Annotated in this window: 48 protein-coding genes and 4 pseudogenes; 8 read left to right on the plus strand and 44 right to left on the minus strand. The window is 66.1% G+C overall.

The features are described 5' to 3' along the window. The coding region (infC, locus tag D477_RS05510; protein WP_043845802.1) for a translation initiation factor IF-3 at positions 1-713 on the minus strand (713 nt) is incomplete at its 3' end. Between the two features lie 343 nt (positions 714-1,056). Here infC and D477_RS05515 point away from each other — a divergent pair. Next, positions 1,057-1,476, plus strand: coding sequence for a DUF1844 domain-containing protein (locus tag D477_RS05515; protein ID WP_005267917.1), 420 nt, complete (start codon positions 1,057-1,059; stop codon positions 1,474-1,476). A 76-nt stretch (positions 1,477-1,552) separates the two neighbouring features. Here the strand turns inward: D477_RS05515 and D477_RS05520 are convergent, their stop codons facing one another. The 7 genes from D477_RS05520 to D477_RS05545 form a co-directional block, all read right to left on the minus strand. Then, entirely contained in the window at positions 1,553-2,416 is an 864-nt protein-coding gene (locus tag D477_RS05520; protein ID WP_005267918.1) for an SseB family protein, read from the minus strand. 3 nt (positions 2,417-2,419) lie between these two features. Beyond that, positions 2,420-3,163, minus strand: coding sequence for a bifunctional 1-(5-phosphoribosyl)-5-((5-phosphoribosylamino)methylideneamino)imidazole-4-carboxamide isomerase/phosphoribosylanthranilate isomerase PriA (gene priA, locus D477_RS05525; protein WP_005267919.1), 744 nt, complete (start codon positions 3,161-3,163; stop codon positions 2,420-2,422). 36 nt (positions 3,164-3,199) lie between these two features. Continuing rightward, positions 3,200-3,361 carry a hypothetical protein gene (locus D477_RS22590; RefSeq protein WP_005267920.1) on the minus strand — a complete coding sequence of 54 codons (162 nt, stop codon included), beginning with the start codon at positions 3,359-3,361 and terminating at the stop codon, positions 3,200-3,202. A gap of 5 nt (positions 3,362-3,366) precedes the next feature. After that, a complete protein-coding gene (hisH, locus tag D477_RS05530) occupies positions 3,367-4,002 on the minus strand; it encodes an imidazole glycerol phosphate synthase subunit HisH (protein WP_005267921.1) in 636 nt (211 codons plus the stop codon). Positions 4,003-4,004: 2 nt separating this feature from the next. Beyond that, the gene (gene hisB / locus D477_RS05535; RefSeq protein ID WP_005267922.1) at positions 4,005-4,625 is read right to left on the minus strand and encodes an imidazoleglycerol-phosphate dehydratase HisB; all 621 of its coding nucleotides are present in this window, start codon (positions 4,623-4,625) and stop codon (positions 4,005-4,007) included. 75 nt (positions 4,626-4,700) lie between these two features. Beyond that, complete coding sequence (locus D477_RS05540; protein WP_005267923.1) at positions 4,701-5,795, minus strand: histidinol-phosphate transaminase; 1,095 nt, start codon at positions 5,793-5,795, stop codon at positions 4,701-4,703. Between the two features lie 71 nt (positions 5,796-5,866). Then, entirely contained in the window at positions 5,867-6,217 is a 351-nt protein-coding gene (locus D477_RS05545) for a LysM peptidoglycan-binding domain-containing protein (protein WP_005267924.1), read from the minus strand. A gap of 259 nt (positions 6,218-6,476) precedes the next feature. Between D477_RS05545 and lexA the strand changes: the two genes are divergently transcribed. Next, the gene (gene lexA / locus D477_RS05550; protein ID WP_005267925.1) at positions 6,477-7,238 is read left to right on the plus strand and encodes a transcriptional repressor LexA; all 762 of its coding nucleotides are present in this window, start codon (positions 6,477-6,479) and stop codon (positions 7,236-7,238) included. An 11-nt stretch (positions 7,239-7,249) separates the two neighbouring features. On the opposite strand, the pseudogene D477_RS05555 reads toward lexA, so the two are convergent. Together D477_RS05555 and hflX are read right to left on the minus strand one after the other, a co-directional pair. After that, a pseudogene (locus D477_RS05555) lies at positions 7,250-9,276 on the minus strand (ATP-dependent DNA helicase). Further along, positions 9,254-10,804 (minus strand): GTPase HflX, encoded by a 1,551-nt coding sequence (gene hflX, locus D477_RS05560; RefSeq protein WP_005267926.1) that lies wholly within the window; start codon positions 10,802-10,804, stop codon positions 9,254-9,256. Before hflX ends, D477_RS05555 begins: the two are co-directional and overlap by 23 nt. A gap of 412 nt (positions 10,805-11,216) precedes the next feature. Between hflX and D477_RS05565 the strand changes: the two are divergent. Next, positions 11,217-11,836, plus strand: a pseudogene (locus D477_RS05565) (class I SAM-dependent methyltransferase). On the opposite strand, the gene dapF reads toward D477_RS05565, so the two are convergent. The 6 genes from dapF to D477_RS05595 all read right to left on the minus strand — a co-directional run bounded on the left by dapF (position 11,826) and on the right by D477_RS05595 (position 17,356). Continuing rightward, positions 11,826-12,758 carry a diaminopimelate epimerase gene (dapF, locus tag D477_RS05570; protein ID WP_005267927.1) on the minus strand — a complete coding sequence of 311 codons (933 nt, stop codon included), beginning with the start codon at positions 12,756-12,758 and terminating at the stop codon, positions 11,826-11,828. The pseudogene D477_RS05565 and the gene dapF sit on opposite strands and share 11 nt — an antisense overlap. Beyond that, a complete protein-coding gene (gene miaA, locus D477_RS05575; protein WP_005267928.1) occupies positions 12,755-13,678 on the minus strand; it encodes a tRNA (adenosine(37)-N6)-dimethylallyltransferase MiaA in 924 nt (307 codons plus the stop codon). Before miaA ends, dapF begins: the two co-directional genes overlap by 4 nt. A gap of 10 nt (positions 13,679-13,688) precedes the next feature. Then, positions 13,689-15,212 (minus strand): tRNA (N6-isopentenyl adenosine(37)-C2)-methylthiotransferase MiaB, encoded by a 1,524-nt coding sequence (miaB, locus tag D477_RS05580; RefSeq protein WP_043845804.1) that lies wholly within the window; start codon positions 15,210-15,212, stop codon positions 13,689-13,691. A gap of 93 nt (positions 15,213-15,305) precedes the next feature. Next, positions 15,306-15,779, minus strand: coding sequence for a regulatory protein RecX (locus D477_RS05585; protein WP_043845816.1), 474 nt, complete (start codon positions 15,777-15,779; stop codon positions 15,306-15,308). Between the two features lie 101 nt (positions 15,780-15,880). Then, positions 15,881-16,930, minus strand: a complete 1,050-nt coding sequence (gene recA / locus D477_RS05590; RefSeq protein WP_005267931.1) for a recombinase RecA — start codon at positions 16,928-16,930, stop codon at positions 15,881-15,883. A 204-nt stretch (positions 16,931-17,134) separates the two neighbouring features. Further along, positions 17,135-17,356, minus strand: coding sequence for a DUF3046 domain-containing protein (locus tag D477_RS05595; RefSeq protein WP_043845807.1), 222 nt, complete (start codon positions 17,354-17,356; stop codon positions 17,135-17,137). Positions 17,357-17,416: 60 nt separating this feature from the next. Here D477_RS05595 and D477_RS05600 point away from each other — a divergent pair, with 60 nt between their 5' ends. After that, the gene (locus D477_RS05600; protein WP_005267933.1) at positions 17,417-17,911 is read left to right on the plus strand and encodes a MarR family winged helix-turn-helix transcriptional regulator; all 495 of its coding nucleotides are present in this window, start codon (positions 17,417-17,419) and stop codon (positions 17,909-17,911) included. 53 nt (positions 17,912-17,964) lie between these two features. Here the strand turns inward: D477_RS05600 and D477_RS05605 are convergent, their stop codons facing one another. The 6 genes from D477_RS05605 to dapA all read right to left on the minus strand — a co-directional run bounded on the left by D477_RS05605 (position 17,965) and on the right by dapA (position 25,214). Continuing rightward, a complete protein-coding gene (locus D477_RS05605; protein ID WP_005267934.1) occupies positions 17,965-18,405 on the minus strand; it encodes a helix-turn-helix domain-containing protein in 441 nt (146 codons plus the stop codon). Positions 18,406-18,556: 151 nt separating this feature from the next. Next, positions 18,557-19,051, minus strand: coding sequence for a CinA family protein (locus D477_RS05610; protein ID WP_005267935.1), 495 nt, complete (start codon positions 19,049-19,051; stop codon positions 18,557-18,559). Between the two features lie 2 nt (positions 19,052-19,053). Next, the gene (pgsA, locus tag D477_RS05615; protein ID WP_005267936.1) at positions 19,054-19,644 is read right to left on the minus strand and encodes a CDP-diacylglycerol--glycerol-3-phosphate 3-phosphatidyltransferase; all 591 of its coding nucleotides are present in this window, start codon (positions 19,642-19,644) and stop codon (positions 19,054-19,056) included. A 23-nt stretch (positions 19,645-19,667) separates the two neighbouring features. After that, positions 19,668-22,514 (minus strand): DNA translocase FtsK, encoded by a 2,847-nt coding sequence (locus D477_RS05620; RefSeq protein WP_005267937.1) that lies wholly within the window; start codon positions 22,512-22,514, stop codon positions 19,668-19,670. Positions 22,515-22,602: 88 nt separating this feature from the next. After that, positions 22,603-24,294, minus strand: coding sequence for a ribonuclease J (locus D477_RS05625; RefSeq protein ID WP_005267938.1), 1,692 nt, complete (start codon positions 24,292-24,294; stop codon positions 22,603-22,605). A gap of 8 nt (positions 24,295-24,302) precedes the next feature. Further along, entirely contained in the window at positions 24,303-25,214 is a 912-nt protein-coding gene (gene dapA / locus D477_RS05630; RefSeq protein WP_005267939.1) for a 4-hydroxy-tetrahydrodipicolinate synthase, read from the minus strand. 122 nt (positions 25,215-25,336) lie between these two features. Here dapA and D477_RS05635 point away from each other — a divergent pair, with 122 nt between their 5' ends. Further along, positions 25,337-26,527 (plus strand): heparan-alpha-glucosaminide N-acetyltransferase domain-containing protein, encoded by a 1,191-nt coding sequence (locus D477_RS05635; RefSeq protein WP_005267940.1) that lies wholly within the window; start codon positions 25,337-25,339, stop codon positions 26,525-26,527. A 33-nt stretch (positions 26,528-26,560) separates the two neighbouring features. On the opposite strand, the gene D477_RS05640 is transcribed toward D477_RS05635, so the two are convergent. The 11 genes from D477_RS05640 to D477_RS05685 all read right to left on the minus strand — a co-directional run bounded on the left by D477_RS05640 (position 26,561) and on the right by D477_RS05685 (position 33,711). Then, on the minus strand, positions 26,561-27,046 hold the full coding sequence (locus tag D477_RS05640; RefSeq protein WP_005267941.1) for a hypothetical protein: 486 nt from the start codon (positions 27,044-27,046) through the stop codon (positions 26,561-26,563). Beyond that, a complete protein-coding gene (gene dapB / locus D477_RS05645; RefSeq protein ID WP_005267942.1) occupies positions 27,039-27,797 on the minus strand; it encodes a 4-hydroxy-tetrahydrodipicolinate reductase in 759 nt (252 codons plus the stop codon). Before dapB ends, D477_RS05640 begins: the two co-directional genes overlap by 8 nt. A 16-nt stretch (positions 27,798-27,813) precedes the next feature. Next, the gene (locus D477_RS05650) at positions 27,814-28,245 is read right to left on the minus strand and encodes a molybdenum cofactor biosynthesis protein MoaE (protein WP_005267943.1); all 432 of its coding nucleotides are present in this window, start codon (positions 28,243-28,245) and stop codon (positions 27,814-27,816) included. Continuing rightward, complete coding sequence (locus D477_RS05655) at positions 28,235-28,807, minus strand: MogA/MoaB family molybdenum cofactor biosynthesis protein (protein ID WP_005267944.1); 573 nt, start codon at positions 28,805-28,807, stop codon at positions 28,235-28,237. The genes D477_RS05650 and D477_RS05655 overlap by 11 nt, the downstream gene beginning before the upstream one ends. Next, positions 28,804-29,298 (minus strand): cyclic pyranopterin monophosphate synthase MoaC, encoded by a 495-nt coding sequence (moaC, locus tag D477_RS05660; protein ID WP_043845810.1) that lies wholly within the window; start codon positions 29,296-29,298, stop codon positions 28,804-28,806. The genes D477_RS05655 and moaC overlap by 4 nt, the downstream gene beginning before the upstream one ends. After that, positions 29,286-29,969 carry a molybdopterin molybdotransferase MoeA gene (locus D477_RS23655; protein ID WP_337587547.1) on the minus strand — a complete coding sequence of 228 codons (684 nt, stop codon included), beginning with the start codon at positions 29,967-29,969 and terminating at the stop codon, positions 29,286-29,288. Before D477_RS23655 ends, moaC begins: the two co-directional genes overlap by 13 nt. Further along, positions 29,933-30,499, minus strand: a complete 567-nt coding sequence (locus D477_RS23660; protein WP_337587548.1) for a hypothetical protein — start codon at positions 30,497-30,499, stop codon at positions 29,933-29,935. The genes D477_RS23655 and D477_RS23660 overlap by 37 nt, the downstream gene beginning before the upstream one ends. A gap of 59 nt (positions 30,500-30,558) precedes the next feature. Continuing rightward, positions 30,559-31,626 carry a sulfate/molybdate ABC transporter ATP-binding protein gene (locus D477_RS05670; protein WP_005267946.1) on the minus strand — a complete coding sequence of 356 codons (1,068 nt, stop codon included), beginning with the start codon at positions 31,624-31,626 and terminating at the stop codon, positions 30,559-30,561. Next, the gene (locus D477_RS05675; RefSeq protein WP_005267947.1) at positions 31,623-32,411 is read right to left on the minus strand and encodes an ABC transporter permease; all 789 of its coding nucleotides are present in this window, start codon (positions 32,409-32,411) and stop codon (positions 31,623-31,625) included. Before D477_RS05675 ends, D477_RS05670 begins: the two co-directional genes overlap by 4 nt. 74 nt (positions 32,412-32,485) lie before the next feature. Further along, positions 32,486-33,295 carry a molybdate ABC transporter substrate-binding protein gene (gene modA, locus D477_RS05680; protein WP_005267948.1) on the minus strand — a complete coding sequence of 270 codons (810 nt, stop codon included), beginning with the start codon at positions 33,293-33,295 and terminating at the stop codon, positions 32,486-32,488. Continuing rightward, on the minus strand, positions 33,292-33,711 hold the full coding sequence (locus D477_RS05685; RefSeq protein ID WP_005267949.1) for a TOBE domain-containing protein: 420 nt from the start codon (positions 33,709-33,711) through the stop codon (positions 33,292-33,294). Before D477_RS05685 ends, modA begins: the two co-directional genes overlap by 4 nt. Before the next feature lie 115 nt (positions 33,712-33,826). Here D477_RS05685 and moaA point away from each other — a divergent pair, with 115 nt between their 5' ends. Both moaA and D477_RS05695 read left to right on the plus strand, forming a co-directional pair. Further along, positions 33,827-34,921 (plus strand): GTP 3',8-cyclase MoaA, encoded by a 1,095-nt coding sequence (gene moaA, locus D477_RS05690; RefSeq protein ID WP_043845812.1) that lies wholly within the window; start codon positions 33,827-33,829, stop codon positions 34,919-34,921. Further along, a complete protein-coding gene (locus tag D477_RS05695; protein WP_005267951.1) occupies positions 34,922-35,188 on the plus strand; it encodes a MoaD/ThiS family protein in 267 nt (88 codons plus the stop codon). 68 nt (positions 35,189-35,256) lie between these two features. Here the strand turns inward: D477_RS05695 and D477_RS05700 are convergent, their stop codons facing one another. From D477_RS05700 to D477_RS05740, 9 genes and pseudogenes are all read right to left on the minus strand, one after another. Continuing rightward, positions 35,257-36,744 carry an alanine/glycine:cation symporter family protein gene (locus D477_RS05700; RefSeq protein ID WP_005267952.1) on the minus strand — a complete coding sequence of 496 codons (1,488 nt, stop codon included), beginning with the start codon at positions 36,742-36,744 and terminating at the stop codon, positions 35,257-35,259. Positions 36,745-36,895: 151 nt separating this feature from the next. Next, positions 36,896-38,203: a M16 family metallopeptidase gene (locus D477_RS05705; protein WP_005267953.1), complete on the minus strand. Its 1,308-nt coding sequence runs from the start codon at positions 38,201-38,203 to the stop codon at positions 36,896-36,898. A 66-nt stretch (positions 38,204-38,269) separates the two neighbouring features. Next, entirely contained in the window at positions 38,270-40,543 is a 2,274-nt protein-coding gene (locus D477_RS05710; protein ID WP_005267954.1) for a polyribonucleotide nucleotidyltransferase, read from the minus strand. Positions 40,544-40,836: 293 nt separating this feature from the next. After that, positions 40,837-41,106: a 30S ribosomal protein S15 gene (gene rpsO / locus D477_RS05715; protein WP_005267955.1), complete on the minus strand. Its 270-nt coding sequence runs from the start codon at positions 41,104-41,106 to the stop codon at positions 40,837-40,839. Positions 41,107-41,255: 149 nt separating this feature from the next. Further along, positions 41,256-42,239, minus strand: a complete 984-nt coding sequence (locus tag D477_RS05720; protein ID WP_043845820.1) for a bifunctional riboflavin kinase/FAD synthetase — start codon at positions 42,237-42,239, stop codon at positions 41,256-41,258. Between the two features lie 88 nt (positions 42,240-42,327). After that, on the minus strand, positions 42,328-42,801 hold the full coding sequence (locus D477_RS05725) for a hypothetical protein (protein ID WP_005267957.1): 474 nt from the start codon (positions 42,799-42,801) through the stop codon (positions 42,328-42,330). Positions 42,802-42,818: 17 nt separating this feature from the next. Further along, positions 42,819-43,193 (minus strand): hypothetical protein, encoded by a 375-nt coding sequence (locus tag D477_RS05730; RefSeq protein WP_005267958.1) that lies wholly within the window; start codon positions 43,191-43,193, stop codon positions 42,819-42,821. Then, positions 43,193-44,019 (minus strand): annotated as a pseudogene (gene truB, locus D477_RS05735) (tRNA pseudouridine(55) synthase TruB). The gene D477_RS05730 and the pseudogene truB overlap by 1 nt, the downstream one beginning before the upstream one ends. Positions 44,020-44,148: 129 nt before the next feature. Then, positions 44,149-44,622 (minus strand): nucleoside deaminase, encoded by a 474-nt coding sequence (locus tag D477_RS05740; protein ID WP_005267959.1) that lies wholly within the window; start codon positions 44,620-44,622, stop codon positions 44,149-44,151. A gap of 340 nt (positions 44,623-44,962) precedes the next feature. Here D477_RS05740 and D477_RS05745 point away from each other — a divergent pair, with 340 nt between their 5' ends. After that, positions 44,963-45,958 carry a ScyD/ScyE family protein gene (locus tag D477_RS05745; RefSeq protein WP_005267960.1) on the plus strand — a complete coding sequence of 332 codons (996 nt, stop codon included), beginning with the start codon at positions 44,963-44,965 and terminating at the stop codon, positions 45,956-45,958. A 17-nt stretch (positions 45,959-45,975) separates the two neighbouring features. Here D477_RS05745 and rbfA read toward each other — a convergent pair whose 3' ends face one another. Beyond that, positions 45,976-46,452: a 30S ribosome-binding factor RbfA gene (gene rbfA / locus D477_RS05750; protein ID WP_005267961.1), complete on the minus strand. Its 477-nt coding sequence runs from the start codon at positions 46,450-46,452 to the stop codon at positions 45,976-45,978. Positions 46,453-46,530: 78 nt separating this feature from the next. After that, positions 46,531-48,499 (minus strand): annotated as a pseudogene (gene infB, locus D477_RS05755) (translation initiation factor IF-2); the annotation flags it as partial.

The following is a 48,499-nucleotide window of genomic DNA, read 5'->3' on the forward strand; positions in this document are numbered from 1 at the left end:
GCCGGCGCTGCGGCTGTCGGCGCTTCRGCTGCCGGCGCTTCAGCTGCCGGCGCTGCGGCTGCCGGCGCTTCAGCTGCCGGCGCTTCGGAAGCGCCCTTCGTCAGTCCCTCAGGCAGCAGGTCTCCGAGGCTCTGCGTCATCGGGGCCTGGTTCGAAGAAACGTCCACACGCTCCTTCTTAGCCTCATTCGCGGCCTTGGCATCGGCCTTCTGCGCCGCCCTGCGGGCTTCGGCCTTCGCCTCGGCCTTGTTCTTCAACGGCCCGATCACCATGACCATGTTGCGTCCATCGATGCGGGGGCTGGACTCAACGGCGCCCACCTCCGCAACGTCATCGGCAAACTTCTGGAGCAGCCGAATACCCATTTCAGGACGCTGCTGTTCGCGTCCACGGAACTGGATCATCGCCTTGACCTTATCGCCGGCCCCGAGGAAACGAAGGGCATGCCCCCGCTTGGTCTCGTAGTCGTGCTTGTCGATCTTCAGCCGGAACCGGATTTCCTTCAGAACCGTGTTGGTCTGGTTCTTGCGGGCTTCACGGGCCTTGACGGCGGCTTCGTACTTGTACTTGCCAAAATCCATGAGCTTGCAAACCGGAGGCTTGGCCTGCGGTGCTACCTCAACGAGATCCAGATCCGACTCGGCGGCCAAGCGCAGGGCGTCCTCGATTCGGACAATCCCGACCTGCTCGCCGGCAGGACCAACCAACCGCACCTCGGGGACGCGGATCCGATCATTGATTCGTGGCTCGCTAATGTGTGGCTCCTGTTTGTTGTGGTCACGGTAACCGCCCCGCAACAGAAGAAGGCCCCCTATTGCGTGCGCAATCGGAGGCCTCGGACGCCGGCATTCAGCCCAGCCACTCATGGCTGTGCAACAGAAAATCACCTCAAGGGCGAATTCGCGCCGACCGGAACCCGGCAGCTGTGGACATTCCACGCCGACAGGTGGGAGAGGACTCCGCTTGCAGATTGACCCGTCATTCCCTCCGGCAAGCCGGTGTGCGTTCAGGCACGAAAATAACAGGATTCAATTGGTCTGTGACAAGCTTACCAGTATGAGCACCTCAGATAACAATCCTGCCCCCGAAGCCGGCCATCGCCACTCCTTTACGGCGGCGCCGGACGCCGCAATCCAGGAGCAGGAAGCGCTTGCGCAGATGCGCGATATCGCAGAAGTTCCAGCAGTGGAAGTCATCACCACAGCAGCCGTCCACTTGATGAGCGCGGCGGCGGTCAAGTGTGGACTGGCTGCCGGCGAGGATGCCGAAGAACTCAAAGACCTCGACGAAGCTCGCAAGTTGATCACCGCCCTGGCTGGATTCGTCACCGCCGCCGCGCCGGAGATCGGCAGCCAGCATGCAGGGCCGCTACGCGACGGCCTCCGCTCACTGCAGCTCGCCTTCCGGGAGGCATCCTCCATCCCCGACGCCCCAGGCAAGGGGCCCGGTGAGAAGTTCACCGGGCCCGTCAACTGACGGACCGCCCCAGTACACAGAATCCGCCGGAGCAACGCCCCGGCGGATTCTTTTGTCTGGCCCTTGTGTCGCAGGCCTATTCGGCAGCACTCCGGGTAAATCGGATCTCCAGCGAATCCACCCGTTCAGCGAAGTCCTTGGAGACAGCCAGCCGTGACTGCAAGCGCTTCGCCAGCTCCTGCAGCTGTGCTTGATCCAGACCATCCCGCACGGCGAGCATCAGGCATAGCTCGGGTCCGGCTCCGCCGCCCGCAATAACCTGGCCGGCAGCCGTTCGGGCTGCGATTCCACTGCCAGGGGCTAGGGCAATCCGGACGATATCCGTTTCGCCGTCCGCTGCCTCGGCGACGAAGTCGGCCAATGAAGCATCCTCGTATGACGGCGTCCATTCGCGCTGTTGCGCAAGCGCCCATACCCCCGGCCGCCGGACTACGAAAGTTATCTCGGCGCCCGGGTCCACGACCAGCAGATCTGCCTTCTCAGCCACGGCGGACAACGCGGCACGGGCCGCGTAAACGGCCACGGGCCGGGCATCGGCATGCCAAGCCTCCAGAGCCGCCGACGAAGTGAAAACCGGCAGGGCCCGGCGGCCGTCCGGCGCCTTGAGCGTTACCAGCGCCATGTCCGCTTGCTTGTCGGCCTTGACGCCATGAGCCCCTTCGGCCTCTTCGCCGAGCTGCGCAACAATCGGCACGAACACCCGGGCAGAAGCCAGCGAGTGCAGAACACCTGCCTCTCCCCCGCGGCCGGCTGCCAACGCGCTGATGGCGGCAACGTAACCAGCATCGGCGCTGCCGTCGTCCGCGTCGAAATTATGCAGCGGATTGCCCGGGCCGCTCAGGTCACGCCCGCTCCAAGGCTGGCCTGCCGAATCCGCCGGACCGCCCGCGCCTGCCAGAGCCGCAGCAATATGGGCCGGAAGGTCCCTCTTTTCCGTCAACGGTCAGCGGCGTCCGGCGACATCAAGCGCCTGGGCGAGCGTGAACTTGCCGGCATAGAGAGCCTTGCCGACGATCGCGCCCTCGACGCCGTGCGGGACAAGGCTGCGCAGCGCGGCGATGTCGTCGAGGCTGGAAATACCGCCGGAGGCCACCACGGGCTTTGCCGTGCGGGCGGCGACGTCCTTGAGCAGTTCGAGGTTGGGGCCCTGGAGCGTTCCGTCCTTCGTCACGTCGGTCACCACGTAGCGGGCGCACCCTGCATCCTCCAAGCGTGCCAGCACATCCCAGAGGTCACCGCCCTCCTTCGTCCAGCCACGCGCCGCCAGCGTTGTTCCACGGACATCCAGTCCGACGGCGATGGCGTCACCGTAGCGTTCTATTGCCCTGGCGGTCCATTCCGGATTTTCCAAGGCCGCAGTCCCAAGATTGACCCGTGCCGCTCCCAGCTCCAGCGCGCGGTCCAGCGAGGCGTCATCCCGGATGCCGCCGGACAGCTCCACTTTGATGGATAGCTCTTTCACCACACGCTGGAGGAGTTCGATGTTCGAACCTCGGCCGAACGCTGCATCGAGGTCCACCAGATGCACCCATTCAGCGCCGTCGTTCTGCCAAACCATAGCGGCATCTAGCGGATCCCCATAACTTGTCTCGCTGCCCGCCTCGCCTTGGACGAGGCGCACCGCCTGGCCGTCGGCAACGTCCACGGCGGGCAGCAGTTCAAGGATCGGGGTCTCTTGCGTCGTCATAGAAAAGGGTCTGCTTTCTAAAGGTTGTCGAAGGAATTACTCGGCCGTGCCGAGGGTCAGCAGGTAGGCCGCCACAAGGGCCATGGCAGCCAGGAACCAGAAACTTATAATCAGCCACTTGGGCGCTTCCAGCCGGCGGAAGGCGATCGCACCGCCCACGAGCAAGCCGGCCAGGCCCATCAGCAGGACGCTCCCCATCCGGTTCAGCCCAGCGTCCGGAGCCAGTTTTGCAGCAGCGCCGCCCCCGCATCTCCGGATTTTTCCGGGTGGAACTGGGTGGCGCTCAACGGCCCGTTCTCGACCGCCGCAATGAACGGCCCGCCGTGATCGGCCCAAGTGACCTGGGGCGGAGTCATCTCAGGCACATTAACGTCGAAATTCCAGTGCTGAACGCCATAGGAATGCACGAAGTAGAACCGTTCGTTCTCAATGCCGGAGAACAGTTCGCTGCCCTCCGGAGGGCGAACTGTATTCCAGCCCATGTGCGGGACGACTTCGGCTGCAAGCCGCTCCACCGTACCCGGCCACTCACCAATGCCCTGAGTCCGGACCCCGTGTTCAACACCTTCTTCGAACATGACCTGCAGCCCGACGCATATGCCCAGCACCGGCCTGCTACCGGCGATACGCCGTCCGATCCACCGAATGGCGTCGACGGCCTTCAGCCCCTCCATGACGGTGGCAAAGGCACCGACTCCCGGCACCACCAAGCCGTCGGCTTCGAGGATTTCCTTGGAATCGTGGCTCAGCGATACTTCCGCCCCGACATGCTCGAGAGCACGGACGGCCGATCGGATATTGCCGGATCCGTAATCCAGGACAGTGACTCTTCGGCCCATAGTCAGAGCGCGCCCTTTGTAGAGGGGATGCCGTCGACACGCGGATCGGATTCGACGGCAGCCCGCAGCGCGCGTGCGAAAGCCTTGAACTGCGCCTCGACTATGTGGTGCGGATCCCGCCCGCCGAGAACCCGCATGTGGAGGCAGATCTGCGCGTGCAGTGTGATGGCCTCGAAAACATGGCGCGTCAACGAGCCAGTGAAGTGCCCGCCGATCAAGTGGTACTCCTGGCCGGCTGGTTCGCCATCGTGGACAAGGTACGGCCTACCGGAGACATCTACGACTGCGTTCGCGATTGCCTCATCCAAGGGCACGGTGGCCTCACCGAACCTGCGGATACCAGCCTTGTTTCCGAGGGCGGTCTTCAGGACTTCCCCAAGGGTGATGGCGACGTCTTCGACTGTATGGTGCACGTCGATGTGGGTGTCGCCGGATGCCTTCACGGTCAGGTCAATCAGCGAGTGCTTGGACAGCGCCGTCAACATGTGGTCATAGAACGGCACAGTTGTGCTGATGTCGGACTGTCCGGTCCCATCCAGGTTCAACTCAACCAGCACCGACGACTCACTGGTGGTGCGTTCGAGGCGTGCTGTGCGTACAGAGGTGGCGGTATCCGCAGTCATGGAATTCCTTTGGCAAAAGAGGTCGGCGCGAGCTCTCATAGAACAGCCCGCACCTACCAGTCTAGAAGAATACGATCAGAGCAGTTTCCGGAGCCCGTCCAGGAAGGCCGTGGTCTCTGCCTCGGTCCCGGCCGTGACACGCAGATGCCCGGGGATACCAACATCCCTAATCAGAACCCCCGCTTCCAACAAGCCTTGCCAGACACCATGCGGGTCCTTCAGTCCGCCGAAGAAAACGAAGTTCGAGTCCGACGCCGCAGGTTGCAGACCCATCGCCGTCAACTCGGTGACGATACGATCCCGCTGTGCCTTGATGTCCTCGACGTTGGCCAGCAACGCCTCTGCGTGTTCGAGAGCAGCCAGGGCGGTCGCCTGCGTTACTGCCGAGAGATGGTACGGAAGCCGGACCAGCCGTAGTGCATCCGCGATCTGCGGTGCAGCAGCGAGGTAGCCTACGCGCGCCCCGGCGAGGGCGAAGGCCTTGCTCATCGTCCTCGAAATAATCAGGCGTTCCCTGCCGGGCAGCAATGTCAGTGCACTGGGCGTACCGGTGTGGGCGAACTCCGCGTATGCTTCGTCGACAATGACGATGGCCCCTTTGGCCTCGCCTGCTTCATAGACTGCCTCGACGACGTCCAGACCCAGTGCCGTCCCGGTCGGGTTATTGGGCGAACAAAGCACGACGATATTGGCGCCGGTGTCGCGCACTGCCTTCGCTGCTTGCTCTGCACCGAGATTGAAATCCGCGCCTCTCCGGACCGGCACATACTCCGTGTCCGTCCCGCTGGCCAGCAGCGGATACATGGAGTAGGTCGGAGGGAAGCTCAGTAGGCGGCGTCCGGGACCACCGAAGGCCTGCAGAATCTGTTGCAGCACCTCGTTGGATCCATTCGCAGCCCAGATGTTTTCAGCCTCAAGACCGTGGCCGAGATACGTCGCGAGCGCTTCACGCAGTTCGGTAAACTCACGGTCTGGATACCGGTTCAGCCCGCCAACCGCCTGCTCAACGCGGGAGGCGATTGCGGAGCGGACTTCCTGCGGCAGCCCATGCGTATTCTCGTTGACGTTCAGGAGAACAGGAACGTCGAGTTGCGGGGCGCCATAGGGCTGCAATCCTCGCAGATTCTCCCGCAGGGGCAAACGGTTCAAGCGTTCCAGCTGGTCATTCACCCAACGATCTTAAGCTCCGGCAGGCCCGGGGCAGGAATCGGGCCCGCCGGAGCGGCTCTTGTTACAGCGGCCTACCTGTCCACAGGGATGTACAGCTGCTGTCCAGCATGGATAATGCTGCCCGGCAGTCCGTTCAGCTCTTGGATCTCCGCTATCACATCCTGGGGATGGCGCTCCGGCGCTGCCAGCACCGCAACGTCCCACAAGGTCTGCCCAGGGGAGACTGCAACGGACACCGCTTGTCCTGGGGCTGCTGTTCCCGACGCAGCCAAGGCAGGAGCCGTAAAGAAGCCGATCAGTGTCAAAAGTGCTGCTGCGCCGAGCATCAGGGGCAAGCCGATCAGCACCAGCCTGCCGCGCCGAGTGAGACGGATCGGCAAGTTTGCGCCGGTAAGGGCCTGCGGTGCGAGTTGAGCAGACATACGAATACCTTTCCGCGTTCCGTGTCCATTGACAGTCGGATTGATTCGAACTCACGTTCGAATCGTTCTGATCCAGTTCTAGCACCTTCGATCGAATCTTGTCGAGACGCGATCGAATAAATGTTTGAAATAGCTCTGGTGCTGCCATACGCTGGGAGCAATAGCAGCCATGGTTGAGTCCAGCAGCTGCCACTGACAACATTGGAGCGGTCGTCCACGCGGAACCGTGGAGGGCCGAAGGGAGAACCGGGGCCTACTCATGTCAAGGAAGATTGCGGGTACTGCAGCAACCACCGGCACTGGGAACGGACGCAAGCGCTCCGATTCGCCTCCGAAGAGCCTGACTCCCCGTCAGAAGAAGATCCTCGAGAGCATCCAGCGGTCCATCAATGCCAAGGGCTATCCCCCCTCGATGCGGGAGATCGGAGATACCGTAGGCCTCGCGAGCCTCTCCAGCGTGACGCACCAACTGGCCCAACTGGAGAAGCTTGGCTATATCCGCCGGGATCCGAAACGCCCCAGAGCCATGGAGGTCCTGACACCGCTGACCCTCGAAGCGGGTGCCGTCGAAATCGAAGGCATGGCAGAACCTGAAAAGCTGCGCAGTGCAGGCGGGCTCTCAGTGTCTGAGTTGGCCACGGCGTCGGACACGGCAATTGTGCCATTGGTGGGACGGATTGCGGCAGGAGGTCCGATCCTCGCCGACCAGGTCGTTGAGGATGTCATGCCGCTTCCCCGCCAATTGGTGGGACACGGCGAACTTTTCATGCTCCGGATCTCGGGCGACTCCATGATCGACGCTGCCATCTGTGACGGCGACTGGGTTGTGGTGCGCAGGCAACCGAGCGCCAACAACGGTGACATAGTTGCTGCTTTGCTTGATGAAGAGGCAACCGTCAAGACTTTCAGGCAGCGGGACGGTCACACATGGCTGCTCCCCCAAAACACACAGTACGAACCGATCCTGGGAGACAGCGCGACAATCATGGGCAAGGTCGTTTCCGTCATGCGGGCACTGTAGCGACGCCGATGTTAACCGGCGATGCGCTGCAGGATCTGAAGGGCAACCGACCGGTCCCTGGTCGCCCAAAACGGCGGTAGCGCTGCCCTCAGGAAGCCACCGTACCGGGCGTTGGCCAAGCGGGAATCCAGCACGGCCACCATGCCCCTGTCTCCGGCCGCGCGGATAAGTCGGCCGGCGCCCTGAGCAAGCCGAATCGCGGCATGGGTTGCAGAAACCGCCATGAAGCCGTTGCCCCCTGACTGCGAGACCGCCCGGGTACGGGCTGTCATCAGCGGATCATCCGGACGTGGAAACGGGATCCGGTCAATAATCACCAGCCGGCAGGCTTCGCCCGGTACATCGACGCCCTGCCACAGTGTCATGGTTCCGAACAGGCAGGTATTTGGTTCAGCGGAGAACTGCTTGACCAATGCCGCCATCGAAGACTCCCCCTGACAAAGAATCTCGAGGGGCAGCCGACTGCGCATCTCAGCCGCCGCTTCCTCAGCGGCACGTCGCGATGAGAAGAGTCCCAGAGCCCCACCGCCCGAGGCCCTTAGCAAGGCTTCCAGCTCATCCAACTGTTCCGGACTGGTGCCTCTTGCAGGCTTGGGCAGGTCGGCCGCCACGTAGAGCACGCCCTGCTTGGGGTAGTTGAACGGGCTGCCCACATCTGCGGTCGTGAACGCCGGGCGCCGTCACCCAACAGTCCGAGCGACCCGGCCACAGCATCGAACGCTCTGCCGATGGCCAGCGTCGCGGAGGTCAGCACGACTGTGTGTCCGTCGAAGAGCCCCTCGCGGAGCTTGGACGCAACGCTTAGTGGCGCGATGTTCACCGTCGGAGGCAGCGTATCGTCGGCCGGTCCATACCCGACACCCGCTATGAAGTTGGCGGGTCGCGTGATCCACAGCACTTCTCGCGAGTGAGGCGACGAAAGCATTCTGTCGCACAGTTCCAGAATCGCCACAAGCCGTGATCGGGCCATTTGGCGCCCGCCGTCCGATGCACTGGATGAATCCGGTTTGGAATCGGATACCGCTGATCGTGCTGCTTCCCGCAGTTGGCTCAAAGCAAGTTCCTGCTCAGGCCGAAGCCCGGACGCCAGGAGACCCGTCGGCGCCCCTTCGAAGGCCGATTCAAAACTCCTGGAAGCGGCCGTAAGTGCATCTACGCTGATACCAGTATGCTTGCGCGCACTGGACGCTGCAGCGGTGATCATGGCCGTGGAGAGCTGGCCTGCCACCGCGCTGGTGACACGGTCCTGCAGTTCGTGTGCCTCGTCGATGACGACGAAGTCATAGTCGGGCAGGACAGCGAGCCCTTCAAACGCATTGATCGCCAGCATGGCATGGTTCGTGATGACTACGTCTGCCTCTGCTGCGCGCAGCCGGGCACGCTCGCTGAAGCACTCCGCTGCCAACGGGCATTTCTGCGACCCCAGGCATTCCATCGCGCTAACGGAGACCTGCCTCCACGCCCTGTCGCTGACGCCGGGGACGATTTCGTCCCGGTCACCAGTTTCGGTCTCTTCTGCCCAGGACCTGAGGCGCACGATTTCCTGGCCCAAGGCAGAAGTCGGTGCCGGCGCCGGATGCGGTACGGACTCCTCCCCCAGGCTGAACAGCGCTTCCGGAGCTTCGTCGGCCGGGAATCCGCCTCCAAGCTTATGCAGGCAGAGATAGTTGTTACGCCCCTTGAGCAGCGCAGCGTCCACTGGACGAGGCAGCTCCTCCGCGATGGCGTCCAGCAACCGGGGAAGGTCGCGCTTGACGATCTGGGATTGCAGAGCCAGCGTTGCGGTGGCCACTATCGCCGGCTTGTCACTCTCAAGGGCATGGACAATCAGGGGAATGAGGTAGGCCAGGGACTTGCCGGTCCCCGTTCCGGCCTGGACCAGCAGGTGCTCCCGCCGGCGGAAGGCCCTGTCGACTTTGCCGGCCATGTCGTGCTGGCCCGGGCGGTTCTGCCCGCCCATGGCCTGTACTGCTACGTCCAGCAGCCGCAGGGCCTCCTGCTGTTGCTCCGATGCCTCAGCCACGCCGGACAAAGGCATCCAGTTCGGCCGCCAGCCCTTCACGAACCATGACTTCCAGCTCGGTACCCTCTTCCCCATGATGCATCGCCAGGATTTCGGCATCCGGGCTGTGCAAACGGCTGACCACATCGCCTCGGTCATACGGAATCAACAGTTCCAATTTCACCGTTGGACGCGGAATGCCGCCGCTGATCGCCTGAAGCAGTTCGGGGATGCCTTGCCCGGTTCGTGCCGAGACGACGACATGCCGCGGCTCACGCCGCCGCAGCCGCTCGATAGTGAACGGATCCGCTGCGTCTGCTTTGTTGAGCACGACGATCTCGGGAATCTTGCGGGCATCCACTTCGGCGAGGACTTCGCGGACCGCGGCAATCTGTCCTTCCGGATCTGGGTGCGAGGCGTCCACGACGTGCAGGAGCAGGTCCGCATCCGCTGCTTCCTCGAGCGTGGACCGGAATGCCTCAACCAGCTGCGTTGGCAGCGAGCGGACAAACCCGACGGTATCAGCCAGTGTGTAGCCCAGCCCGTCCGCCGTTTCCGCTTTACGCACGGTCGGATCGAGCGTGGCGAACAGAGCGTTCTCCACCAGTACGCCGGCATTCGTTAGCCGGTTCAACAGGGACGATTTCCCGGCATTCGTATATCCCACGATGGCGACCGACGGAACCGCATGGCGCTTGCGGTTGGCCCGCTTCGTTTCCCGGGCGGGCTTCATTCCGGTGATCTCGCGACGCAGTTTCGCCATCCGGGTGCGGATCCGCCGGCGGTCAAGCTCGATCTTCGTCTCGCCGGGGCCGCGCGACCCGATTCCTCCGCCCGCAGCACCGACACGGCCACCGGCCTGACGGGACATGCTTTCACCCCAGCCACGCAGGCGGGGCAGCAGGTACTCCAGCTGGGCAAGTTCGACCTGTGCCTTGCCTTCACGGCTCTTGGCGTGCTGCGCGAAGATGTCGAGGATCAGCGCCGTTCGGTCGATAACCTTGACCTTGACGATGTCCTCGAGCCCACGCCGCTGCGACGGGGACAGCTCGCTGTCGACGATCACTGTGTCGGCTCCGGTCGACATGACGATGTCCCGCAGCTCCTGCGCCTTGCCTGAACCCAGGAAGGTTCCGGGGTCCGGCTTCAGCCGGCGCTGAACGACGCCGTCCAGCACTTCGGAACCGGCAGTCTCCGCCAGGGCCGCCAGCTCCCGCAGCGAATTTTCGGCGTCCTCAGCCGTGCCCTCGGTCCACAGACCGGCCAGCACGACGCGTTCCAGCCGCAGCTGGCGGTATTCGACCTCGGTGACGTCTTCAAGTTCCGTCGATAGGCCTGCCACGCGCCGAAGGGCACGCCGTTCCTCGAGGTCCTGTTGCTCGCCGTCGTACTCTGAGTGTTCCTCATCCAAGGTCGAGATGGCCTGCGCCTTGCCCCGGACGCCGCTGCCCGTCTTCGATCGGGCCGCTGTGTCCTTGGCCAGGATCCGGTCTATGACGGCCTGGATTTCCTCCGGTGTCAGTTTCGGTTCCTCTGCCGGCTGGCCGGCGCTGTTGTTGGTCATGCTCTCCTTTGGAAGGTCTGTAGATCTATGGTAGTCCTCTGCTACGCCCCGGGGGTCGTTTGGACCAGGTTGTCGATGAAGGGTCAAGAGGGGCTCCTGGACTTGCAAGCAGCTCTCCCTGGGGCGACACACCGGGCGTCTGGACAACACAGTGGTTCATGGCTGGACGTCAGCTAGACGATACGGCGTGCAGCGCAGGGGGAAGATCGGAAAATGACAGGTCATCTGGCGGTGGTCGGAACCACCCGCCCCGGAGCCGGGCTCTACGGAACGGAGGTGCTGTGCGGGCCGGGAACCGGCAGTATCCACCGCGGTCACTTGTTTGTCATGCCGTCCAGCATAACAGGCTCCGCCCGGGGCTTAGGTACGCCTAGATACACTTTCTGCTGCAAGCGCACTAGTCTGGCGCATTATGGCCACCGATCACTACTTCAGCGCCGAACCAGGCAAGCCGGAGGTACGCAAGCCGCTGACCGTAGAGCTTGACGGCCAGCTTCGGACATTGACGACGTCCAACGGCATTTTCAGTCCCGACGGGATCGACAAGGGTACCGCGGTACTGCTGGCCGACGTTCCGCCTCCGCCCGCGGAGGGGAATCTCCTGGATATCGGCTGCGGCTGGGGCCCCTCGCGCTGACACTGGGGCTCAAGTCACCCGGCGCCGCGGTGACAGCAGTGGACGTCAATGCCCGCTGCATTGCGTTGACCAATGACAACGCGCGGCAACTTGGTCTTTCCAACGTGCATGCCTGCCTGCCGGAAGAGGTCGATCCGGAACTGCGTTTCGATACCATCTGGTCTAATCCACCGATCCGGATCGGCAAGAGCGAACTCCACAGTCTCCTGATTCTGTGGCTGCCACGGCTGGCCACCGGAGGGAATGCGTGGCTGGTAGTGCAGAAAAATCTTGGCTCCGACTCTTTGCAGCGCTGGTTGGCCAACGAATTGCCATCGGAGTTTACGGTGAGCCGCGAAAGCACTTCCAAGGCCTTCAGGATCCTGCGGATCCACCGCAGCCCTGCTAAACAATGACTCCGCTGGCCACGAGAGTGGCCGGTCCGCTGAGCTGTACGTGTTCGCGCCCGTCCGGCCCGGGAAAGAACCTGACATTGACGATGCCGCCGGGAACATTAACTTGCCAGTCATCAGGGGCGCCCTGACCTGCCCAGTAGCGGATCGCCGCCGCGGCGGCGCAGGCCCCTGTTCCGCAAGACTGGGTTTCTCCCACGCCGCGTTCGTGGACACGCATTGTGATGTGCCCGGATCCCTTGTGGACCAGAGGTTCGGCCGGGACCACGAACTCGACGTTCGTGCCGTTGACGGGTCTGGGCTCAACCTCGGGCGCATCATGCAGCCTGGCGGCCGAGAGCTCGGAAAGCTCCGCCAATGCGACGACGGTATGAGGATTCCCCATACTGATGCTCAGCGCTGGGCGGGGTACTTCAAGGCCCGCCACGTTAACGACGGAGTCTGTGGCCTTGGCTGCGGCCTGGTCGGGGTAGATGAATTCCCACGGTCCCATATCGACCGCGTAGCCGTCGTCGGAACGGGTGATGACCTTGATGCCGGCGCGGGTGCCGATCACCAATGACTGTCCCTCGGCGAGTTCGACCAGTCCCTGCGCGATCAGGAAATGCACGAAGACCCGGACACCGTTGCCGCACATCTCCGATACCGAACCGTCGCCGTTGCGGTAGTCCATGAACCATTCCGCTTCCGGTGCCAGTGCCAGTAGTTCCCGGCCTTCCGGAAGATGCTCGGAACGGACGGCGCGAATGAGTCCGTCACCGCCGATGCCTTGATGCCGGTCGCAAAGCACAGCGACGGCTGCAGAGTTGATCGGATTCCCGTCGTCCGGATCAGCGAGCAGGACGAAGTCATTGCCGGTGCCGTGGCCCTTGGAGAAGGCAAGGCCGGTCAGGGAATGCAGGACGGCGGAAGAAGAGTCGGTCACTGTCCCAGCTTATCGATCCGGGCAAGCGCTTTCTCCACGAGCTTCGGCTCCTGCCATCCGAGCCACTGGATGCGCGGGTCGGCACGGAACCATGTGAGCTGGCGCCGGGCGAACTTCCGCGTGGCGGTGATGGTATCTTCGGCTGCTTCTTCCACGGTCCACGCGGCGTCCAAGACCCGGAGGAACTGCGAGTAGCCCAAGGCTTTGGACGCTGTCCTGCCCTCCCGCAGGCCGTGCAGATCCAGCTGCCGGACTTCCTCAAGCAAGCCCTGTTCCACCATGCGGTGTACTCTCAAGGCCAACCGTCCCTTTAATTCCTCCCGATGGACATCCAGACCGAGCTGCACGGCCGGCTGCCAGTACTGGCGTTCCGGCATGAAGGAGCTGAAGGGCCGTCCGGTCAACTCGTGGACTTCGAGCGCGCGAACGACGCGCCGGGCATCTCCCAGCCGCCCGGCAGACACTGGATCAACATCCGCCAGGCGCCGGCGAAGAGCGTCGAATCCTTCGGTGGCCAGTTCTTCCTCGAGCCTGGCCCGTAGCCTCGGTTCCGTCCCCGGGAATTCAATAACGTCAAGCGCGGCCCTGATATACAGCCCAGAGCCGCCGGCGAGAATGGCCCTTTTGCCCCGGCTGTGGATGTCCGCGATCACCTGGCGCGCCTGCAGCTGGAACGCGGACACACTGGCTTCCTCACGCACATCGAGGATGTCCAGCAGGTGGTGCGGGATCCCCTGCCGTTCCTCAAACGTCATCTTGGCGGTGCCGATGTCCATCCCGCGGTAGAACTGCATCGCGTCGGCATTGACCACTTCCGCATCCAGCCGTTGCGCCAACGCAACGGCAAGATCGGATTTGCCTGATCCGGTAGGGCCCACAACAGCAATCACGGCCGGCGCGGCCGCTGGTGCAGTCACCATGCGACAGCTCTCAGCCGCGCACAGGCAGCGAGGGCATACCGAGGGAAACCGCCTTGGCGCCTCCCGGCGCCGAGCCTGAAGAGGGAATGCCGCAGGACTCCGCCTGCGAACGGTCCCAGGCGTCCCCGGCCCGGGAGCGACGCACAGAGTATTCAGCGGGCTGCGGGTCAGCTATGAGGTGGAAGGGAGCCGCTTCGGTAACCGTGACCGTCACAAGGTCGCCGGGACGCGGTACTGCCGCACCTTCCGGCACGGAGAAGTGGACCAGCCGCTGGTCCCGGGACCTGCCGGAGAGGCGGTGCGTTTCACTCGCCTTGCGTCCCTGCTGCGCAGTGACGAGTACTTCAACTTCGGTGCCGACCTGCTTGGCATTTTCCTCGGCCGCTATGCGGTCCTGCAGGGCAATCAGGCGTTCGTACCGCTCCTGCACTACGGACTTGGGCAACTGGTCCGGGAGCTCGGCAGCTGGGGTGCCGGGCCGCTTCGAGTACTGGAAGGTGAAGGCGGTCGCAAAACGCGCTTGTTCGACGACGTCCAAAGTCGCCTGGAAATCTTCCTCGGTTTCACCGGGGAAGCCCACAATGATGTCGGTCGAGATGGCGGCATGCGGGATCCGTTCGCGGACTTTGTCCAGGATGCCGAGGAACTTCTTGGACCGGTACGACCGGCGCATGTCCTTCAGCACCTTATCCGAGCCCGACTGCAGGGGCATGTGCAGCTGCGGCATGACATTCGGTGTTTCAGCCATCGCATCGATGACGTCGTCCGTAAAGGCGGCTGGATGAGGGCTGGTAAAGCGCACACGCTCAAGGCCTTCAATGCTGCCGCAGGCCCGAAGCAGCTTGGCGAAGGCCCCTCGGTCGCCGAATTCCACCCCATAGGAATTCACGTTCTGGCCTAACAGCGTTACCTCAATGGCGCCGTCATCGACCAGGGCCTGAACTTCGGACAGAATGTCTCCCGGCCGCCGGTCGCGTTCCTTGCCTCGCAGGGACGGCACGATGCAGAAGGTACAGGTGTTGTTGCAGCCGACGGAGATGGACACCCAACCCGAATACACGGCATCCCGTTTGGTCGGGAGCGTGGAGGGGAAAACATCCAGTGACTCGAGGATTTCCAGTTGCGCTTCGTTGTTGTGGCGGGCACGCTCGAGCAGTGCCGGCAGCGACCCCACGTTATGGGTGCCGAATACGACGTCGACCCACGGGGCCTTCTGCAGGATGGTCTCCCGGTCCTTCTGGGCCAGGCAACCGCCGACAGCGATTTGCATACCCGGATGGCGTTCTTTGACCGGCGCCAACTGACCCAGATTGCCGTACAGCTTGTTGTCAGCGTTCTCCCGTACCGCGCACGTATTGAAGACGACGACGTCGGCTTGCCCTTCTTGCGCTTCGACCAGCCCGGCATTTTCCAGCAGCCCGGCCAGGCGCTCGGAATCGTGTACGTTCATTTGGCAACCGAACGTGCGCACCTGGTAGGTACGCGGGGAGGCTTGGGTTGCTGTCGGATCGGGGGCAGGGATGGTCACGCTCACTTCTTAAGGGTAAGACCTTCCCGGCAGCGTCCCACAATCGACGCGGACGACTGTTCCCCGGTGCCACGGCCCGGCATCCATCATCTACCCCGGCTACACCGTTGGTTCCCAGTCCCCGTCGCCGGCGTGGAGTTCTTCGGTCACTATCCGAAAAGCCAAAGAGGGCGGGTAGCCCTTGCGCGCCAGCATCGAGGCCAGGCGCCGCACGTGCTTGTCCCTCGTCTGCCGATCCGCCAAGTCCCAGTCGGGCCGGATCTTCCTCCGCACAAGGTCCCTGGCGCTTGCCGCCTCGTTTTCCGGGCTGACTTGCTCGAGCGCTTCATCTGCCAGTTCGGCAGTGATCCCCTTATCCGCCAGCTCACGTTTCAAGGCGCCACGGGCCAACGATCTTGATTGGAAGCGGCTGCGCACCCACATTCGGGCGAACTCGGCGTCATCGACCAGATGGACTTCCTCGAAGCGGTCCAGGACGGCAGCAGCGACCTCTGCCGGCACGTTCCGTTCCGACAGCTTATCCGCCAGTTGTTTTCTGCTGCGCGGTCCGAGTGTCAATTGCCGGAGAACGATGGACCGGGCAACTTCATGCGGGTCGGCTTCCGGCGTCTGATCTGCCGGAGAGCCGGGGCTGGGTGCCCCTGCGCCCCGGCTGCTACGGCCAGCCACAAAAATCAGAAACCGTCCACGGCCTTGAGCTTGGGCTCTTCGACGGCCTCTTCCTCGGTCTTGTCGATGCCGAGTTTCTGCCGGATCTTGCGCTCCAGCTCGTCCGCCAGATCCGGGTTGTCCTTCAGGAACTTCCGGGCATTCTCCTTGCCCTGTCCAAGCTGGTCACCGTCGTAGGTGAACCAGGCTCCTGACTTCTTGACGAGGGAGTGTTCGACGCCCATGTCGATCAGCCCGCCTTCGCGCGAAATTCCCTGGCCGTACAGGATGTCGAACTCGGCCTGCTTGAACGGCGGGGCCATCTTGTTCTTGACGATTTTGGCGCGGGTACGGTTGCCAACCGGGTTGGCACCCTCTTTGAGGGTCTCGATCCTGCGCACGTCAATGCGCACAGAGGCATAGAATTTCAGGGCCTTGCCGCCCGTGGTCGTTTCCGGGCTGCCAAAAAACACGCCGATCTTCTCACGGAGCTGGTTGATAAAGATGGCAGTGGTCTTGCTCTGGCTCAGGCGTCCGGTGATTTTTCGCAGAGCCTGGCTCATCAGCCGGGCCTGCAGGCCAACGTGGCTGTCACCCATTTCGCCTTCGATTTCGGCGCGCGGCACGAGCGCGGCCACGGAGTCGATGACGACAATGTCGAGCGAGCCGGAGCCCACGAGCATGTCCATGATTTCCAGTGCCTGCTCGCCGGTATCCGGCTGGGACACCAGCAACGCATCCGTGTCCACACCGAGCTTCTTGGCATATTCCGGGTCGAGCGCGTGTTCGGCATCGATGAAGGCCGCGATGCCGCCGTTGCGCTGGGCATTGGCTACGGCGTGCAGGGCAACCGTTGTCTTACCAGAGGACTCCGGGCCGTAGATCTCGACAACGCGCCCGCGGGGCAGGCCGCCGATGCCCAGCGCCACATCGAGGGCAATGGAACTGGTGGAAATAGTCTCGATCGGGGCGCGCGTCTCGTCCCCGAGCCGCATCACCGATCCCTTGCCGAACTGCTTGTCGATCTGTGCGAGTGCTGCTTCCAGCGCCTTTTCACGGTCAGCTGCTGCGGCCATTGTTCACCTCGGTTTCTTATGGCCCCTGCGGGCCTTGTTCTTTGCTCACTTCGACCGTAGCCTCCCGCTCCGACAGAATTCGCAGTGCGAGTGCAGCTGTGGAGAAGTCATTCAAGGGACCACGGTTCCCGGCTCTGTGTAGGAGCATAACTGCCCCGTAAGGAACATTCGAACACATCTGCGAATTTAGCCGGTCGTGTCGTCCTAGCGCGAGGGCTTGATGTCGCGTCCCAACCGTCGCTCGGCGGGCACCTCCTGCATCTCGCAGACTTCAAGCCATACAGCTTTCGGCGGAATGCCGGCCGCGAGGGCCTCAGCGGCGGTACGCCCGCCGAGCGATGTCAGCACTAAATCGGCAGCCAGAACCCGAGAGTAGTTGGAGCCGAACTCCTCGTCCATCAGCCGCCAGAAATCACTCAACCGCACGTTCACATCTTCTCATGCCCGAAGGGCGCCGTCTGCGCAGCTGCTCACTACAATGTCCTCATGACCGGACAGGATTCTCCGCCGCAAAACGACGGCTTTGAAGCCGCTATTGACTCCTTGGAGCAACAGCTGAGCACGCTCTGGCGGCGGGCCCGCGCCAATTCGCACCGCGTGGCCCGCGAAGTCCACCCCGATATGGAGCCTGCAGCCTATGGCCTACTGACGGTGCTCCAGCGGGAAGAATCCATGCGTTTGACGGACCTGGCCGCCAATATCGGCGTAGGCAAACCATCCGTCAGCCGGCAAGTAGCTATGTTGGAGCAGCTGGGCCTCGTGCAAAAGCAAACGGACCCGTCCGACGGGCGCGCACAGTCCATCACGCTGACCGAACTGGGCATGCGGAAACTCGAGTCTGCGCAGGCCGCTCGCAAATCGGCCTTCATCGCGCGCCTCGATGACTGGCCCGTGGCCGACCTGAACGCCCTGGCAGGACTGCTCGACCGGTTGAACCGCTCCTACAGGAACGAATCCCCTCCGGCCACAGGGCACTCCTAGGACAGGCAGAAGCCGGGTACCTGCGGGGTACCCGGCTTCTGGGTTCAGGTCTGTCAGGACCGTGCGGAGGCCAACCCCCGGCTCAGGTCCTCGGGCAGCTCATCCGGGATTTCGGCAACGAACTCACGGGAGAGTTCCTGCGGCACGGTGTCCGGAATGATGACGCCTTCCGCATCCGCCACGCGGTCGCTGACCTCACGCAGCATCAGGGACAACGGGACATCGAGTGCCGAACAGATGGAGGACAAAAGCTCCGAGGAGGCCTCCTTCTGGCCGCGTTCGACTTCACTCAGGTAACCGAGGGAAACACGGGCGCTGTGTGAAACTTCGCGCAGGGTACGGCCCTGCCGCTGGCGCACGTCACGGAGGACGTCACCGATCTCGTGGCGTAGCACTACCATTTTGCGCTCCTTCATTTCCCGTTGCGTTTCGTCGGACAAACCCACATCACGCCAACGGACAACCCCGTTCACGGACACGGGCTGCTTGACCATTTGTATCGCCTTACTCCCTCTGTGTACACGGGTTTCCCCCGCGTTTTCTAAAGCTTAGGCCAACAACCTCGAAAGTTGCTGGCACAGTTCATAACTATCCGGAAGATTAATTTGTTCCCGGTGGCTCTTCATGCCGTTGATGCTGCTGGACTCAAGGGGCACCGGCAGAAGCGTCATCGACAGCATGGAGCAATTCAGCCAAGGCAGCCTGGCACGCCTGCTGCCGGATCTCGGCCCGATCCCCGCTGAAGGAGAACTCCGCCGCCTTGGAACCGGCGGCCGTGGCGACGCCGACATACACCGTTCCAACGGCTTTGCCACCGTGCGGTTCAGGTCCTGCCGCTCCCGTGGTGGCGACGGCGATGTCGGCGGCGAGGGCGCGCCGGGCGCCTTCAGCCATCTGGCGGGCCACGTCCGCGTCCACTGAACCGTTGCGATCCATGAGAGCTTCGTCCACGCCGAGCAGGGAGGACTTGACCTTGTTCTGATAGGAGACGACACCGCCTTGGAGAGCGCCGGACGCGCCCGGGACCGTGGCCAGGGCGGCGGAGACCATGCCGGCGGTGAGCGATTCCGCCGTGGCGACTGTCAACCCCTTGGCCACTGCGGCAAGAATGACTTGCTGCGGGAGATTCTGCTGTTCCATCCTCAGTTCCTTCCGTCAGCGGCACGCAGCCGCATGGCCTTCACCAGGTAGTCCACACCGGTCACCACGGTCACGGCCACGGCCAGCAGCATCACGATGAACGCTGCGAAGGCGGCCCACTCCCCGAGCCATGTGCCGAGCGGCAGTAGGTAGAGGAAGATGGCGAACGTTTGCAGCACAGTCTTGAGCTTGCCGCCGCGCGAGGCCGGCATGACCCCGTAACGGATCACCACGAAGCGCAGCAGCGTGATGCCGAGCTCCCGCACCAGGATAACGACGGTGATCCACCACGGCAGCTCACCGAGAACCGACAGCAGAATCAGCGCCGAGCCGATCAGCAGCTTGTCAGCGATCGGATCGGCGATCTTGCCGAAGTTCGTGATCAGTCCCCGGCTGCGGGCCAGGTCCCCGTCCAGCTTGTCCGTGTAGATCGCTACGGCAAAAACGACGACGGCGAGCCAGCGCAGGAGGCCATGGTCGCCATTGTCTGCCAGCAGGAACCAGATGAAGAACGGTACCAGGACGATGCGGATCGCGGTCAGGACATTGGCGATGTTCAGAGTGGGCACCGGGCTGGCAGGCGAATCAGTCACGTCCCCACACTACCGAACCAGGACTACCGCCCGGTGAGGCTCCAGGCGTCTTCGGAACCCGAGTCCTCGTCGTCGTCGTAATAGTCCACTGCCTGGGGGCGGGAATCCAGGTCCTCCGCCACGAGGTCCCGTGGCCCGTCGAAGCCGTGGTTGACGTTGGCATTGTCCGCCAGTGCGGCCGTCATGGGGTCCGCGCCACCGCCGGACGGCGCACCCGCGGGCGGCTCGTCACCGCGGATGGCCGCCAAGGTGGCCGCCAGGTCGTCCGGCTTGACCAGCACGTCGCGGGCCTTGGAGCCTTCGGACGGGCCCACCACGCCGCGGGATTCGAGCAGGTCCATCAGCCGGCCGGCCTTGGCGAAACCGACGCGCAGCTTCCGCTGCAGCATCGAGGTCGAACCGAACTGCGTGGTGACGACCAGCTCGGTTGCCTGCAGCAGCACATCGAGATCGTCCCCGATGTCGTCGTCGATCTGCTTTTTGGGCGCCTCGACCGCCACGTCCTCGCGGTAGTCGGCCTGCAGCTGGTTCTTGACGTGCTCGACGACCTTGTGGATCTCCGATTCCGACACCCAGGCGCCCTGGACACGCATCGGCTTGGAGGCGCCCATCGGCAGGAAGAGCGCGTCGCCCTGGCCGATCAGCTTCTCGGCGCCCGGCTGGTCCAGCACGACGCGCGAGTCCGTCACGGAGGACGTCGCGAAGGCCATGCGCGAGGGCACGTTGGCCTTGATCAGGCCGGTCACCACGTCCACCGACGGCCGCTGGGTTGCCAGGACCAGGTGGATGCCGGCGGCGCGCGCCAGCTGCGTGATGCGCACGATCGAGTCTTCGACGTCGCGCGGAGCAACCATCATCAGGTCCGCCAGCTCGTCCACAATCACCAGGAGGTACGGATACGGCTTGACGACCCGCTGCGAGCCCTCGGGCGGGATTACCTTGCCGTTGCGCACCGCCTTGTTGAAATCGTCGATGTGCTTGAAGCCGAAGTTGGCCAGGTCGTCGTAGCGGGTGTCCATCTCGCGAACCACCCACTGCAGCGCCTCCGCCGCCTTCTTCGGGTTGGTGATGATCGGGGTGATCAGGTGCGGCACGCCCTCGTAGGCGGTCAATTCCACCCGCTTCGGATCCACCATGACCATGCGCACCTCGTCCGGCGTCGAGCGCATCAGGATCGAGGTGATCATCGAGTTCACAAACGACGACTTACCGGCACCGGTGGCACCGGCAACCAGCATGTGCGGCATCTTGGCCAGGTTGGCCACGACGAAGCCGCCTTCGACGTCTTTGCCGACGCCCATGACCATCGGGTGGTCCGTCTTCCGGGCGTTGTTCGAGCGCAGCACATCGCCCAGCGAGACCGTTTCGCGGTCCGTGTTGGGGATCTCGATACCGATCGCCGACTTGCCCGGGATCGGGCTCAGAATACGCACATCCGAGCTGGCGACGGCGTAGGAGATGTTCTTCGACAGCGCCGTCACGCGCTCCACCTTGGTGCCCGGAGCCAGCTCGATCTCGTAACGCGTGACCGTCGGGCCGCGCGAGAAGCCGGTCACCTTCGCGTCCACCTTGAACTGGTCAAGGGTTTCGGTCAGGGCATTGACGACGGCGTCATTCGCTTCGGAGCGTTCCTTCGACGGCGGTCCCGGGGGCAGGAAGTCCGACGGCGGCAGGGTGTAGGTCACGTCGCCGGAGAGCTGCAGCTGCTCGGTGCGCTGCGGAATCGGGGTGGCGGGCGGCTGCGGTTGCACGGGGTTCGACGGCACCGGCGGGACGGCAGGGGCCTGCGGGAGCACGGGCAGGGCTTCGGTGGCGCCTTCGGGCATCAGCCCCTGTTCCCGCTTGAGCTTTTCTGCGGCCAGCTCCGACTGGGTCGGCCGGCGGACGCCCGGCGGCACCTTGGGAGCCTGCTGGACCGAGGCGACCGGTTCAGTGGGCGGCTCGGCATCGATGACCGGGGTTTCGAACGCCTCATCGCCGAAGAAGCCCTCGACGTCGTCGTAATCCTCTTCCTCCGCGGTCTGCTTGCCGCGCCCGAACAGGCGCTTGCGCGGCTTCTTTGGCTTGGGCGTCTCCGACTCGTCGCCGTACAGGTAGCTCTGGTCGTGTTCGTTCGAAGCGGCCGGACGCTCGGCCAGGTCCTGGCCCATGAGCTTTTCGTAGACGGCACGCAGCCGTGCCGGAATGTGCCGGAACGGGGTTGCCGTGACGATCAGGAGGCTGACGAAGGCCAGCAGCGAATAGACCGCGATGGCCAGCCACGGGGTGATCGTGGCGAGCGGTGACGAAATCAGGAAGCCCACCATGCCGCCGGCGGCCCACAGCGCGTCGAGGCCGTCCGCCAATCCGGGCTGCCCGCCGATGACGTGGGCAAGTCCGGTGCCCGAGAAAGTCATGATGGCCAGGCCGATGGCGATGCGGTTGTTGCCGGCGACGTCCTCCGGGCTGCGCATCAGGCGCACGGCAAAGACCAGCAGGAACACCGGCAGCAGCAAGGCCATCCAGCCGAAGGTTCCGCCGAAGACCGCGTGGACCACGTCGGCGAAACCGCCGCTGAGCGCCCACCATTCGACCGCGGCGATCACCACTGCGATCAGCAGCATGAAGAACCCGGTGCCGTCCCGGCGCAGCTCCTTCTCCGGGTGGACATCCGGGCCGAGCTTGCGCACGCCAGCCGCCGCCAGGTGGGCGATGCCCATCCAGGCGCCGCGGACCATCCGCAGCGGGAGCGGCAGTGTTTCTTCGGCCGGCAGGTCCAGCGCCTTGGTCTTGGCGTTGGAGCGCCCCGATGATGAGCGCGCAGCACTGCCTGTGTTCTTACCGCGCGACTGCTGGTTGCCTTTTTTGGCAGGGGAAGTACGAGTCGCCATACCGGAAAGACTACCTGCCGCGGCCGCTCCGGAGAGGGATTGACTTACCCGTGCGGTGTGGGTGTCAGCCGGATCACGGCCGGCGGGTTCAGGCCTCGAGCACGACGGGCACGATCATCGGCCGGCGCCGGTGCCGCTTGTTGACCCAGCTGCCGATGACCCGCCGTACGACCTGCTGGAGCTGGTACGTGGTGTGCTCCTTGTTGTTCACCACCGCTTCTTCGAGCGAGGCGATGATTTTCGGCTTGATGTTGTCGAACACCGCGTCGTCCTCCGCGAACCCGCGCGCGTGGATCTCGGGACCGGACACGATCTTGCCGGTGCTGCGGTTCACGACGCAGATCACGGAGATGAAGCCTTCCTCGCCCAGGATCCGGCGGTCTTTGAGGTCGGCATCGGTGATCTCGCCGATGCTCGAGCCGTCCACGTACACGAAGCCGCACTCGACCTGGCCGACGATGCGCGCCTTGCCGCCGACCAGGTCCACCACCGTGCCGTCGTCCCCGAGCAGCACGTTCTCCGCCGGGATGCCGGTGGCTTCGGCCAGCTTGCCGTTGGCGATCAAATGCCGGGTCTCGCCGTGGACGGGCATGGCATTGCGCGGCTTGAGGATGTTGTAGCAGTACAGCAGTTCCCCGGCGGCGGCATGGCCGGAGACATGGACCTTGGCGTTGCCCTTGTGGATCACGTCGGCGCCCAGTTTGAGCAGCCCGTTGATGACGCGGAAGACGGCGTTCTCGTTGCCCGGAATCAGCGAGGACGCCAGGATCACGGTGTCCCCCGCGCCGACCTGGATCCGGTGGTCGCCGTTGGCCATCCGGGACAGGGCCGCCATCGGCTCGCCCTGCGATCCGGTGGACATCAGGACGATCCGGTCGTCCGGGAAGTCCTCGACGTTCTTCAGGTCCACCAGGATGCCCTCGGGCACATTCAGGTACCCCAGCTTCGCGGCAATCGCCATGTTCCGCACCATCGAGCGCCCCACAAAGGCCACATGCCGGCCGTGGGCGGCTGCGGCGTCGAGCACCTGCTGCACCCGGTGCACATGCGAGGAGAAGGACGCCACGATGATCCGCTTCTGGACCTGGCCGAAGAGCCGTTCCAGCACGGGACCGATCTCCTTCTCCGCCGTGGTGAAACCGGGGATGTCGGCGTTGGTGGAGTCCGCCATGAACAGGTCCACGCCTTCTTCGCCCAGCCGGGCGAAGGCGCGCAGGTCCGTGATGCGTCCGTCCAGCGGCAGCTGGTCCATCTTGAAGTCACCGGTATGCAGCACATTGCCGGCGGCCGTCCTGATGAAGACCGCGAGGGCATCGGGAATGGAGTGGTTGACGGCCACGAATTCGCACTCGAAGGGGCCCAGCTGCTCGATCTGGCCTTCGGTGACGGTCAGCGTGTACGGCTTGATCCGGTGCTCGGCGAGCTTGGCTTCGACCAGGGCCAGGGTCAGCTGGGAGCCGATCAGGGGCAGGTCTTCACGCATCCGCAGCAGGTAGGGCACGGCGCCGATATGGTCCTCGTGGCCGTGCGTGAGCACCACGCCGACGACGTCGTCGAGCCTGTCCTCGATGTAGGAAAAGTCGGGCAGGATCAGGTCGACGCCCGGCTGGTGCTCTTCCGGGAACAGGACGCCGCAATCCACAATCAGCAGTTTCGAGTCGATTTCGAACACAGCCATGTTCCGCCCGATCTCCCCCAGACCGCCCAGCGGCACAATCCGCAGGGTGCCGTCAGCAAGCGGCGGCGGTGTAATCAACTGTGAAATTGTGGATTCGCTCATGCTGTTGTTCAGGCCTCCAGGTTCCAGCCAGCCTCTTTGAGGTCGGCGCGGATCGGTGCGATCTCGGCGTCGGACGGCTCTACCAGCGGCAGGCGGACCACCGAGTTGGGCAGCACAGACTGCCACTTGAGGATCAGTTTGGCCGCGACGGCACCCTGGATGTGCGACATCACGGCGCGCTGGACCGGGTCCAGCTCGAAGTGCAGGCGGCGGGCCGTGGCCAGATCGCCCGCCAGCATCGCGTCAACCAGCGAGCGGTACTGGACGGTCGCCACATGCGCGGTCACCGACACCACGCCGACGGCGCCGGCCGCCATCAGCGGCAGGGTCAGGCCGTCGTCGCCGGAGTAGACATCAAGGTCCGTGTTCGCCAGGACGCGGGTGGTTTCCTGGTAGTCGGCCTTGGCGTCCTTCAGCGCGACGATGCGCGGATGTTCGGCGAGGCGGAACAGGGTCTCGGTTTCGATCGGGATGCCGGCACGGCCCGGAATGTCGTAGACCATCACGGGCAGGTCGGTGGCATCGGCAACCGCTTCGATGTGGGCGCGCACACCCGCCTGGCTCGGTTTGTTGTAGTACGGCGTGGTGACCAGCAGCCCGTCGACCCCAAGGTCCGCCGCCTGGCGGGAGAGCCGGATGGAGTGGCGGGTGTCATTGGTGGTGGAACCGGCGATGACCTTGGCACGGCCGCCGACGGCTTCCTGCACCGTCTTGAACATGCCCAGGTTCTCTTCGTCCGTGAGGGTCGAAGTTTCCCCGGTGGTACCGGTGACTACGAGGCCGTCGCAGCCGTCGTCGACCAGTTTTTCTGCCAGTTCGGCTGCCTTCTGGTAGTCCACCTCACCGTCCTCCGTGAAGGGGGTGACCATCGCGGTCACGAGGGTGCCGAAGGTGTAATCGCGGGAGATGGACTCAGACATACAGGAAACGTTACCGCGTGGGCCTGCGTTTGAAGCAACGGCCACGGGGAGTTTCGCGTCACGAAGCCGCCTCAAACCACCGCGGCCACCAGAGCGCACAGGTGCTGTGAGAATATCGGAGCATGGCATCCACGCAGACCGGCCGACGGCTCGCCGGCATTGATGCGGCGCGCGGCCTGGCGCTGCTGGGCATGATGGCAACCCACATCTACCCGCTGTGGACCCAAGGGGCAGATCCCGAACCGAATTTCACCGGCCTGGTGCTGTCCGGCCGTTCCTCCGCCCTGTTCGCTGTCCTGGCCGGTGTGGGCCTGGCCCTGCTCTCGGGCGGCAACAAACCGCATACCGGACGCTTCCTGACGGCGGACCGCGGGGGCATCGCTGTCCGTGCGGCCCTGATTGCGCTGGTCGGCCTGATGCTCGGCACGCTGGAGACCAACATCGCCGTGATCCTGGTGCACTACGCCGTGCTGTTCTGGTGCGCCTTGCCGTTCCTGCAGTTGCGGCTGCCGGTGCTGGCTGCGTGGGCGGCCGGCTGGCTGCTGCTCTCCCCCGTGGCCGCGTACCTGCTGCGCGGCGGGCTGGAGGCCTGGCTGGACCCGGCCCAGCTGGGCCACAACCCGAATCCGCTGGATTTCTTCATTCCGGCGACCCTGCTGGCGGACCTGATCGCCACCGGTTTCTACCCGGCGCTGCAGTGGCTCGGCTACATCCTCGTCGGGCTGCTCATTGGACGGCTGGACCTTCGGCGGACCGTGGTGCAGCTGTGGCTGCTGGCGGGCGGGCTCGGGGCCGCGGCGCTGGGCAAGGCAGCGTCCGCCGTCATCATGGTGCAGCTCGGCGGACTGGCAGGGCTGGCCTCCACTGCTGCGGCACAGCGGCCCGACTTCGGGCTCATCTACCAGGTCAACCTGAGCTGGGTGTCGATGAACGATTCCTGGTGGTGGCTCGGCGTTGCCGGACCGCACTCGGGGACCACCTTCGACCTGCTGCACACCTGCGGCACCTCCGCCGTGGTGATCGCCGTCTGCCTGCTGCTGACCAGCCACTGGTCGAAGCTGCTGCTGCCGCTCTCCGGCGCCGGCGCCATGACGCTGTCGCTCTACTCCGCGCACGTGTGGGTCATGAGCATCATGCCGGACGGTGCCGCCGCACCTTCCGACAACGTGCTCTATTGGGGCCAGGTCATCATCGCATTGTCGGTCGGGACTGCCTTGAGCGTGCTCTCGGTCCGGGGCCCGCTGGAGCTGGTCACCTCGACGGCGTCCCGGCTGGCCCGGGAGTCGCTGCGCGGCAACCGCCAGTACAACTAGGGATCCGGCGGCCGCCGCCAGTGAAGGACAGGCTCAGCTGTGCCGGCTGAGCGAGATGGCCCGCCGCATCGATTCACGGGCGCGCTTGCGGTCCCGGGCGGCGTCGTAGGCACAGGAGAGCCGGAACCAGCTGCGCCATTCGCCGGGAGCCGCCTCGGTCTCCGCCTTGTACTTTTCGAATTCCGCGTCGGCGGCTTCCTGCACGATCCTGCCGCCGGGAGTGCGCGGCAGGTTGTCCTCCGGCAGGCCGCCCTCGGCCTCGAGGATCTTGGCCAGCCGGGACATCCGTGCGCCGAAGACCACCTCCCGGACCAGGGCCCAGGCGCCGATGACCGGCAGGATCAGCAGCGCGGCCCCGATCCCCTTCGCGACCAGCTGCGGGTCCTGCAGCAGCAGCCAGGCCCGGTGCACGGTCAGCGACATGTAGGCCACCAGCAGCACAATGATGAGCGTGACCCAGATCTTCTCGCCGTGCCGGGCGTACCAGGACACGGTGCCTGCGCCGGCAGGCTCAGTCATTGAGGTCAAGGTAGCCGTCCAGCCCGTAGGTCAGACCCGGATGGCTGGCCACCTGGCGCACACCGAGCAGGACACCGGGCATGAAGGAGGCGCGGTCGTAGGAATCATGCCGGATGGTCAGCTGCTCGCCCGGCCCGCCCAGCAGCACTTCCTGGTGCGCCACGAGGCCGCGCAGCCGCACGCTGTGCACTTTCACACCGTCCACGTCCGCGCCACGGGCACCTTCCAACGACTTCGTGGTCGCATCCGGGCTGGCAGGCAGGCCGGCTTCCGCACGGGCCGCGGCGACCAGCTGCGCAGTGCGCACGGCAGTGCCCGAGGGAGCATCCACTTTGTCCGGGTGGTGCAGTTCGACGATTTCCACCGACTCGAAGTAGCGGGAGGCTTTGGCCGCGAACGCCGAAGCCAGCACGGATCCGAGCGCGAAATTCGGCGCGATCAGCACGCCGATCTGCGGGTTGTCCTCCAGCAGGGCCGCCAATGAACGGCGCTTGCCCTGGTCCCAGCCGGTAGTGCCCACTACGGCGTGCATGCCGTGTTCGACGGCGAAGCGGACGTTCTGCTCGGTGCTGTCCGGGGTGGTGAGGTCGACGACGACATCGGCGCCGGCCTCCACCAGCGCCTCCAGGCTGTCGGACCGGCCCAACGCCGCCACGAGCTTCAAGTCTTCGGCTGCCTCAACGGCTTTGACCGCCTCCGCGCCCATCCGTCCCCCGGCGCCCAGCACGGCCACCGCCAATTGTTCAGTCATGGTTTCCAGACTATCGCTACTGGCCGATGCCCACCCATTCGGTGCTGCCGTCGGCGAAGCGCTGCTCCTTCCAAACGGGAACGCGCTCCTTGACCGTGTCGACCAGTTCGGCCGCCGCCGCGAAGGCGGCCGCACGGTGGGCCGAAGCGACGGCCGCCACGAGGGCCGCATCCCCGATGGCCAGCGCTCCGGTGCGGTGCGCTACCCAGATGCGTACGCCGTCGTGCTTTTGCGCGATGTCCGCCGCCACCTCCGCGATCACGCGGCCAGCGGACGGATGCGCCGAGTAGCCCAGCGCGGCCACGGCCTGGCCGCCGTCGTGGTTGCGGACCACCCCGCTGAAGGTGACCACCGCGCCGCATTCGGCGGACTCGGCCGCAGCCATCGCAGCCGCGACATCCAGCGGTTCGGCGCTGACCTCGGCATGCAGGACTTCGCTAATGACCATGATGACCTCCGGAATTCGGTACGGGTGCGGCAGGGTGGCCGGCGTCGCGCTGCCCCGCGAGCTGCGTGCAGATGTGTTCCAGCAGCGGCGCGAGGACGTCCAGCCCGTCCCGCACGCCGCCGGCCGAGCCGGGCAGGTTGACGATGAAGGTGGTGCCGGAAACCCCGGCCAGCCCGCGGCTGAGCACGGCCAGCGGCGTCTTGGCCGCCCCGGCGGCGCGCATCGCCTCGGCGACGCCGGGCAGCTGCTTCTGGAGGAAACCGGCCGTCATTTCGGGGGTCCGGTCGTCGGCGGTGATGCCGGTGCCGCCGCTGGTGATGATGACTCCGGGCCGTTCCGCGAGCAGGTCGGCCAGCGCGGCCTTGACCGGTTCGCCGTCCGGCACGACGCGCACGGGCAGCGGGTCAAAGCCCTGGTCGCGCAGCCACTGGCTGATGACCGGCCCGGTGCGGTCCGGGTAGGTGCCGGCGGCGGCGCGGTTGGAGGCAATAACGACGCCGGCAGTGCGGTTGACCTCTCCCGTTGCGTTTGCGTCGGCGTGCTTTGGACGGGCATGGTTCACAGCGACCAGTCCCCGCTCTTGCCGCCGGACTTGGCCAGGACCTTGATGTCGCTGATCACGGCGTGCTTGTCCACCGCCTTGACCATGTCGTACAGGCTCAGGGCGGCCACCGAGGCGGCGGTCAGGGCCTCCATTTCGACGCCGGTGACACCCCGGGTGCGCACGGTTGCCTCGATCCGGACGTCGGTATCACCCGGGTGGAAGTCCACGGTCACCTTGCTGAGCGGCAGCGGGTGGCACAGCGGGATGAGGGCGGGCGTCTGCTTCGCGGCCATGATGCCGGCGACGCGGCTGACGGCCAGGGCGTCCCCCTTGGGCAGGCCGCCGGACACCAGCAGCGCCACCACGTCCTCGCGCGTGGTCAGCACGGCCTGGGCGGTGGCTTCGCGGGCCGTTTCCGCCTTGCCGCTGACGTCGACCATGTGCGCCGTGCCGTCCTCTCGGACATGGGTGAGCCCGGCGGTTGTTTCGGTGTCCTTCATAGCAGCCATATTTCCACGTTTTCGCCGGCTTCCGCCGCCTCCAGTCCCGGCGGCAGGTGCACGAGGGCGTTGGCCTGCGCCAGCGCGTGCAGCAGATGGGAGCCGGGGCCACCCACGAGGCGGACGGTTGCGCCGTCGTAATAGCCCCGCCGGACCTGGTGCTTGCCTTCCGGCGAGGTCACGGCCTCGGCCAGCGGCACCTGCAGCACCGGCCGCGCCGCCGGGGTTCCCAGGACCTCCGTCAGCGCCGGGCGCAGGAACATCTCGAAGGAGATGAGCGAGCTGACCGGGTTGCCCGGAAACCCGAGGAAGGCGACGGAGTCGACGGTGCCGATGGCCTGCGGGCCGCCCGGCTGCATCGCCACGGACTCGAAGCGCACGTCGTGGGCGGCCAGCGCCTGCTTGACGACCTCGAAGGCCCCCTTGCTGATGCCGCCGGAGGTTACCAGCAGCTGCGGCCGGTGCTGCTGCAGGTCTTCGCGCAGCTGGCCGGCAAAGTCCTCGGGCGAATCGGCCAGGATGCGGCTGGCGGCGACGTCCGCGCCGGCCTGCAGCAGCGATGCGGCCAGCAGGGTGTTGTTCGCGTCGAAGATCTGGCCCGGACCGGGGAAGGCGCCCGGCGGCACGACCTCGTCGCCGGTGCTCAGCAGCAGCACGCGCGGGCGCGGCAGCACGGCCACGCGGTCCACGCCGAGCGCAGCCAGCAGGCCGAGCTGCGGGGCGTCGAGCCGCGTGCCCCGCCGCAGCGCAAGGCACCGGCGGCGATATCGCTTCCGGCAGGCCGGACGAACTGGCCGCCCGGCACGTGCGCGGGCAGCGTGACTTTCAGCCCGGGGCGCGGCGGCTGGAACCCGTCCGGCACCGCCTGTTCAATAGGTACGACGGCGTCCGCACCGTCCGGGAGCATGGCACCGGTCATGATCGGGGCGGCGGTCCCGGGATCCAGCGGCGGTGCGGCGTGGCCGGCAGCGATCGGGGCGGCAACGGCGAATTCGGTGCTGGCCGCGGTGGCAGCGCTGGCGATCGCGTAACCGTCCATCTGGGAGTTGTCGAACGGCGGCAGGCTCACGGGTGCAGCTGCGTTTTCGGCGAGCGTGCGGCCCACGGCCTGCAGCAGCGGCACGGTTTCGGGCCGCTGGGACAACTCTGCCAGCGCGGCGCGCAGCAGGGCGGTGACCGCGCTGCGGTGTTCGGCTACCGATCTGGCCAACCGGGTCTCCCTTCTCTCCAGCAGCCATCCTAGGGCACCCTGCTCAGCCCACCGTCCGCTCAACCTGCGGTGCGGGCCGGGTACACCGAGACCTCGCTGGCTTTGACCGCGAAGAAGGCCGCACCGCCAGGGTGCAGGCCCAGCTCGGCGGCGGCAGCCGGCGTCACTTCGGCGGCCAGCTGCCCGGCCCGGACCAGCACGTGCCCGGACGCGGGCTCCAGCTCGTCGACGATGACTTCGAGGACGTTGCGCGGACTGCCGTGGGGATGCGACGTGAAGACGCTGACTGCCGCCGGCCGGAACGCCGCCACGGCGGGCTCCCCGTCCAGCAGCTGCCCGGCGCGCGTGCCGGCGACGACGGTGCCGGCCGGGAGTCCGCTGCGTTCTCCGGCACGGAGCCCGCCCTCGACAGCATGGCCGCTGATGAGGTTCAGGCCGGCCAGCCCCGCGGTGAAGCTGCTGCGCGGCCTGGCCAGGAGCTGCTGCGGCGTCCCCTCCTCGGCCACCCGGCCGTTGTCCAGCACGACAACGCGGTCCGCCAGCAGCAGCGCGTCGAGAAGGTCGTGCGTGACAATCACCGCGCGCCGGCCGGCCAGCACCCGCCGCAGCATCCGGCGGATCACCGGCGCCACCGCCACGTCCAGCGCCGCCAGCGGCTCGTCCAGCAGCAGCAGTGCCGGATCAGCGGCCAGTGCCCGGGCGATCGCCACCCGCTGGGCCTGCCCGCCGGAGAGGCTTGCGGGACGGCGGTCCGCGAGGTCGGCTGCCTCGGCTTCGGTTAGCCAATGCCGTGCCTGCGCCCTGGCAGCGGACCGGGACTTGCCCTGGCTGCGAGGACCGAAGGCGACGTTCTCCAGCACGCTCAGCTGGGGAAACAGCAGGGCCTCCTGCGACAGCAAGGCCACGGAGCGCTGGTGTGGCGGCAGCCACTGGCCCGGGCCGAAGAGCGGGCGTCCGTCCAGCACCGCTTCCCCGCGGTCCGCGCGCAGCAGTCCGGCGATCAGTCCCAGCACACTGGATTTTCCGGCCCCGTTCTCCCCCATCAGCGCGACCGTCTCGCCTTCCCGCAGCGCCAACTGCAGCTCCAGCCCGCGGTCCTCAAGCCCGGCATCGATCGAAAACGTCATGTCGCGCCACCGCTTCCGGGCCTGGCGGTCCGGCTGTAGGTCAACGCCACAATAACGACGGCGGTCCCCACCAGCAGCATGGACAGCGCGATGGCGGCGTCCGGGTCCGTTTCGTGCTGGAGGTAGATCTCCAGCGGCAGAGTGCGGGTGACGCCGGCCAGGCTGCCCGCGAAGGTCAGGGTGGCGCCGAACTCCCCCAGTGCGCGGGCGAAGCACAGGATGGTTCCGGAGGCGAGCGAGGGCAGCAGGAGCGGAAGCGTCACGCGCCGCAGGACCGTGCCCGGAGCCGCGCCCAGGGTGGCGGCCGCGGTTTCGAACTTGGTGCCGGCCGTCCGCAGCGCGGCCTCCACGCTCAGCACCAGGAACGGCAGCGCCACGAACGTTTGGGCCAGCACCACGGCGGCGGTGGAAAAAGCGATCCCGATTCCGGCAACCTCGAAGGCCTCGCCGAGCAGGCCGCGGCGGCCGAAGGTATAGAGCAACGCCATACCGCCGACGACGGGCGGCAGCACCAGGGGCAGCAGCACCAGCGCGCGCAGCAGCTTCAGCCCGCGGAACCGGGCGCGGGCCAGCACCAGGGCCAGCGGCGTACCCAGCAGAACGCACAGCACCGTGCTGGCCGCTGCGGTGCGCAGGCTCAGCCCCAGGGCCGCCAGCGCGCTGCTGCTGGTGACCAGCGGCAGGAACCCGGACCAGTTGGTGCGCAGCGCCATCGCCAGCAGCGGCAGCACGATCAGCAGGGCTCCGGCCAGGGCGCCGGCGAAAACCCAGAGCGGTAGGCCCACCGGCGCACTTCTCCCGCTCCGGCCCCCACCCCTCCCGGCCACCCTGCTGGCCGCGGCCATCGCGTCCCGGTTCGTCATGGTGTTCCGAAGCCTGCCTGTTCGAGCGCCGCCCGGCCCTTCGGCCCGGCAACATGTTCGATAAAACCAGCCGCCAGTTGCCCGCGCCCTGTTTCCGCACCCCGCCGGGTGGCAGCGATTGGATACGTGACGGCAGCCTCGTCAGCCTGCGGGACGGGGATGGCCTCGACGTCGCCCCCACCCCGGACCACGTCGGTGCGGTAGACGAGGCCGGCATCGGCCTCGCCGGTCCTGACCTTGGCGAGCACGGCCGTGACGGAGTTTTCCTCGCTCACCGGCCGGAGGCTGACCGCATTCGCCAACGCCAGCCGGTGCGCCGCCGCCCCGCACGGAACCTGCTGCGCGCACATCACCAGCGCAACGCCGTCGTCCTCAAGGTCTGCCAGCCCGGCAATGCCGGCGGGATTGCCCGCAGGAACCACCAGCGCCGGCACGTTGGTTGCGAAATCCCGCGGCGCACCGCCCAGCTCCCCCGCGCTGTCGACGCGCTCCATGGTGGCTGAGTCCGCGGAGGCGAAGACGTCCGCCGGCGCCCCGGCCAGGATCTGTGTTGCCAGTTCTGCCGAGCCGGCGAAATTCAGCCGCACGGTGGTGCCCGGAACAGCGAACTCGTAGGAACGGGCCAGCTCGGTGAACGGCCCGGCCAGGGACGCGGCGGCGTACACGGTCAGCACCTGCCCGTCCCCGCCGGAGTCCGCCGTCCTGTCCCCGCCGGGCGTCCCCGAACAGCCGGCCAGCACCAGGGAACCTGCAAGCAGCGCGGCCGCCGCCCGGTGCCTGGACCCGCGCCGGGGCCCTCCGGTCATGACCACGGCCTTCCGCGAGGCGCCGAAGGGGTCTGCACGATCACGTTGGTGGCCTTCACCACCGCAGTGGCCACCGAACCCGGCTCCAGCCCGAGCTCCCTCACCGCCTCCGCGCTCATGAGGGACACCACGCGGTGCGGACCGCACTGCAGCTCCACCTGGGCCATCACCTTGTCCGTCACGACGGCGGTCACCAGGCCGACAAACCGGTTCCGCGCCGAGCTCCCCGCCGCGGCGGTGTCCGCCGGCAGCTCCGCCTGCTTCTTCGCCAAGGCCGCGAGCTCAGTTCCTTCCACCACCGTCCGCCCCGAGCCATCCCGGCTTCCGGCCAGGGTCCCCGCGTCGATCCACCGGCGCACGGTGTCGTCACTGACCCCCAGGAAGCGGGCAGCATTGGATACTCGTATTTGCGTCATAAATCTCATCGTAGAGGCGCATCTGCGTCAGGAGAAGACTCTTATGCGCTGAGCACCGTGATGCGCCCGCCGCCGGTCCTCGGCGGGGCTTGCGCCGCTAACGTACCCTCGATATATGAGCGTTGAATTGGGCATGCCGCGGCTTCCCGGGACTTCCCCGGTCCCCGCACGCCCTCCTGGGACCGGCCCCGGCCTGGTTGACCGGTTCGGGCGCCAGGCCACGGACCTGCGGATCTCCCTGACCGACAAGTGCAACCTGCGCTGCACGTACTGCATGCCGGCCGGCGGACTGGACTGGCTGCCCAAGGACCAGGTGCTCGGCGACGATGAGATCGTCCGGCTGGTGCGCATCGGCGTCGAACACCTCGGTGTCCGCGAACTGCGCCTGACCGGCGGTGAGCCGCTGGTCCGCGCCGGCCTGGCCGGCATCATCGGCGCGGTCCGCACCAACCACCCGGATCTGCCGGTCTCCCTGACCACCAACGGCCTGGGCCTGGACAAGAAGGCCGGCGAACTCAAGGCCGCCGGACTGACCCGCATCAACGTCTCGATGGACTCGCTGCACCCGGAGACCTTCGCCCAGCTGACCCGCCGGCCCTTCCTGGACCGCGTCCTGCACGGCATCGACGAAGCGGCCCGCGCCGGCCTGGGCCCCATCAAGATCAACGCCGTGCTGATGCGCGGCATCAACGACCACGAGGCGCCTGCGCTGCTGGATTGGGCGGTCGGCCGCGGCTACGAACTGCGTTTCATCGAACAGATGCCGCTCGACGCGGACCACGGCTGGACCCGGCAGAACATGATCACTGCAGCGGAGATCCGCGGCCTCCTCGAGGAGGACTTCGTCCTTGCGCCGGATCCCCGCCAGCGTGACGGCGCGCCGGCCGAACGCTGGCAAGTACGACGGCGGAACTCACCGTCGGAGGTTGCCGGCACCGTCGGGATCATCGCCTCGGTCACCGAGCCCTTCTGCGCCGATTGCCGCCGCACCCGCATCACCGCCGAGGGCAAGGTCCGTTCCTGCCTCTTCTCGCACGAGGAAACCGACCTCCGGGACCTGCTCCGCAGCGGCGCCGGCGACGAGGCAGTCGCCGACCTCTGGCGCGACGCCATGTGGGCCAAGCCCCGTGCCCACGGCATGGACCACACCGGGCTCGGCAGCCCCGACTTCATCCAACCCGACCGCAGCATGAGCGCGATAGGCGGCTAAATGATCATCCGATACTTCGGCGCGGCACAGGCCGCCACCGGCACCGGCGAAGAAGCCCTGGACCTGCCCAACGGCAGCACATTGGACGAACTCCTCCGGCTGCTCAGCGACCGGCATCCGGCGCCCGCCGGCCCCGGCGCCCCGGCCCTGGCCACGGTCATCAGCCGCAGCAGCTTCCTGGTCAACGAAATCGCCGCGCGCGACACAAGCATGAAGCTCATCGACGCCGACACCATCGACATCCTCCCGCCCTTCGCCGGCGGCTAGGCGGATTTGGACACTGTAAAGGGTCCCGCTCCTGCTGCTGCAGGAGCGGGACCCTCCTTTGCGTGGACCTACTCGGCAGGACCGCCGCGGGCGACGATGCGGTGGTGGTGCGAAGAACCGACCACGTCTCCTGCCTTCCATTCATCCCAGCCGGGCTGGTCCTGCATGAAGGCTTCCACCTCCTCCTTGGAGGCAGTCAGCTTGGGATCGTGCTTGAGGTAGTGCCTGGTCTCCCTGGCGATCAGGCCGGACAGGATCAGCAGGCCCAGCAGGTTTGGCAGCGCCATCAGGCCGTTCATCACGTCCGAGAAGTTCCAGACGACGGCCAGCGGTACGGTGCAGCCCACGAAGACCACCAGCGAGAAGACCACGCGGAAGGGCATGACCGCGCGTCGGCCGAAGAGCCGCTCGACGTTGCGCTCCCCGTAGTAGGCCCAGCCGAGGATGGTGGAGAAGGCGAACAGGACCAGGCCGATGGTGACGATCCAATGGCCCCATTCACCGGGAAGCCCGTGGCTGAAGGCCTCGCCGGTCATCACGGCAGCCTGGTCGCCGCCGATGTCCCAGACGCCGGTCGTGATGATGACGAGTCCGGTGCAGCTGACCACGATGATCGTGTCGATGAACGTCTGGGTCATGGAGACCAGGCCCTGGCGCACCGGATGGGTGGTCTGGGCCGCAGCTGCGGCGATCGCGGCCGAGCCCATGCCCGATTCGTTGGAGAAGATGCCGCGGGCCACGCCCATCTGGATCACGAGCAGGATGGCTGAACCGGTGAAACCGCCCACGGCGGCCGTCCCGGTGAACGCGTCGGTGAAGATCAGCGCGAACGCCGCCGGAATGCCCTCGATGTTGGCGATCAGGATGTAGACCGCGCCGAGGACGTAGAACACGATCATGACCGGCACGAATCCGGCGGTCACGCGGCCGATGGACTTGATACCGCCGACCAGCACCATGAGGGTCAGCACCGACAGCACTATGCCGGTGACCCAGGTCGGAATGCTCCAGCTGCTCTCGACGTTGGATGCGATCGAATTGCCCTGGGTCATGTTGCCGATCCCGAAGGAGGCGATGAAGGCAAAGATGGCGAAGGAAATCGCCAGGACCTTGCCGAACTTGTTCTTGATGCCACGCTCAAGGTAGTACTGCGGGCCGCCGGACTTCTCGCCCGCGTCGTCGGTGGTCCGGAACCGCACGCCCAGGAAGGCCTCCGAGTACTTGGAGGCCATGCCCAGCAGCGCGGTCACCCACATCCAGAACAGCGCGCCCGGTCCGCCAATGCCGATAGCGGTGGCCACACCGACGATGTTGCCTGTACCAACGGTCGCGGCCAGCGCGGTCGTCAAGGCCTGGAACTGCGAAATATCGCCCTCGGCGCCGCGGTCCTTGCGCCGAAGCAAACCCAGCGACAGCGCAGGTCCCAGTTTCAGGAACTGCAGCCCTCCGAGCCTGATGGTCAGGTAGAGACCCGTTCCCAGCAGCAGCGGTATGAGCAGGAACGGTCCCCACACCACCGAACTTACCTCTGACAAAAACTCCGTCAGGTCTTCCACAATCGCGCCTCCCGTAGCTCCTGGTTCTGTGCAGGTGACCGCAGTCACCGCCCTTCCAGCAGTCTAGGTCGATGGCGGAGGTTTCCGTGGCAAACGTGGCCGAGGTGGACAGCCGTGGCCGCCGGGCGCGGCCGGAAAGCGCGCCGGGGGGCTACATCCCGAAGTCTGCGGGACTGTCGAACGGTCCGACGACGGTGATCGTCCGGGGCGCTGCGGCGAGTTCCGCCGCCAGTGCCTGGACGTCGGCGGCGCTCACCGCGCGGATCCGTGCCAGGGTTTCGTCGGCATCCAGGAATTCGCCCGTGACCAGTTCGGCGCGGCCGAGGCGGGACATTCGGGAACCGCTGTCCTCAAGGGCCAGCACAATGCCGCCGGATAGCTGCCCGACTGCCTTGCGCAGTTCGTCGTCGTCGATCCCGTCCGCGGCGAGGCGGTCCAGTTCGGCACCGAGCAGCTCGATGACCTGGCGGGTCTTGGCCGGGGAGCAGCCTGCATACATGCCGAAGTACCCGGCGTCAGCGTAGGCCCCTGCGAAGGAGTACGTGGCGTAGACCAGGCCGCGCTTTTCGCGGATCTCCTGGAACAGCCGCGAGGACATTCCGCCGCCGAGCACGGCGTTGAGCACGCTCATCACGAAGCGGCGCGGATCGGTAGCGACGATCGACTGGCAGCCCATGACGATGTTGGCCTGTTCGACCGGCCGCCGGTGGACGTGGATGCCGGGAATGGAGTTGACGGCGGCGCGCTCGGTCGGCCGGCGTTCCACGGGAGCGGCGCCGGGCACCAGATCCCAGCCCGCGCGTTCCAGTGCCTGCAGGACCAAGGCGCAAACGTCGTCGTGATCCAGGCCGCCCGCTGCCGTGACCACCAGTTCATCCGGACGGTAGTAGCGCTGGTAGTGCTCCCAGACGGCCTGCCGCGGCACCCCCATGATCGCTTCCGGTGTCCCGCCGATCGGCCGTCCCAGAGGGTGGCCGGCGAGCACGGCTTCAACGAACTTCTCGTGGCAGACGTCGGAAGGATCGTCGTTGTCCATGGCGATTTCCTCGAGGATGACGTCCCGTTCCTGCTCCAGTTCGGAGCTTTCCAGGACGGCGGAGGTCACCATGTCCGCGATGACGTCGATGGCCATGGGCAGGTCGGTGTCGAGCACCCGGGCGTAGTAGCAGGTGTTCTCTTTCGCCGTCGCGGCGTTGGACTCGCCGCCGACTTCGTCGAATGCCGACGCGATATCGAGGGCGGTGCGGTTCCGGGTTCCCTTGAACAGCAGGTGCTCGAGGAAGTGCGTGGAGCCGAAGTGGCCTTCGGCCTCGTCCCGGGAGCCGACGCCCAGCCAGAAACCGATGGTGGCCGAGCGCAGTCCGGGCATGGCCTCGGTCAGGACGCGAACGCCGCCGGGGAGCACCGAGCGGCGGACAACGGCGCTGTCCTCGCTGCTTTGGAGGATTTCCAGGGGCATAGCGGAACTCCCCGCCGCAGAGCCTTGCTCCGCGGCGGGGAGTTCCCGGTCAAATGCTTCAGGCATTTAGTCTTCGGAGCCTTCCGCAGGGGCCTCCGCCTGCTGGCGTGCGCCCTCGGCTTCGGCCTGGCCGGCCTCGGCGGAATCCTCCGCCACGACGGGAGACAGGGAGAGCTTGCCGCGGTCGTCGATCTTGGTGATCTCGACCTGGACCTTCTGGCCCACGGACACGACGCCCTCCACGTTGTCCACGCGCTTGCCGCCGGCGAGCTTGCGCAGCTCGGAGATGTGCAGCAGGCCATCCTTGCCCGGGGTCAAGGAGACGAAGGCACCGAAGGTGGTGGTCTTCACGACCGTGCCCAGGTACCGCTCGCCGACCTCCGGGACCTGCGGGTTGGCGATGGCGTTGACCGCAGCCCGGGCCGCTTCGGCCGAGCTTCCGTCCGTGGCGCCGATCAGCACGGTGCCGTCGTCCTCGATGGAGATGTCCGCTCCGGTGTCTTCCTGGATCTGGTTGATCATCTTGCCCTTGGGGCCGATGACCTCGCCGATCTTGTCCACCGGGATCTTCACCGAGATGATGCGCGGCGCGAACTCGGAAAGCTCGTCCGGCGTATCGATGGCAGCCTGCAGCACGCCCAGGATGTGCAGGCGGGCTTCGCGGGCCTGCTTCAGTGCCGCGGCAAGGACCGAGGCGGGGATGCCGTCCAGCTTGGTGTCCAGCTGGATCGCGGTCACGAACTCGGAGGTGCCGGCGACCTTGAAGTCCATGTCGCCGTATGCATCTTCGGCGCCGAGGATGTCAGTAAGCGCGGCGTAGCGGGTTTCGCCGTCGACCTGGTCGGAGACCAGGCCCATGGCAATACCGGCCACAGGAGCCTTCAGCGGCACGCCCGCGTTCAGCAGGGACAGCGTCGAAGCGCAGACCGAGCCCATCGAGGTGGAGCCGTTGGAGCCGAGGGCCTCGGAGACCTGGCGGATGGCGTAGGGGAACTCCTCGCGCGACGGCAGCACCGGAACCATGGCACGCTCGGCGAGGGCGCCGTGGCCGATCTCGCGGCGCTTGGGCGAACCCACGCGGCCGGTCTCGCCGGTCGAGAACGGCGGGAAGTTGTAGTGGTGCATGTAGCGCTTGGAATCGACCGGCGAGAGCGAGTCGATCTGCTGCTCCATCTTGAGCATGTTCAGCGTGGTGACACCCATGATCTGGGTCTCGCCGCGTTCGAAGATCGCCGAACCGTGCACGCGCGGCAGCACCTCGACCTCGGCGGTGAGCTTGCGGATGTCCGTCAGGCCGCGGCCGTCGATGCGGACCTGGTCCTTCAGGATGCGCTGGCGCACGACCTTCTTGGTCACCGAGTTGAACGCTGCGCTGATTTCACGCTCACGGCCGGCGAACTCCGACTCTTCGGTGCCGGTGAACCGCTCAAGGATCTCTGCCTTGAAGTCGTCCGCAGCGTCGTTGCGGGTCTGCTTGTCCGCGATGGAGAAGATTTCCGTCAGCTTGGCCGCAGCAGCGGATTCGACGGCGGCGAAAGCGTCGTCCTCGTAGTCCTTGAAGATCGGGAACTCGACGGTCGGCTTTGCCGCGCGGGCAGCCAGGTCGGCCTGTGCGTCGCACAGCGCACGGATGAACGGCTTGGCCGCTTCCAGGCCCTCGGCGACAACCTCTTCGGTCGGAGCCGTTGCGCCCTCGGACTTGATCAGGTTCCAGGCGTTGTCCGTAGCCTCCGCCTCGACCATCATGATCGCGACGTCTTCGCCGGCAATGCGGCCCGCGACGACCATGCTGAAGACCGCGCGCTCGAGTTCGGAGTGCTTCGGGAAAGCAACCCACTGGTCATCGACCAGGGCCACGCGAACACCGCCGATCGGCCCGGAGAACGGCAGGCCGCTCAGCTGGGTCGACATGGAGGAGGCGTTGATGGCCACGACGTCGTACAGGACGTCCGGGTTGATGGACAGTACGGTGACGACGATCTGCACCTCGTTGCGCAGGCCCTTCACGAAGGCCGGGCGCAGCGGACGGTCCATCAGGCGGCAGGCCAGGATGGCTTCGGTGGACGGACGCCCTTCGCGGCGGAAGAAGGAACCGGGGATGCGGCCGGCAGCGTACATGCGCTCCTCGACGTCCACGGTCAGCGGGAAGAAGTCGAACCCTTCACGCGGGGACTTGCCGGCCGTGGTGGCCGACAGCAGTGCCGTGTCCTCGTCGATGTAGACCATCGCCGAGCCGGCGGCCTGCTGTGCAAGACGTCCGGTTTCGAACCGGACCACGCGCTGGCCGAAGCGGCCGTTGTCGATGACGGCCTCGGAGAACTGGATTTCGGGACCCTCCAAGAGAGCCACCTCCGTTTCTGTAGTGGCGGAGGCAACCGGCACCGCCCCCAGGCTTGCTTGCCGACCTGGTGGTCGGCGCCTGGTTGCGGCCATGCGGCCGGATCAACACCCGGTCTTCGATCGAGACGTCCGGGCGGCGCTGCGTGTGCAGCTGCCTCCCGGATGTCACTACCGAGGACCGCGAATGCTGACGATGCCGGTCAACTCCTGTTGATGAAATTGTGGTGGTCAGACGAAAGGCGGCTCCCCCTGGTGCCTTCGGCAGATCCGAGGAAGCCGCCTTTCATGTCAGACTAGCGGCGCAGGCCGAGACGCTCAATGAGCGAACGGTAGCGGGCGATGTCGGTGTCATGCAGGTAGCTGAGCATGCGCCGGCGGCGGCCGACCAGGGCCATCAGACCGCGGCGGGTATGGTGGTCATGCTTGTGCATCTTCAGGTGTTCCGTCAGGTCCGAGATGCGGCGGGACAGAACTGCGATCTGTACCTCGGGAGAACCCGTGTCGCCCTCGTGGGTGGCGTATTCCTTGATGATTTCCTGCTTGATAGCGGCGTCCAGTGCCACAGTAACTCCTAGAAGTTGTGCCGTGAGGCCCGAATCAGCACTTCGCTGCCGGGGGCTCCTCACCCTGCGCCGGACGGACCGGCAGGCATGGAGGAATCCAGCCACCACGGACCGCAGCCGGATTCGCCCTCCAGTCTACCGGCGGGAACCTACTCTGTCGAAAGCAGTGCCCGGGACTGGTCGACGTCAAGCTGCATTTGGGTGACCAGTGCTTCCGGACCGGTGTAGGCCACCATGCCGCGCAGGCGCTGCACGAACTCGACGACGACCTGCTGGCCGTAGAGGTCGAAGTCTCCGGCGCTCTCCTTGGGCCGGTCGATGACGTGTGCTTCCACGCGGCGGCTGGCGCCTTCGAAGGTTGGGTTGGAGCCTACCGATATCGCCGCCGGCCACCGCATCCCCGCACCGTCGATGAGCCAGCCCGCATACACGCCGTCCGCCGGAATCATGCCGCTGGCATCCGGAGAGAGGTTGGCGGTGGGAAAACCCAGCTCGCGTCCCCGCGCATCCCCGTGCACCACCTCGCCGCGCACCCGGTGGAGCCGGCCGAGGACCTGCGCTGCCGTCGTCACGTCTCCTTCGGCCAACGCCTCCCGGACCCACGAGGACGAGCACCGCCGCCCGCCGTGCAGCACATCGGGGGCGTCCGGCTGGTCCGCGCCGTATTCCTCGATCACGTCCACCGCAAAGCCGAACTGTTCGCCCAGCTCCTGCATGGTGGTCAGATCCCCGGAATTGTCCTTGCCGAACCGGACGTCATGCCCGATGACGACGGCGCAAACGCCGAGCGTTTCGACGAACACTTTGCGGACGAATTCCTCAGGCGTGTCCGCCGCGAGCTCCAGGGTGTATTCCATCATCAGCAGGCCGTCGATGCCGGTCTCCTCCAGCGCGGCCACCCGGTCCGCCAGCCCCATGATCTGCTGCGGCGCGGAGTGCGGCCGGTGCACTTGGGCCGGATGCGGGTCGAAGGAGATGGCGACGGCGCTGGCGCTGTGGCGGGCCGCAGTCTCGACAAGCTTCGCCAGCACCTGCTGGTGGCCGCGGTGCACGCCGTCGAAATTGCCCAAAGTTACCACTGAGGGACCATAGCCGGACGGTACTTCGGCCAGGTCATTCCAGTAGTCCACTATCTCTCCTCGCATCGATCAGCTTCCATGCCCCCGGCCCGCGGTGGTGCAGGCGGGCAGCATCCCATCCATTATGCAGATGCCGGTCCCGTTACTGCACAACCCCGCGGCCCGGCCGGTGCCGCCACAGCCACCATAGCCCCAGCAGCGGCAGCACCAGCGGCACATACCCGTAGCCCTGGCCGAATCCCGACCAGACGGTGTCCTCCGGCAGCAGCGCCGGATCCAGCAGGCTCAGCAGCCCCACGGCGAGGACTCCGGCCAGTTCAACGCTGATGGCCGCAACCGACGTCCAGTACCAGCGCAGGCCCTTCCGGGCCAGTGCGACGGTCGCCAGGATATAAACGACGGCGGCGAAGGCCGAGAGCAGGTAGGCCACCGGGGCTTCGGAGAACTTGGTGGCGATCTGGTAGGACGCCCGCGCCGTGGCCGAAATGGCGAACACCCCGTACACGGCGACGATCAGCCGTCCCGGCCCGCTGGAACGGTGCCCTGCTGCTGAGGCCGAATGCGGTTCCGGGTGCTGCGCTTCGGGCTTTCGGGCAGCGGGGCTTGACGGCGTCATGTTTCCTAACTTCGCTTTCATAGTGCGGCGGCCTGGTCCCAGATCTGTTCCATCCGCACGAGCATCACGGCGATGGTGAGGCCGACGGCGCCCAGGACCAGGTTGCTCCACCGGCTGCGTTCCAGCATTGACCACCAGAAGGCGCCGATGGGAACGATCAGCGCGGTAATCCAGTAGCCCCAGAACTCCCAGGCCTCGCCGGCGACCGGCTCTCCCCCGAGCTGCCGGAAGATCGCTGCGATGCCGTAGGCCAGCAGGAACAGTTCGACGGCGGCCACCGCCAGGATCGTGATGTCATTGGGTGGCTGCCGGATCACCGCGGCGGCAATGCAGATGACCGAGGACAGTACGCAAATGACTGCACCGGTAATGAAGAATCCGTCGACAACCACTAACGTCCAGCCTCATCGTTTCCGGGCGCGAACACCAGCAGCGGCTTCGCTTCGGCGCCCTTGTTCTCCAGCAGAGCCACCAACCGCCCGTCCGGGGCGAAGGCGGCCACCGGGCCGTCCCCGGAACCGACCGCAATCCGCCGGCCGTGGGACAGGTCTGCTGCTTCAGCCGGCCCAAGCTCCCGTGCCGGGAACAAGGCCCGCGCAGCCGCGTCCAAGTCCAGGATCTGCAGCTTGTCGGCCAGCTCCTCCAGCGTGGCAGCCGCCTCGATCGTATACGGTCCGACCTGGGTCCGCCGCAGCGCTGTCAGGTGTCCCCCAACGCCCAGGCGTTGCCGAGGTCCCTGGCCAGGGCGCGAATGTAGGTACCGGATGAGCACTCGACCGTGACGTCGACGTCCAGCAGCTTCCCGCCGCGCTCGCGCCGGATGTCGTGGATCGCGAACCGGTGGATCGTCACCGGCCGTGCCGCCAGCTTGACTTCCGCCCCGGCCCGGACGCGCGCGTAGGAGCGCTGGCCGTTGACCTTGATCGCGGAGACACTGCTGGGAACCTGCTCGATGTTCCCGGTCAGGTCCGCCACTGCACTGCGGATCGCGTCCTCGGTCACCGCCGCGGCGATGGTCTCGTTGGTCACCTCGCCCTCGGCATCGTCGGTCACCGTGGACTGGCCCAGACGGATGGTGGCGGTGTACGTCTTGCTGGTACCCACGATGTAAGTCAGCAGCCGGGTCGCCCGGTTGATCCCTACCACCAGTACGCCGGTGGCCATCGGGTCCAAAGTGCCGGCGTGGCCCACCTTCCTGGTGCCCGCCAGCCGCCGCATGCGGCCGACCACGTCATGGCTGGTCCACCCCTGCGGCTTGTCCACGATTATCAGTCCTGAACGGAGCGGCCCGGAATTCACGCCTTTCAGTATATGGGGTGCACGCAGGGGGCTAACGACGGCGGTGCTTCAGTACTCGGTCTTGGCATCCAGTTCTTCCCAACTGCGGAAGGGCTCCTGGGAGGTCGGCACCACGATCTGGGACACCGGCATGAGGGAGGCTTCGCCCCGGCCCTGGATGTAGTCGTAAAACGCGGCGTCGTCGAATCCCACGCGTGCGGCATCGTGGCGGTCCGCGGCGAAATAGACGCGTTCCAGCCGGGACCACAGCGCCGCCGAGAGGCAGAGCGGACAGGGCTCGCAGCTGCTGTAGAGCGAAGCTCCCGCCAGGCTGAACGTGCCGAGTTCCCGGCACGCCCGGCGAATGGCCACGACCTCGGCGTGGGCGGTGGGGTCGTTCGTGGCCGTTACGCGGTTCGTTCCCTCGAAGACCTGGCCGTCGGCGGCGACAACGATCGCGCCGAACGGCCCGCCCTGGGCTCCGACATTCTCCACCGCGATTTCTACGGCATGGGTCAGGTATTCCGCGATTTTCTCGTCCATGGCACCACCTTGGTTGCGGGTTGTTTTGCCTCGTTGACAGCCCGTTGCTGCGGGTCTAGCTTGACCGTACTGCATCCGTTTGCAGAAGGGCTGCACGATTGCGCGGTGCCGTTGCCCGATCGGGGCATTTTCGAGGAATCCATTTGGCCTGCGGCTTCGGTCCGGGGGTGCCTTGGCGTTGGCCTTGCACAGGAGTGCTAGGGCTGTGAACAACTTCCAGCAGTATCTCGCCCTGCCATTGGCCCTCGGCCTGGCGTTGGGCCTGAGTGCCCTTCCTGCGGCCGGCCACGGCGGCACGGGAGAGGGCTAGGACAGCAGGACCATCGAGGCCGATCCCCCGTTGTTTTCGCCGCTGAGCCTGGCCACCGGCCGCGGCAGTACCGAAGTCTACGTCACGCAGAACTTTGCGGGGCGGCTGGACCGGATCACCGACGAGGACGAACTCCGGAACGTCTACCGGGCGCGGCAGTCCGGCACGGAGATCGGAGCCGTCTCCCGTGACCGGGGAACCCTCTACTTCATGGAAGGAACCGGGGCCGGGGAGCACGATCCCGCCCCGAACGTGCAGCTGGTCAAGTCGCGCGACCGGGACGGCGAGGTCGAAACGCTGGCCGATGTGGCTCAGTACGAGCAGAAGCACAATCCGGACGGCGACACGACCTACGGCTTCCGGCACGTGGATGAGATGAGTTGCCTGGACCAGGTGAAGCTGACGATGGGCCGCGCGGCCAAATACGAGGGCGCTGTGGATTCGCATGCCTACGCCACCGCTCCGGATGGCGGCGATCTCTACGTTGCCGACGCCGGCGGGAACGACATCCTGCGGATCGACATGGATTCCGGACGCGTGCGTACGGTAGCGGTCCTGCCCGCCGTCGCACTGAAGATCACCGGACGAATCCAGAAACTGCTGAAACTGCCCGCCTGCGTCCTGGGTGAGCGGTTCTACCTGGAGCCGGTGCCAACCGACGTGGAAGTCGGCGACGACGGCTGGCTCTACGTCAGCCTCCTGCCTGCCGGTGCCGAAGACACGTCGCTCGGCGAGCTGGGGCGGGTCTACAAAATCGATCCGGATTCCGGCTGGACCGAGGAAGTGGCGCGCGGCCTGGCTGGTCCCACCGGCCTCGCCGTCAGTGATGATGACGACATCTTTGTGGCCGAAATGTTCGGGAACCGGATCTCTGTGATCGAGGACGGAGACAACGACGCCCGGACCTTCATGGAAGCGAAGGTGCCGGGCGCCGTCGAAATCGAAGACGAGGTGCTGTACGCGACGGTCCACGCCGCACCCGAATCACCGCCCGCGGGGCAGGTGCTCAAGGTTCGGCTGGACTGACCGCCAGCAGCAGCTGATCAGTAAGTGCCGTCCCGCTCGTCCGGGTCGGCAGTAAAGTCTTCCTCGTCGTCGTCCTCTTCATCGCTGCGGTACGGATTGGACTCTCCGGCGAAGGAAGCGCCCTCGGCCAGTGCCGCCACCTCGGCGTCGCGCTCCTTGGCTTTGCGGAGCAGCTCCTCCAGGTGGCCGGCGTTGACCGGAATCTCGTCCGGCACGAACTCCAGCGTGGGGGTCAGGCGGGCAGTGATGTTCTTGCCGACCTCCGAGCGGAGGATGCCCTTGGCCGATTCGAGGGCCTTGCGGGTGTCGCTCTGCTGGGTGTCGTCGCCGAAGACGGTGTAGTAGACGGTCGCGTGCTGCAGGTCATTGGTGACGCGGGCGTCGGTGATGGTTACGAACCCGAGCCGCGGATCCTTGACGCGGCGCTCCAGCGCCTGCGCCACCACTACCTTGATCCGGTCGGCCAGCTTGGCTGCGCGGGCAGGATCGGCCATAACCCCTCCTCATATCGGTTGGTCGTTCGAAGGCAGCGCCTGCCGGTAGGTGCCGGCAGCGCTGCGGTGGAGAACTTGCTAGACGCGCGGCTTCTCGCGCATCTCGAAGGTCTCGATGATGTCGCCTTCCTTGAGGTCGTTGAAGGACCCCAGGCCGATACCGCACTCGAAGCCTTCGCGGACCTCGGTGGCGTCGTCCTTGAAGCGGCGCAGCGAATCGATGTTGAGGTTGTCTCCGATCACCACACCGTCGCGCACCAGGCGGGCCTTGGTGTTGCGGCGGATGATGCCCGAGCGCACGATCGAGCCGGCGATGTTGCCCCACTTGGAGGAGCGGAAGACCTCGCGGATCTCCGCCGTACCGAGCTGGTGCTCCTCGAACTCCGGCTTGAGCATGCCCTTGAGCGCCTTCTCGATGTCCTCGATCGCCGCGTAGATGACCGAGTAGAAGCGCATATCGACGCCTTCGCGGTCCGCCAGTTCGGCCACGCGTTCGGCCGGGCGGACGTTGAAGCCGATGATGATGGCGTTGTCCACCGTGGCCAGGTTGACGTCGTTCTGCGTGATGGCGCCGACGCCGCGGTGGATGACGCGCAGCTGGACTTCCTCGCCCACATCGATCTTGAGCAGCGAGTCCTCCAGCGCTTCCACAGCACCGGACACGTCGCCCTTGAGGATGAGGTTGAGCGTGTCCACCTTGCCCTCGGCCACGGCCTTGTCGAAGTCCTCGAGGCTGATCCGCTTGCGGCGCTTGGCCAGCGCGGCGTTGCGGTCCGCGGCCTCGCGCTTCTCGGCGATCTGGCGGGCAGTGCGCTCGTCGTCGGTCACCAGGAAGGTATCGCCGGCGCGCGGCACCGTGGACAGGCCGAGAACCTGGACCGGACGCGAAGGCGTTGCTTCGTCGACTTGTTCGCCGTTCTCGTCGAACATGGCACGTACGCGGCCATGGGCGGTGCCGGCCACGATGTTGTCGCCGACCCGGAGCGTGCCGGACTGGACCAGCACGGTGGCTACCGCGCCGCGGCCCTTGTCCAGGTTCGCTTCGATGGCGATGCCGCGTGCGTCCTTGTTCGGGTTGGCCCGCAGGTCGAGCGCGGCATCCGCGGTCAGCAGGACTGCGGACAGCAGGTCGTCGATGTTCAGGTTCTGGCGGGCGGAGACGTCGACGAACATGGTGTCGCCGCCGTACTCTTCCGGAACCAGGCCGTACTCGGTCAGCTGGCCGCGGATCTTGTCCGGGTTGGCGCCTTCCTTGTCGATTTTGTTCACCGCGACCACGATCGGCACCTCGGCGGCCTGGGCGTGGTTCAGCGCCTCGACCGTCTGCGGCATCACGCCGTCGTCAGCCGCCACGACCAGGATGGCGATGTCGGTGACCTTGGCACCACGGGCACGCATGGCGGTGAACGCCTCGTGGCCCGGGGTATCGATGAAGGTGATCCGACGCTGCCGGTCGTCGTGCTCGAAGCCGATCTGGTAGGCACCGATGTGCTGGGTAATGCCGCCGTGTTCGCCCTCGACAACGTTCGAGTGGCGGATGGCGTCCAGCAGCCTGGTCTTACCGTGGTCGACGTGGCCCATCACGGTCACGACTGCCGGGCGCTTCTCCAGGTCCTCGTCGCCTTCTGCCTCAAGTTCGGCGTCAAGGTCGATGTCGAAGGAATCCAGCAGTTCGCGCTCTTCGTCCTCGGGCGACACAACCTGGATCTTGTAGCCCAGTTCCTCGCCCAGGACCTCGAAGGTCGCTTCGTCCAGGGACTGCGTAGCCGTAGCCATTTCACCGAGGTGGAACAGCACGGTTACCAGTGCAGCCGGGTTCGCCTCGATCTTGTCGGCGAAGTCCGTAATCGAGGAGCCGCGGCGCAGCCGGACAACGGTGTTGCCGTCGCCGCGGGGAACCGACACGCCGCCCAGCGACGGTGCGCTCATCTGCTCCAGTTCCTGGCGCTTGGCGCGCTTCGACTTGCGCTGCTTGCCGCGACCGGCGCCGCCCTTGCCGAAGGCACCTGTGTGCCGCCGCGACCGCGGCCGCCCTTGCCGAAACCGC

The sequence above is a fragment of the Arthrobacter crystallopoietes BAB-32 genome (assembly GCF_000328305.2).
GTDB lineage: Bacteria > Actinomycetota > Actinomycetes > Actinomycetales > Micrococcaceae > Crystallibacter > Crystallibacter crystallopoietes_A.

Coding starts and splice junctions, on each gene's coding strand:
- D477_RS05515 (WP_005267917.1), top strand. CDS start 1,057: ATGAGCACCTCAGATAACAATCCTGCCCCCGAAGCCGGCCATCGCCAC.
- priA (WP_005267919.1), bottom strand. CDS start 3,163: ATGACGACGCAAGAGACCCCGATCCTTGAACTGCTGCCCGCCGTGGAC.
- D477_RS22590 (WP_005267920.1), bottom strand. CDS start 3,361: ATGGGGAGCGTCCTGCTGATGGGCCTGGCCGGCTTGCTCGTGGGCGGT.
- hisH (WP_005267921.1), bottom strand. CDS start 4,002: ATGGGCCGAAGAGTCACTGTCCTGGATTACGGATCCGGCAATATCCGA.
- hisB (WP_005267922.1), bottom strand. CDS start 4,625: ATGACTGCGGATACCGCCACCTCTGTACGCACAGCACGCCTCGAACGC.
- D477_RS05545 (WP_005267924.1), bottom strand. CDS start 6,217: ATGTCTGCTCAACTCGCACCGCAGGCCCTTACCGGCGCAAACTTGCCG.
- lexA (WP_005267925.1), top strand. CDS start 6,477: ATGTCAAGGAAGATTGCGGGTACTGCAGCAACCACCGGCACTGGGAAC.
- hflX (WP_005267926.1), bottom strand. CDS start 10,804: ATGACCAACAACAGCGCCGGCCAGCCGGCAGAGGAACCGAAACTGACA.
- miaA (WP_005267928.1), bottom strand. CDS start 13,678: ATGGTGACTGCACCAGCGGCCGCGCCGGCCGTGATTGCTGTTGTGGGC.
- recA (WP_005267931.1), bottom strand. CDS start 16,930: ATGGCCGCAGCAGCTGACCGTGAAAAGGCGCTGGAAGCAGCACTCGCA.
- D477_RS05600 (WP_005267933.1), top strand. CDS start 17,417: ATGACCGGACAGGATTCTCCGCCGCAAAACGACGGCTTTGAAGCCGCT.
- D477_RS05605 (WP_005267934.1), bottom strand. CDS start 18,405: ATGGTCAAGCAGCCCGTGTCCGTGAACGGGGTTGTCCGTTGGCGTGAT.
- D477_RS05610 (WP_005267935.1), bottom strand. CDS start 19,051: ATGGAACAGCAGAATCTCCCGCAGCAAGTCATTCTTGCCGCAGTGGCC.
- D477_RS05620 (WP_005267937.1), bottom strand. CDS start 22,514: ATGGCGACTCGTACTTCCCCTGCCAAAAAAGGCAACCAGCAGTCGCGC.
- D477_RS05625 (WP_005267938.1), bottom strand. CDS start 24,294: ATGAGCGAATCCACAATTTCACAGTTGATTACACCGCCGCCGCTTGCT.
- dapA (WP_005267939.1), bottom strand. CDS start 25,214: ATGTCTGAGTCCATCTCCCGCGATTACACCTTCGGCACCCTCGTGACC.
- D477_RS05635 (WP_005267940.1), top strand. CDS start 25,337: ATGGCATCCACGCAGACCGGCCGACGGCTCGCCGGCATTGATGCGGCG.
- D477_RS05640 (WP_005267941.1), bottom strand. CDS start 27,046: ATGACTGAGCCTGCCGGCGCAGGCACCGTGTCCTGGTACGCCCGGCAC.
- dapB (WP_005267942.1), bottom strand. CDS start 27,797: ATGACTGAACAATTGGCGGTGGCCGTGCTGGGCGCCGGGGGACGGATG.
- D477_RS05650 (WP_005267943.1), bottom strand. CDS start 28,245: ATGGTCATTAGCGAAGTCCTGCATGCCGAGGTCAGCGCCGAACCGCTG.
- moaC (WP_043845810.1), bottom strand. CDS start 29,298: ATGGCTGCTATGAAGGACACCGAAACAACCGCCGGGCTCACCCATGTC.
- D477_RS05670 (WP_005267946.1), bottom strand. CDS start 31,626: ATGACGTTTTCGATCGATGCCGGGCTTGAGGACCGCGGGCTGGAGCTG.
- modA (WP_005267948.1), bottom strand. CDS start 33,295: ATGACCGGAGGGCCCCGGCGCGGGTCCAGGCACCGGGCGGCGGCCGCG.
- D477_RS05685 (WP_005267949.1), bottom strand. CDS start 33,711: ATGACGCAAATACGAGTATCCAATGCTGCCCGCTTCCTGGGGGTCAGT.
- moaA (WP_043845812.1), top strand. CDS start 33,827: ATGAGCGTTGAATTGGGCATGCCGCGGCTTCCCGGGACTTCCCCGGTC.
- D477_RS05695 (WP_005267951.1), top strand. CDS start 34,922: ATGATCATCCGATACTTCGGCGCGGCACAGGCCGCCACCGGCACCGGC.
- D477_RS05705 (WP_005267953.1), bottom strand. CDS start 38,203: ATGCCCCTGGAAATCCTCCAAAGCAGCGAGGACAGCGCCGTTGTCCGC.
- D477_RS05725 (WP_005267957.1), bottom strand. CDS start 42,801: ATGACGCCGTCAAGCCCCGCTGCCCGAAAGCCCGAAGCGCAGCACCCG.
- D477_RS05740 (WP_005267959.1), bottom strand. CDS start 44,622: ATGGACGAGAAAATCGCGGAATACCTGACCCATGCCGTAGAAATCGCG.
- rbfA (WP_005267961.1), bottom strand. CDS start 46,452: ATGGCCGATCCTGCCCGCGCAGCCAAGCTGGCCGACCGGATCAAGGTA.